This is a genomic window from Actinoplanes sp. NPDC020271 (genome assembly GCF_044388125.1).
Taxonomy (GTDB): domain Bacteria; phylum Actinomycetota; class Actinomycetes; order Mycobacteriales; family Micromonosporaceae; genus Actinoplanes.
Map to the genome: position 1 here is coordinate 1 of NZ_JBIRWQ010000041.1, position 57,671 is coordinate 57,671.

Sequence of the window (57,671 nt, forward strand, 5' to 3'; positions counted from 1 at the left end):
GATTCACCACCGCACCATGCGAAACCCCCACACCCTTCGGCACACCCGTCGACCCCGACGTGTAAATCACGTACGCCAGAGCAGCCGGATCGACGGTGACAGCCGGTGCGGTGTCCGTGTCGCCGCGCGCGTCGTCCAGGGAGACCACCTGCGCACCGGGCATCGGCCGGTCCGCGATCACGACGTTCGCGCCGGCGTCCGCCAGCATCATGGCGACACGCTCCGCCGGCAGGTCGGGGCTGATCGGCAGGTACGCCGCACCGGCCTTCCACACGCCCAGGATCGCGGTGATCACCTCCGCGCCGCGGGGCAGGCAGATGCCGGCCACCGACTCGGCGCCCACACCGAGCGCGCGCAGGTGGTGCGCCAGCCGGTTCGCTTCCGCGTCGAGCCGCGCGTACGTCAGCTCGGTCCCGTCGGCACGCACCGCCACGCTGTCCGGCGACTCCGCCACACGCAGCTCGAAGAGCTCGACGATCGAGGCGGCCGCGGCTTTGCGCGGGACACCGGTGCCCTGCGCGAGCAGCCGGGCGTGCTCGTCGCCGTCGATCAGCGGCACCTCGTCCAGGCCGCGGTCGTCGTCCGCGTCGAGGGCGGCCAGCACCCCGGCCAGGACGGTGTGCAGCAGGCGGGCGACCAGCTCGGGCTCGATCGGCGCCACCGCCTGCACGCCGACGCTCAGCCCCGCCGCGCCCTCGTCGTTCACCGAGACCGCGAGCGGGTAGTTGGTGCGGTCCCGGCCCCCGATCTGGCGTACCCCGTCCAGGACCGGCGCGGCGCCTTCCGGCGTACGCGGGCCGGTGTACCGGTAGTTGAAGATCGCGGTGAACAGCGGCACGTCGTTGTCCAGGCCGCTCGCCTGCTGCGCGACGGCGAGCGGGGCGTGCTCGTGTTCGAGCAGCGCGGCGAGCTGGTCACGCATGACCGCCACGGCCTCCCGCACGCCGAGCCGGCCGGTGTCCACCCGGACCGGCAGGGTGTTGATGAACGGCCCGACCACGCGCTCGGCGCCCGCACCGGCGTTCATCCGGCCGAACAGCACCGTGCCGAACACCACGTCGTCGTGGTCGGCCAGCGCCGCCAGCACCCGTGCCCACGCCACGTGCAGCACCGTCGCGGCGCTCACGCCGAGCCGCTGGGCGGCCGACCTCAGCCGCGCCGCCAGCCCGGTGTCCATCGGCACGGTTGCTGACGCCACATCGCCGCCGTCACCCCGGACGGCCAGGACGCCCAGCGGCGCCGTCGGCTCGGTGACGTCGCCGAGCAGGCCGGCGAAGTACCGTTCGTGCTCGGCCCGGTCCACCCCGCCCCGGGCCTGCGCCACGAAGTTGCGGAACGGCAGCGCCGGCGCCAGCGAGGCACCGTCACCGGCCAGCACCACCCGCAGTTCCCGGATCAGCACGTCCATGCCCTGGTGGTCCATCACCATGTGGTGCATCCGGACCACGGCCCGCCAGCGGCCGTCGCCGGCCGGGAAGGCGTGCAGGTCCATCAGCGGCGCCCGGTCCAGCTTCATCGTCCGCCCGGCGGCGAGGACGGGATCCGCAGCGTCCGCGGCAGCCGGGTGCTCCACCACCGGCAGCACCGCCCGGCGGCACACGACCTGCACCGGCTCCGGCAGGCCGGCCCAGAAGAAGGCCGTGCGGTAGACGTCGTGCCGATCCACCAGGTGCTGCAACCCGGCGGCGAACGCGTCGAGCCGCTCGCGGGAGTCGAACTCCAGCAGGCGGGTGTTGAGGTAGACATCCTCGCCGTCGCCGGCCATCAGGTGGTGGAAGAGCATGCCCTCCTGCAGCGGGGCGAGCGGGTAGATGTCGGCCACGTTCGTCGTGCCGCCGGGCACCTCGGCCACCAGGCCGTCGATCTCTGCCTGCGACAGTCGGGCCAGCGGAAGCATGTCCGGGGTGATCCGGCCCGCTCCCGCGGGAATCCGGTTCTCCGGGACGGCCACGGTCTCGGCGCCGGCCGCCACGGCCAGCCCGGCCGGCGTCGGCGTCTCGAACAGCGCCCGGATCCGCACTTCGGCACCGAGCGCGGCCCGGATCTTCGACAGCAGCTGGATGGCCAGCAGCGAGTGCCCGCCGAGCTCGAAGAAGTTGTCGTCGACACCGACCGCGTCCAGGCCGAGCACCTCGGCGAAGACCGCGCAGAGGACTTCCTCGCGTACCGTGGCCGGTGCCCTTCCGGGGACCACGCTGCGGTCCGGGGCCGGCAGGGCGGCGCGGTCGAGCTTGCCGTTGCCGGTCAGCGGCAGCTGCGGCAACGTCACGAACGCCGACGGCACCAGGTATTGGGGCAACCACTGCGCCAGGAAAGCCCGCAACCCGCTTTCGCCGACGTCGCCATCCGCGACGACATAGGCGACCAGCCGTTCGTCCTGCGCGATCACCGCCGCCTGCCGGACGTCGCGATGCCCGAGCAGGACCCGCTCGACCTCGCCGGGCTCGACCCGGAAGCCGCGGATCTTCACCTGCTCGTCCGAGCGGCCGAGGAAGACCAGCTGACCGTCCGCATGACGTTTCACGAGGTCACCGGTCCGGTACATGCGCTCGCCCACGGCGAACGGACACGCCACGAACCGCTCGGCGGTCGCACCGGGCCGGTTCACGTAGCCGCGGGCGAGCGGCGCGCCGGAAACGTACAACTCGCCGGTGACCCCGGCCGGGACCGGCGACAACCCGTCGTCCAGTACGTACAGACGGGTGTTCGCGATCGGCGATCCGATCGGCACACTCGTCGCGCCGGACGTGGCCCATGCCGACAGATCGGCGGTGGTCACCCCGACGGTCGCCTCGGTGGGGCCGTAGTGGTTGAACACGCGCCGGCTGTCCGCCTGCCGCACCAGCGACGCCACCCACTCGCGCGGAGCGGCCTCGCCGCCCAGCACCAGCGACCGGGCCGGCAGCACCGCGGGGACCGACAGCGCCATGGCGTGCGACGGCACCACCTTCACGTGGTCGATGCGGTGCTCGGCCAGATATCCGGCGACCGCGTCCGCGTCGACCACCGCGGTGGCGTCCAGCACGTGCAACTGCCCACCGGTGACCAGGCTGCCGAAGACGATGGTGTTGCCCAGGTCGGTCACCTGCGGCTGCAACAGCGCGAACCGGTCGCCCTCGGACCAGCCCAGCCGCTGCGACACCGACACCACATAGTTGGTGAGCGAGCCGTGCGTGACCGCCACGCCCTTCGGGGCGCCGGTCGACCCGGACGTGTAGATCACGTACGCCAGGCCCGCCGGGTCACCCGGGTCCGCGGTGACCGGCGTGGCGGCCAGCGGCAACTCGCCGTCCAGGACTACCTCGGCGCCGCTGTCGGCGAGCAGGAAGGCGACCCGTTCCGCGGGGAACTCCGGGTCGATCGGCAGGTACGCCGCACCCGCCTTCCACACGCCCAGGATCGCCGCGATCATGTCCGTGCCACGCGGCAGGCGCAGGGCGACCAGCGACTCCGGCCCGGCCCCCCGCTCACGCAGGTGTCCGGCCACCCGACCGGAGCGCAGATCGAGTTCGGCGTACGTCATCCGGGCGCCGCCGGCCACCACCGCCACCGCGTCCGGCGTGCGCGCCGCCTGCCGGGAGAACAGTTCCAGGACCGAGGCCGCGTCCACGGCGGCCGCGGTGTCGTTCCAGCCGGACACCAGCTGGTCCCGCTCCGCCGCGTCGAGCACGCCGACCTCGTGCAGGCGCGTGTCCGGTGCCGCGGTCAGGATGTCGACGATCCGCGTCCACCGCCGCGCCAGCGACTCGGCCGTCGCCACGTCGAACAGGTCGAGCGAGACGTTCAGGCCACCCGTCAGCCCGGCCGGGGCACCGAGCTCGTCGAAGGTCTCCCGCAGCGACACCTGGAGGTCGAAGTGCACGATGCCGGACTCCGGGTCGACGACCTCGGCCTGGACGCCGGGGAGGTCGAGCCGGGCGTACTCGGTGTTCTGCAACGTCAGCATCACCTGGAACAGTGGGTGCCGGGACAGAGTCCGCTCCGGCGCCAGCTGCTCCACGAGAACCTCGAACGGCACGTCCTGATGGGTCAGGGCGCCGAGCCCCGCCTCACGGACCCGGCCCACCACGCGCCGGAATGCCGGGGCGCCGCTCAGGTCCGTACGGATGACCAGGTTGTTCACGAAGAAGCCGACCAGGTCGTTGAGCGTTTCGTCGGTGCGCCCGGCGACCGGGGTGCCGACCGGGATGTCGGTACCCGCGCCGAGCCGCGACAGCAGCACCGCCAGGGCGGCCTGCAGCACCATGAACGGGGTCGCCTCCTCGGCCCGGGCCAGTTCGACGACGCGTTGGTGCACCTCGGCCGGGATCCGCACCGGGACCCGGTGCCCGCGATGGCTCGCCGTGGCGGGACGCGGCCGGTCGGACGGCAGCGCAAGCTCCTCCGGCGCGCCGGCGAGCGCCTCCCGCCAGTAGGCGACCTGCGCCGCCAGCAGACTGTCCGGGTCGGCGGCGTCACCGAGCAGCTCTCGCTGCCACAGCGCGTAGTCGGCGTACTGCACCGGCAGCGGCTCCCACACCGGCGCGGCGCCCCGCAGCCGGGCCGCGTACGCCGCAGCCAGGTCCCGTCCCATCGAGGCGTGCGACCAGCCGTCGGTGGCGATGTGGTGCACCACCACCATCAGCACGCGCTCGTCCGCGCCGGCCTCGAACAGGGTCGCGCGGATCGGCACCTGCGCGGACAGGTCGAAGGCGTACCGGGACTCGGCGGCGATCGCGGCGGCCAGCCCGGCGGCATCGACCGGGTGGACCAGTAGCTGCCAGTCGAACTCGGTGTCGTCCAGGATCCGCTGGTACGGCTCGCCGTCGGCGACACCGAAGACGGTCCGCAGCGGCTCGTGGCGCCCGATCACGTCCCGCAGCGCCGCCTCCAGCGCACCCGTGTCCAGGTCGCCGCTGAGCCGCAGCGTGAGCGGGATGTTGTAGGTGGCGCCGGCGCCCTCCAGCCGGCCCAGGAACCAGAGCCGGCGCTGCGCGAACGACAGCGGCAACCGGGGGGTACGTGCGGTCGCCCGCACCGGCGGGCGGATCCGCTCGCGGGCCGGGGCGGTCAGCCGCGCGGCCAGTCCGGCCGGGGTCGGCGCCTCGAACAGGGTCCGTACCTTCACCTCGGCCGACAGCCGGGCCCGGATGCGCGAGAGCAGCCGGATCGCGAGCAGGGAGTGCCCGCCCAGCTCGAAGAAGCTGTCGTCCACGCCGACCGTGTCGCGGCCGAGCACCTGGGCGAAGACCTCGCAGAGCGCCGCCTCGACCGGATCGGCCGGTGCCCGCCCGGCCGGCGCGGTGATCTCCTCCGGCGCGGGCAGGGCACGCCGGTCCAGCTTCCCGGCGGCGGTCAGGGGCAGCGCTTCGAGCGTCACCACGCGAGCCGGGACCAGGTAGTCGGGCAGCCGGCCCGCCACGAACTCCCGCAGCTCCGCCTCGGCGGGTCGGTCGCCGGTGGGCACCACATAGGCGACGAGCTGTCCCTCCGGCCGGGCCACCACCGCGGCCCGCGACACGGCCGGGTGGGCGAGCAGGGTCTGCTCGACCTCGCCCGGCTCGACCCGGAAGCCGCGGATCTTCACCTGGGCGTCGGCACGGCCGAGGAAGACCAGTTGCCCGTCCGCGGTCCAGCGGACCCGGTCACCGGTCCGGTACATGCGCTCGCCGCGGCCGAAGGGGCAGGCCACGAAGCGCTCGGCGGTGAGGGCGGGGCGGCCCGCGTAGCCGCGGGCGACCCCCGCCCCGGCGATGTAGAGCTCTCCCGGCACGCCCGGCGGCATCACGTCGAGCCGGTCGTCGAGCACATAGAGGCGGGTGCCGGCGATGGGCGTGCCGATCGGGACGACCCCGGTCGCGGAGAGTTCCGCGGTCACCACGCCGATCGTCGTCTCGGTCGGCCCGTAGTGGTTGAACACGCGGCGGTTGCCGGCCGCCCGGAGCAGCTCGACGACCCACGCGGCCGGTGCCGCCTCGCCGCCCAGCACCACCGACCGGGCCGGCAGCACCGCGGCCGGGCCGTCGGCGGCGGCCAGCGCCGCCAGGTGCGAGGGCACCGCCTTGACGAAGTCGATCTCGTGGTCGCGCAGGTAGGCGGCGACCGCGGCCGGATCCGTCACGGCCGCCGGGTCCAGCACGTGCAGCTCGCCGCCGGTGGCCAGGCTGATGAACACCACCGTGTTGCCCAGATCGGTGACCTGCGGCTGGAGCAACCCGTAGCGGGCGCCGGGCGCACCCCAGCCCAGCCGGTCCGGTACCCCCGCCACGTAGGTGGCCAGCGATCCCTGCGTCACCGCGACGCCTTTCGGCGTCCCGGTCGAGCCGGAGGTGTAGATGATGTAGGCCAGAGCGGCCGGGCCGGGCGTGACCGGTCGGTGCGTGCCGTCCTCCCCCGGCAGGCCGGCGAGGTGCACGGCCGGCTGCCCGGTCAGGCCGGCGTCCGTCCGCGGATCGGTGAGCACCAGCCGGGCGCCGCTGTCGGCGAGCAGGAACGCGATGCGCTCCGCCGGCAGCCGGTCGTCGATCGGCAGGTACGCCGCCCCGGCCTGCCAGATGCCCAGGATCGCGGTGATGGTGGGCAGGCCGGCCGGCAAGCAGATCGCGACCACCGACTCCGGTCCCACCCCCGTGCCGGCGAGGTACGCGGCCACTCGCCCGGCGGCTGCCGCCAGCTCCCGGTAGGTCGTCGCCGTACCGCCGGCGACCACGGCTGTGGCGTCCGGGGTGGCGGCCGCCTGCGTCAGGAAGCGGCTGATGACGGCCGGACGCTCGCCCGGCTCCGGGGTCTGGTTCCAGCGGTGCAGCACCTGCTCGCGCTCACCGTCGCCGAGCAGGCTCACCGTGTCGACCCGGACGCCGGCGTCGGCTGTCACCACGTCCAGCACCCGGGCGAACCACCGCGTGATCCGCGCCGCCGAAAGCGGGTCGAACAGGTCGGCCGCGGCGGTGACCAGGCCGCGGATCCCCGCCGGGCGCTGGTGCTCGTCGAAGGTCTCGTCGAGCGTCAGATGCAGGTCGTAGCGCGCGGGCGACGTGGCGGCGCCGGCCAGCTCGGTGGCGGCCTCGGCCACCTGCACGCCGGGCAGCTCGAGGACGGCCGGCGCGGTGTTCTGCACGTTCAGCACCACCTGGACCAGCGGGTTGCGGCCGGCGGTCCGCTGCGGCGCGAGTTCCTCCACCAGCCGCTGGAACGGCACGTCCTGGTGCTCCAGCGCCCCCAGGTTCGCCTCGCGCACCCGGGCCAGCAGCTCACGGAACTCCGGGCCGCCGGCGAGGTCGGTACGGACGACGAGCGTGTTGACGAAGAACCCGACCAGCTCGTTCACCGCCTCATCGGTGCGCCCGGCGACCACGGTGCCGATCGGGATGTCCGTTCCGGCGCCGGCCCGGGAGAGCATCACCGCGAGGGCGGCCTGGAACACCATCGACGGCGTCACGCCCTCGGCCCGTGCCATGCCGACGAGCCGGTGGTGCAGGTCGGCGGGCACCTCGAACGGCACCCGGTGTCCTCGCTCGCCCGGCGTCGCGAGCCGCGGCCGGTCCACCGGCAGGGCCAGCTCCCCGGGGGCGCCGCTCAAGGTCCGCCGCCAGTAGGCGATCTGCTCCACCATCAGTCCGGCCGGGTCCGACTCGTCGCCGAGCAGGTCGCGCTGCCATCGGGCGTAGTCGGCGTACTGCACCGGCAGCGGCTCCCACACCGGAGCCTCGCCACGGGCCCGGGCCGTGTACGCGGCCGACACGTCCCGGCCCAGCAGCGCCATCGACCAGCCGTCGGTGGCGATGTGATGCACGACCAGCACCAGGACGAACTCGTCCGCGGCCGACTGGAGCAGGGTGGCCCGGATCGGCAGGTCGGTGGCGAGGTCGAAGGTGGTCCCGACCGCCTCGGTGACAGCCTCCGGAAGGCCGCCGGGCTCGACCCGGTGGACGGCGAGGTCCCAGGTGAGTTCACCGGGTGCGAGGATCCGCTGGTAGGGCTCGCCGTCCGCGCTCTCGAAGACGGTCCTCAGCGGCTCGTGCCGGGCCACGACATCGCGCAGGGCCGCGCCCAGGGCGGCCACGTCGAGGTCGCCGGTGAGCCGGAGCACCGCCGGGTTGTTGTAGGTGGTGGCCGGGCCGTCCAGCTGGTGCAGGAACCACAGCCGGCTCTGCGCGAAGGAGAGCGGGATCCGCTCCGGGCGCTCGCCTGCGGTCAGCGGTTCCCGAGCCCGGGTGGCGTCGCTGATCCGGGCGGCCAGCCCGGCCACGGTCGGGTTCTCGAAAAGCAGGCGCACGGGCAGGTCCACGCCGAGGACCGCGCGGATCCGGGAGAGCACCCGCACCGCGAGCAGCGAGTGACCGCCCAGTTCGAAGAAGCTGTCGTCGAGCCCTACCGACGGCACACCCAGAACGTCGGCGAACAACCCGCAGAGCAGCTCCTGGTGCACCGACACCGGTCCACGCCCCGGACCTGACGCGTAGTCCGGTGCGGGCAGCGCGGCGCGGTCCAGCTTGCCGTTCACCGTCAGGGGCAGCTCGGCGAGCACCACCACCGCCGCCGGCACCAGGTACTCCGGCAGCCGCTCGGCCGCGAACCGCCGCACCGCGCCGGCGTCAACCCCAAGATCAAGATCACGAGGGATCACGTACGCGATGAGCCGTCGATCGCCCTCGACGTCCTCGCGGACGATCACCGCCGAACGGCCGACCCCCGGACACACGTCGAGGACGGCCTCCACCTCACCCGGCTCGATCCGGAAGCCGCGGATCTTGACCTGCTCGTCGGCGCGGCCCAGGAACAGCAACTGTCCGTCACCGGTCCACCGCGCCCGGTCGCCGCTGCGGTACATCCGCTCGCCGGTTCCGAACGGGCAGGCCACGAACCGCTCACCGGTCAGCCCGGGCCGTCCCGCGTACCCGCGGGCCACCTGCGCCCCGGCGATGTAGAGCTCCCCCGCCACGCCCGGCGGGACCGGCCGGAGGCGCTCGTCCAGCACGTACAGCCGGGTGTTCGCGATCGGCCGGCCGATCGGCACCGTGCCGCCGACCTCTTGCCCGGCCGACACCTCGAAGACGCAGCAGCCGACGACCGTCTCGGTCGGGCCGTACTCGTTGACCACCACCGAGCCCGGCGCCCGGTCCAGCCACGACCGCACCAGGGCGCCCGGCAACGCCTCACCGCCGACCACCCAGGTCCGGGCGGCGCGGGCCAGGTGCTCGTCGGAGAGCGACTCCGACAGCAGCGCCAGATGCGCCGGCACCGCCTTGACCAGCCCGAACCCGCCACGCTCACGCATCAGCGCGGCCAGGCCCTCGGCGTCGCCGGACGGGCTGACGACCACCGCGGACCCGGACACCAGCGGGACGACGACGCTGGTCACGGTGAGGTCGAACGCGATCGACGAGTGCAGCGGCGCACCACCGCCACCCGGGCGCATCCGGTAGGCGCCGGCCGCCCAGGAGACGTAGTTGGCCAGGCCGCCGCGGGTCACCGCCACGCCCTTCGGCGTGCCCGTCGAGCCCGAGGTGTAGATCACGTACGCGAGCCCGGCCGGGTCCACGGCCGGCACCGGCGGCGCGGTCGCCGGCGCGGCGGCCACCTGCGCCGCCACCAACCGGTCGTCCAGCGCGACCATCCGGGTCAGGCCCGGCACCGGCAGGTCGCCCGAGGTCTCCTCGTCCGTCAGCAGCAGCACCGCCCGGCTGTCGGCGAGCGTGAAGATGATCCGCTGCACCGGGTACTGCGGATCGACCGGCAGGTAGGCGGCACCGGCCTTCCACACCGCGAGGATGGCGGTGACCAGGTCCGTCCCGGGCGGCAGGCAGAGCCCGACCACCGACTCCGCGCCGACGCCCTGCGCGACGAGGTAGTTGGCCAGGCGGTTCGCCGCGGCGTCGAGCTCGGCGTAGGTCAGCGACACGGCGCCGGTGGTCACCGCGATGGCCTGCGGGGACTGCGTCGCCCACCGCTCGAAGAGCTCCACGACGTCGCCGGCCGCCACCTCCGCCGCGGTGTCGTTCCATCCGGTCAGCACCTGCGCACGCTGCGGGGCGTCCAGCAGGTCGACGTCGTGCAGCCGCACGTCCGCGGTGGCCGACACCGTCTCGAGGACCCGCTGGTACCAGCCCGTGATCCGGTGCACGGTCGGCTCGTCGAACAGGTCCCGGGTCGCGCCGACGTGCCCGCGCAGACCGGCCGGCCGGCCGTCCCCGTCGAACTCCTCGGCGATCGACACCTCGAGGTCGAACTTCGCCGCGGCCACGGACGGCGCCTGCGGCTCGTTGCCGCCGCCGGCCCCGAGATCGGCGCGCTCGATGTTCTGGAAGGTCATCATCACCTGGAACAGCGGGTGGCGGGTCAGCGACCGGGCCGGCGCCAGCTGCTCCACCAGCCGCTCGAACGGCACGTCCTGATGCGCCAGCGCCTCCAGCGACGCCTCACGCACCCGGACGAGCACCTGGCGGAAGTCCGGGTCACCGGAGAGATCCGTACGCAGGACAAGCGTGTTGACGAAGAAGCCGACCAGATCGTCGAGCGCCTCGTCGGAACGGCCGGCCACCGCGAACCCGGTCGGGATGTCGTCACCGGCGCCGGAGCGCGACAGCATCACCGCCAACGCCGCCTGGAGCACCATGAACACCGTCACGCCCTCGGCGCGCGCGAGGTCTGCCAGCCGCTCGTGCACCGGGGCAGGCACCCTCAGCGGCACTCGGTACCCGCGGTGGCCGGCCACCACCGGGCGCGGCCGGTCCACCGGCAGGGCCAGCTCGTCCGGCGCACCGGCCAGCGCCCGCCGCCAGTACGCGATCTGCTCCGCCATCAGGCTTGCCGGGTCGGCCTCGTCGCCGAGCAGGTCGCGCTGCCACAGGGTGTAGTCCGCGTACTGCGCCGGCAGCTCGGGCCAGTCCGGCGCGGCGCCGGCGCACCGTGCCGTGTACGCCTGCCGCAGGTCCCGCCAGAGCGGGCGCATCGACCAGCCGTCGCTGGCGATGTGGTGCACCAGGACCACCAGCACGAACTCGTCCGGGCCGGTCACCACCGCCGTCACCCGGACCGGGACCTCGGCGGACAGGTCGAACACGTACGCGGAAGCCGCCGCCACCACCTGGTCCACGTCACCGGTCAGGTCCTCGACGACGTGCACGCCGGCGGAGACCGACCCGACCGGCAGAACCACCTGGCCCGGTTCACCGGCCACGGCCGGATAGACGGTCCGTAGCACCTCGTGCCGGCCGAGCAGGTCGGCGACCGCCGCCCGCAGCGCGTCGGCGTCCAGCCTTCCCGGCACGGTCATGACCAGGGGCACGTTGTAGGTGGTGCTCGGCCCCTCCAACTGGCCGAGGAACCACAGCCGCTGCTGCGCGAACGACAGCGGCACCGCCGGCGGCCGCTCCCGCACCCGGATCCCCTCGCGAGCCGCCCGGGCATCCTCGACCAGGGCGGCCAGCCCGGCCACCGTGGGCGTGTCGAACAGCGACCGCACCGGCACCTCGACGCCGAGCACCCGCCGGATGCGGCTCATCAGCCGCACGGCCAGCAGCGAGTGCCCGCCGAGGGCAAAGAAGTTGTCGTCGGCGCCGACCCGGGGCAGCCCCAGCAGGTCGGCGAACAGCCCGCACAGGATCTCCTCGCGCGCGGTCCTCGGTCCCCGGCCGGCGCCGGCCTGGTGGACGGGTGCCGGCAGGGCGTGCCGGTCCACCTTGCCGTTGGTGGTCAGCGGCAGCTCCGCGAGGATCACGACGGCCGACGGCACCATGTACTCGGGCAGGCGGGACGCCACGAACTCGCGCACCGCACGGCCGTCGAGCACCGCATCCGGCCGGGCCACGACGTAGCCGACCAGGCGACGGTCACCCGGCGTGTCCTCCCGCACGATCACCGTGGCCCCCGCGACCGCCTCGTGGGCGGTCAGGACCGTCTGGATCTCGCCCGGCTCGACGCGGAACCCGCGGATCTTCACCTGCTCGTCGGCCCGGCCGGCGAACTCGAGCATCCCGGCCGGAGTCCACCGCGCCAGGTCACCGGTGCGATACAGCCGGCCGCCGGCGCCGAACGGATCGGCCACGAACCGCTCCGCGGTCAGGTCCGCGCGGTCCCAGTAGCCGCGGGCCAGTCCGGTGCCCGCGACGTACAGTTCGCCGAGCACGCCCGGCGGCACCGGGGCCAGCCGATCGTCGAGCACGTAGGCGCGGGTGTTGTCCAGCGGGCGCCCGATCGGCACACCCGCCTGGTCGCCGTGATCCCAGCCGGTCAGGTCGGACACGACCGCCTGGGTGGCGCACAGGGTCACCTCGGTCGGGCCGTACAGGTTGCGGACCACCACGCCGGGAGCGGCCCGCACGATCGCGCGCACCGCAGCCGCCGGGACCACGTCGCCGCCGGTGCTGACCTCGCGCACCCCGCGGAAGGCTCCCGGGTCGTCCTGGGCGACGGCGCTCAGCAAACCCGCTGTCACGAACACATGGGTCAGCTCGTGCCGCTCGATCAGCGCCCGCAGCACCTCGGCGTCGAAGCGGCCCGCGGGCGCCTGCACCACCCGGGCGCCGGAGAGCAACGGCAGCCACAGCTCGTACACCGACGCGTCGAACGAGTGTGGCGCCTGCATCAGCAGCCGTGCGTCCGGTCCCACGCCCCAGCACCTGTCGCGCACCAGGTCCACGACGTTGTGATGGGTCACCGCGATGCCCTTCGCCACGCCCGTCGACCCCGAGGTGAACATCAGATACACCGGCTGCTCGGCGGCGCACGCAACAGCCACCGGACGCGGCTCGGGCAGGGCGTCCCACCAGCCCTGATCGGTCACCACCAGATCGGCCCACAACGGTGCGAGGGCCGCCCGGGGATCGTCCACGAGGACCAGATCGACCCGGGCCTGGTCCAGCATCGCGCGCATCCGCGACTCCGGCACCCCGGCGTCGACCGGCACGTACGCGGCACCGGTCTTCACGATGCCCAGCAGCACGGCGACCAGGCCGGCCGACCGGTCTATCACCACACCGATCCGGGTCTCCGGACCGGTCCCGCGGTCGAGCAGCCAGCGCGCCACCCGATCCGACCTGGCGTCCAGCTCCCGATACGACACCTGTGCGGCGCCGGTCTCCAGGGCGATCGCGTCCGGCGCCGCCGCGACCCGGGCCGCGAACAGTTCCGGCACCGACGACACCGGCAGCGGCACCGCCGTGTCGTTCCAGCTCTCCAGCGCCCGCCGCTCCCCGGCATCCAGCACGTCGACGGTGTGTACGCGTACGCCCGGCGCCGCCACCACGGTCTCGAGGACCCGCACGAAGTACCGCGCGAGCCGGGCGACCGTGGCGGCGTCGAAGAGGTCCGCCGACCCGACGAACTGCCCGGTGAGCCCGGCCGGGCGCCCGGCCTCGTCGACGTTCTCCGCCATCGTGAGTTCGACGTCGAAGCGGGCCACGGCCCGGGCGGGGGGAATCGTGGCTGCGGACACGCCGGCCAGCCGGAACGGCGCGTCGTCCTCGTTCCGCAAGCTGAGGACGACCTGGAACAGCGGGTGCCGGGCCAGCGACCGGACCGGCGCCAACTCCTCCACCAACCGCTCGAACGGCACGTCCTGATGCGCCAGCGCACCCAGCGACGCCGCACGCACCCGACCCAGCACCTGCCGGAAATCCGGATCACCCGACAGATCAGTACGGATCACCAGCGTGTTCACGAAGAACCCGACCAGATCCTCCAGAGCCGGATCGGTACGACCCGCGACCGGCGACCCGATCGGAATGTCAGCGCCCGCACCCAGCCGCGACAACATCACCGCCAGCGCGGCGTGCAGCAGCATGAACGGGGTCACGCCCTCGGTCCGCGCCAGCTCCGCCAACCGCAGGTGCGTCTCCGGCGCGATGCGCAGCGGCTCCCGATGGCCGTCGTGGCCGGCGACCGCCGGCCGAGGCCGGTCGGCCGGCAGGGCCAGTTCCTCCGGGGCGCCGGCCAGCGTCCGGCGCCAGTGGCCGACCTGCCGGGAGAGCAGGCTGTCCGGGTCGGACTCGTCGCCGAGCAGCTCCCGCTGCCACAGGGTGTAGTCGGCGTACTGCACCGGCAGCGGCTCCCACGCCGGCGCCGCGCCGGCCAGCCGTGCGGCGTACGCCGTGGCGATGTCCCGGCTCAGCGGACGGCGCGACGAGGCGTCACCGGCGATGTGGTGCACCACCAGGATCAGCACGTGCTCGTCGGGTCCGATCCGCAGCAGCCGGCCGCGCAGTGGTACCTCGGCCGCGAGGTCGAACGGCTGCTGTCCGGCCCGGGTCACCTCGACAGCCACGTCCTGCGGGCCGGCGGAGCGCACCTCCAGCCGCCAGTCCAGTTCATCGGGATCGAGGATCCGCTGGTAGGGCTCGCCGTCGCGGGCGGGGAAGACGGTGCGCAGCGACTCGTGGCGTGCCAGCACGTCCCGCATCGCCTCGTCCAGCGCGACGGTGTCGAGCCGGCCGCGCAACGTCACGGCGAACACCTCGTTGTAGGTGACGCTCGAGCCCTCCAGCTGAGCCAGGAACCACAACCGGCGCTGGGCGAAGGACAGAGGGATCATCGCGGCAACTCCTTAGGCATCGAGCCACGTCGAAGCACCGATCGCCGATCGCTGTTTTTTCAGCGATCGGCGGAGAACGGCCAGCCGATTCCAACGCACTCGAAGCAGTTCCACAATGGCGCGTAGGAAATGGCCGGGTCGCATCCCGTCCAACCGTTTGAAATGCCGGTTGGACACCAGTGCGGAATGGACGTCGCTCCAGCTCAAGGGGCAATTTGACAATTTCCGCCGGATCTCTGACAGCACTGTCGTCCAGGTGTCCAAGTGGTGGAGACGGACGGTTGGACGGCATACGAAAAAGGTGCCCCCGGCCCGCATGGCGAGCAACGGGGGCACCTTCCCGGACCGGCACGGGGAAACCGGTCAGATCGTGGCGAGCGCTTCCGACGGGGTGAGCCGGGCGGCACGCCGGGCGGGGTAGACACCAGCCACGGCGCCGATCAGGACGGAGGCGACGGCGCCACCGATGATCGCCTGGGCCGGCAGGGCGAGCGGCCAGCCCTTGACCGCCGCGAACACCATGCAGCCGACGAGCCCCAGCAGGACCCCGGCGGTCCCGCCCAGCGCCGACAGGGTGACCGACTCGGTGAGGAACTGCATCCGGATCTGTCCTCGGGTCGCACCCAGCGAACGACGCAGACCGATCTCCTGCCGACGTTCCAGCACCGAGATCACCATGATGTTGGCGACGCCGACACCGCCGGCGAGCAGGGCCACCGCGCCCAGCCCGAAGAAGAGCGCGTTGAACGCGTTGTTGGCGGCCGCCTCGGCTGTCAACGCGTCGGAGGGACGACTGACCTGCACCTCTTCGGGGTGTTCCGGGTTCACGGTCTCCCGGATGACGTTGCGTACCGACTGGACCGAGCCCTCGGTGGACCTCTCGTAGAGCGACGTCGCGTGGCCGTCGAAGCCCAGCTCGGTGGCGTACGACCAGCCGAGCAGGGCGGATCGCTCGATCTCCGGTGCCAGCGGCAGGCCGTTGGTGATCCCGACGACCAGCAGGTAGCGGCCCGCGATGTAGACGTGCGAGCCGGCCTGATCGATGCCGAGCCGCTTGGCGGCGACCGAACCGAGGACGACCGCCGGGTACTTGCTGGTGGCCGCGTTGAGGAAGACACCGGACTGCATGCTGCCGCTCAGCGACTCGAGCAGGTCGGTACGGGCGGCCTGCACCGCGATCCCGTTGGTGTTGGTCGGCTCGATGTGGTCGGTCCGGCGCACGGTCGCGTTCGTGACCGCGCCGACCGCGGACACCTTGGCGACACCGGGAATTCTGGTGACCATGCCCTCGGCGGTCTCGGGCAGAACGGCCGTCTGACCGGTCAGCGTGGCCCCGGCCGACACGGTCAGCATGTCGGTGCCCAGCTGTTTGATCTGCGCCATCAGCCCGGCCTTGCTGACCGTGCTCACACCGACCAGGCCCACCATCGCGGCGACCCCGATCGCGATGCCGATCGCCGAGAGCGCCGCGCGCATCGGCCGGCCACGAAGCCCGTCGAGCCCGACGTTGACCAGATCGGTCCCGCGGAGCCGGGCCGGATCAGGCAGAGGCACCTTGGTCATGCCGGAACCCCCACTGTCCTCGCGGCGGAATCGTGGTGGATGCGCCCGTCCCTGATCTCCAGCCGGCGCGGCAGGCTCTCCGCCACCTCGCGATCGTGGGTGATCACCACGATCGCGGTGTCGCCCCGGTTCAGCTCGTGCAGCAGCTCCAGCACGCCGGCCCCGGAGACCGAGTCCAGGTTGCCGGTCGGCTCGTCGGCGAGCACCAGGGGCGGGTCGCCGATCAGCGCACGGGCGATCGCCACCCGCTGCTTCTCCCCACCGGAGAGCTGGTGCGGCAGGTGGTCCAGGCGGTGCCCCAGGCCGACCCGCCGCAGCGCCACCTCGGCGCGGCGGCGGCGCTCCCGCGGCGGCACCGCGTGATAGAGCAGCCCGGTGGCCACGTTGCCCACCGCGGACAGGTGTGCGGTCAGGAAGAACTGCTGGAAGACGAACCCGATCCAGCGGGCCCGGATCGCGGCCAGCTGCCGGTCGGGCAGCCGCGCCACATCGTGCCCGCGCATCAGGACCTGGCCGGAGGTCGGCTTGTCCAGGGTGCCCATCAGCTGCAGCAGCGTCGACTTGCCGGATCCCGACGGGCCGACCACCGCCAGCAGTTCTCCCGCGGCGACCTCCAGCGAGACGTGCCGCAGCGCATGCACACCACCCGGGTACGTCTTCGTGACGTCACGAACCGCGAGGACCGGCGTCCCGTCGGCGCTCATGAGGGCGGCACCTGCACCTTCATGCCCTCGGACAGGTCACCGGTGACCTCGACGTTGTCCCCGTCGAAGATCCCCAGCTGCACCGCCACCGTACGCACCGTCCCGTTCGCATCGACGACGCGCACCGCATAATCCTTGTCGGTCGTGGCCAGCAACGCGTTGACCGGCACCGCCAGGACGTTCTCGCGCTCGCTGCTGGAGAAGCCGACGGTCACCGGAGCGCCGTCCAGCGTTTTCTCGCTGCTCTTCTTGTCCAGCGTGATCGTCACCAGCACGGTGGCGGTCTCCGTGCCCTGACCGGTCTGCGCCTGCGACCCGGACGCGCTGGTGGCGACCGTGCCCACGCCGGAGATCTTCCCGGCGACCTTCTTGCCGCCCGGCAGTTCGACCCGCACCTGTGCGCCCTCGCGCGCCACGGCCTGTGCCTCGTTGACCGGCACGTTGACGGAAACCACCTTGCGGGTGTCGCTGGCGGTGTAGAGCGTGCCGCCCGGCGAGCCGCCGAGCACCGCCTCCACCTTGGTCACCCGGATCGCGGCCGGCTGCACCACCGCGTCGTCCAGGCCCACCGTGCCGGTCTGTGCCCGGCCCTGGGCCTTCTGCCACTTTCTGACCGCCCGCGCGGTCGCCCAGGTGTACGTACGGTCCACGGTCACACCGTCGGCGTACCCCAGAGCCTTGAGGTTCTGCTCCAGCAGCAACACGTCGGAGCCGCTGGCGACACCCTGACTCAGGGTCCGCCACAGCGGCGCGGCACCGTAGAACAGCGGGATCGAGGTCCCGTCCACCCGGTAGGCCCGGTCACCGCGCTCGATCACGTCACCCACCTTGGGTAGCCAGGTCAGCCGTCCCGAGCCGCCGCCGAGCACCCGGAGGCTCTCGCCGTACCCCAGCGTGCCGTCGATGTCGAGGGTCTTGGTCAGGTTGGTCCGCACGACCGATGCCGTCGGCAGGCTGGAGTTGCTGGTCGTCGCCGGACTCTCGTTCTGCTGGGCTGCATACCAGCCCGCGCCCGCGCCGATGACCAGCACCGCTGCACCGCCCAGGAGGACCCCTCGCCGTCGGCCACGCCGCGGCGACGCGGCCGACCCGGCCTCAGGCTCGCCGGTCGGCGGGCCGGTCTCCGGCGGGCCCGTCTCCGGCGGCGGTGTGTCCGGCGCCCGCCCGTCGTCCCGCGCGGGAAAGGTGTCGGCATCCAGCATGTCAGCCTCCGGCCGGTGGAAGGAAAGGACAGAACACGATCGACTCGCCGCTACTTCGCCACCGCGGGAACCTGCTGGTTGCAGGTCGTATACGCGTCGACCAGCTGCTGCTGGGTGTAGGTGACGCCCTCCTCGAGGGTCACGGTCAGCTCACCCGCCGCCGGGTCCTTGGCCTTGATGCCCTCGGCCCGCAGGCAAGCCGCCAGCTTCAGGACCCGGTCCTCCTGGGCGGGGTCGATCTTTCCCTGCTTGTTCGTCGCGGGCTCCAGCCGCGCGCACGCCGACCGGGCGGCCAGCGCCTTCGGATCGGTCGTGCTCACCGTGACCAGGCCGCCGGGCGGCTCGGCCTCGCCCGGGATCGGGATGTTGATCCCGTACTGCTGCATGCACTTGGCGTACTGCGTCATCTTCTCGGTGTCCTCGGCGGACGGACCGGAACCGCCGTCGCTGCAGGCGCTCAGAGCGAAAGTCGCGACGACGGCCAGCGCGACGCTGCCAAAGAGAATCGGCTTCTTCATGACCCCAGCATCGGCAGAGCGAGGTTCCCTGAGGGTTAACGTTTGCGCGCCGATCGGCGCCGGATCAGTCCTGTGCGAGGTCACGCACCTTCGTCAGCCAGGGCAGCGCGCCGAGGATCGTCTCGTCGGCGACGCCGAAGTCGATGAGGCAGGCGATCTCGTCCACACCGGCCGCGCGAAGATCACGCGCGAAGGTCACACAGCGGTCCCAGGAGCCGAACAGAGCGGAGGTACGGAAGTAGCGCTCGAAGGCGAACGCGACCAGCTTGTCACGCGGCCCGGCACCGAGGTCCGCCCACTTGGTGCGCCAGAGGTCGATCGAGGACTCCAAGTACCGCAGGAACGGCTCCCGGATGATCGCGCGCACGGCGTCGTCGGACTCCCCCACGAAGGTGTGCAGCATGACCGTGACGACGCCGGTCGCCGGATCCAGGCCCGCCGACGCCCGCGCCTCCCGGTACGCCCGGATCCGCGGCTCGAGGTCCTCGACCCGCTGGAACAGCAGCGCGGTCAGCACGTTCATCCCGCGCGCGCCGGCGTCGGCGAAATTCTGCGGGTTGGACGCGCAGGTCAGCCACAGCCGGAGCTCCGGCTGAACCGGCCGGGGATAGGTCATGACCTCGGCCTGCGCCCCCGCGCCGTTGCGTCGTGTCACCTTCTTGCCGGCCCACAGGTCGCGCAGCGTCTCGGCGCCGTCGAGGGTGCGTTCGCGCCGGTCGGCGAACCCGTCCGGTGCGAGCACGAAGTCGTTGGGATTCCAGCCCGTCGCGCAGGCGATGTCGACCCGGCCGCCGGACAGGTTGTCGACGAACGACCAGTCCTCCACCACTGTCAGCGGGTCGTGCAGGGGCAGGACCACACTCCCGGCCCGCAGCCGGATCCGGTTCGTGACCGCGGCGAGCGCCGCGGCCGCGAGCGCCGGGTTCGGGAAGGCTCCGCCGAACGGGTGGAAATGCCGTTCGGGCACCCACAGGGCCGTGAAGCCGTTGTCGTCGGCGAACTGTGCCGAGCGACGCAGCAGCTCGTACTCGCTGGGTGGGTCGGTGGCCTCGCGATTGGCGAAGTAGAGCAGGCTGAAATCGAGTGGCATGTGCGGCAACCCCCGTCGATGGAGTGCGGTGCCGGACGGCCGCCCCGCGCGTCGGCCCGGCCGACGCGTCGCCGGGAAGCGGCAAGGCCGTGAGAGGCCTTCGGCCGAGGATGCTAGGGACACCCGGACAGGGTGGCAAGCAAGCACCAACCGTCCGGCTGCCTCGACCAGGCCGGTGGTCTCGCCGGCCTCGGCGTGCTCACGCAGGTCGCCATCGGTGTCGACGCCGGGACGCGGGATGGCGCCGGCATCCGGCTGGGGTGTTTACACCACCAGGGCCGGCCGGCGCGAACCGAGCTCGACGCCGGTCTCGGCGACCGCGCTCGCCGAGCCGGCCCGGCCGGGGCGGGTGTTCGCGACGATCAGGCCGGTGGGCATCGTGTACACCGGGGCCGGGCCAAGAGCGAAGATGACGCTTCCGGTCACGACGACCGCCAGGTTGCTGATCGGGCCGAGGATCACCGCGACGAAACCGCGCAGCCGGTGATCGCGGTCAGCGGGTCGCGCTGGGTGGCGCGCTTCGGCGCGATCGTCACAGGTCGAGCACGAGGCGGTGGCCGGGGGCGGCCCGGGAGACGCAGATGAACATGGTGTCGCCGGTCGCTCGCTCGTCCTCGGTCAGCAGGACGTCGCGATGGTCGACGGCACCGTCGAGAACGGTCGTCTCGCAGGTGCCACACGTGCCCTCCCGGCACGACGACAGGACCTGGACACCGGCCGCTTCGAGCACGTCGAGAATTGATCGATCCGCGGGCACGGTCAGTGTCCGGCCGCTGTTCCTGAGATCAACGTCGAATTCCCGATGGGGTACGGACGCAGCCGCCGACTGCGGCGCGAAGCGCTCGACGTACACGGTTGCCCGGCGCTGCTCGACCGCGCGCAACAGGCTCTCCGGGCCGCAGCAGTAGACCAGGGTGTCCAGATCGACGTCGCTGAGCAGGGCATCCAGGTCCATCAGGCCGTGCGTGTCCTCCGGGTGGAGCGCGACTCTATCGCCGTACGCGCTCATCAGCTCTTGATCGAATGGCATCGACCCACGGGTCCGGCCGGCATAGTGCAACTGCCAATCCGCCCCCGCCGCGGTCGCCTCGGCGAGCATCGGCAGGATCGGGGTGATCCCGATGCCGCCGGCCAGGAACAGGTATCGGGTTGCCGGGCGCAGCGGGAAACGGTTGCGCGGCGGGCTCACCTCGACCTGATCGTTCTCGGACAGTACGTCGTGGACGTGCCGGGATCCGCCGCGGCTCCCGGGCTCCCGGCGCACCGCGATCCGCCAGACCGAGCGGTCGCCGGGATCGCCGCACAGTGAGTACTGCCGGATCAGGCCCTCGCCGAGCATCAGGTCGATGTGCGCGCCGGGCGTCCAGGCGTCGAGGTCCCGGCCGTCCGGGTGGCGCAGTTCGAGGGCCACGACCCCGTCGGCGATCGCGGTCCGGCGGCTAACGAGCAACAGCACGCGGTGCCTCCCGGACCAGGTGCGCCGGCGGGCGCGGCAGCGGCGTGGCCGGCGGCCGGGCGGGCCCCGCGGCCGGATGGTCGGGGTGGGCCTGCAGCCAGTCCCAGAGCGCGACCGGGTCGTCCGACTCGGCCTCGGCGCGGCAGTGGCAGCGGCCGTGCAGCCGGTCCGAGCCCGGCATCCAGTCCACCCGCAGCATCCTCTCGCTCATCGCTGCGCCAGCTTGGCGATCATGCGGCGCGCGGCCAGGCCGCCGGTGTCGATGTTGATCGACAGCTCCTGGTAGCCGTCCGGCTCGCCGGCGATCACGCTCTCCAGGGTGTCGAGGGCGGCGACGTCCTGCAGCACCACGGTCCGGTTGCTCTCCGCGAGGAAGTCGCTCACTTTCTGGTCGTCGAGGGCGAAGTCGCGGGCCACGGCCCAGAAGTCGTGCGTGCTGCTCTCGGTCTCCGGGGTGATCGCGTAGACCACCTCGACGTGGAACGCGTCGGGGTCGGTGCCGTCCTCGCGCGGCAGCACGCCGGCCGGAGCGATCCGGCTGTGCAGCTTGTACAGGCACGGCGGGGTGTACTCGATGTCCTGCCAGCGGGTGATCCTGCCGGTGATGCCGGTGGACTCGGCGTAGAACGGCGGGCACGCGGCGTCGGCCATCCGCCGCGACACGTAGACGATGCCGGCCTCCTCGTCGACGCTCGTGCTGATCGGCGTCTCGGCCACCTCGGGCGTGCCGATGTAGCCGCCGTGCAGGTAGGTCTCGTGCGACAGGTCCATCAGGTTGTCGATCAGCAGGCCGGCCCGGGCGGCGAGCGGTTCCATCCCGGAGACCGCGGTCCAGCCCTCGAGGTCCAGCCACGGCGCGCGCGGGATCGGGACGTCGCCGGCCAGCGCGGGGTCGCCGATGAACACCCAGACGAACGAGTCCTGCTCGATCACCGGGTAGGTGCGCAGCCGCGCGGTCCGCGGCACCCGCGCCTGGCCGGGCACCGCCACGCAGACGCCGTCCGCGCCGTAGGTGAAGCCGTGATAGCCGCACACCACGGTGTCGCCGACCAGATGGCTCGGCTTCTCGGAGAGCGGGAACCGGCGGTGCACGCACCGGTCCGACATCGCGGTCACCGCGCCGGCCTCGGTGCGCCAGAACAGGATCGACTCGCCGCAGACGGTCCGGGAGAACTGCTCGCGCCCGACCTCGCGGCCGTAGGCGGCCACATACCACTGGTGCTGAATGAACGACGTCATCGCTGGATTGTGTGACCGGCGTCGCATTCTGCCATCGGGCCTTTCCGTAATACGGAAGACTCCGGGGATGCCTCCTCAGCGCCCGGCCACCGGGCCGGTGCTCGGCCGCGCCTTACGGATCTTCGAGGCGTTCGGGCCGCAGCACACCTCGCTGACCCTCACCGACCTGGCCCGGCGGGCCGGGCTGCCACTGTCGACAGTGCATCGGCTGGCCGCCGAGCTGCTCGCCTGGGGCGCGCTGGAACGCGACGCGGCGGGCCGCTACAACGTCGGGTTGCGGCTGTGGGAGGTCGCCGCGCTGGCGCCGCGCGGGCAGGGGCTGCGCGAACGAGCGCTGCCCTACCTGGAGGACCTGTCCCAGGTCACTCACGAGAATGTGCAGCTGGCCGTGCGCGAGGGCAGCGAGCTGGTGTTCGTCGAGCGGATCGCCGGCAGCCGGGCCGTTCCGGTCCACACCCGGGTCGGCGGTCGGTTCGCGCTGTCCGCGACGGGCGTCGGCCTTGTCCTGCTGGCGCACGCCCCGGCGGAGGTCCAGCGGGAGATCCTGGGGTCGGCGATCGAGCGGTTCACCGCGCACACGATCACCGACCCCAAGATCTTGATCAAAACCCTTGCCGACGTACGGACGAACGGGTTCGCCGTCAGCGACCGGCAGGTCACCGAGGACGCCCTGTCGGTCGCGGCCCCGGTCCGCGACCGGCACAACACGGTGATCGCCGCGGTCTCCCTGGTCGTGCGCCACGGCACGTTCTCCCCGCACGCGCTGGCCCCGCTGGTCCGCTCCAGCGCCCGCGCCATCTCCCGCGCCCTGGCCTCCGGCTGACCGGCCCATCGTGCCGCGGCAGTCCCGTCGCCGGAGTCCCGGCCCGGCCCGCAGGCGTCCTCGTCAACCTCCCGCCGAGCAGGTGACGCTTGCTCCGCCGCCTGTTCCGGTGCCCTGGAATCCGAAGCCGGCGGCCTGGCCCGGGGCCAGTTGGCCGTTGTACGACTGGTTCGCCATCGTGACCGTCCCCGTCGTACCGGTGTTGACGGCGTTCCAGACCGAAGTGATCGTGGCTCCGCCGGGCAGAGCGAGGGTGACCCGCCAGCCGTTGAGCGCGGTGCTTCCCGCGGTGACCACGACGCCGGCGACGAATCCCCCGTTCCACTGGTTCTGCACCGTATAGGCCGCTGTGCAGCCAGGGTTGCCGGACGGCGAGGAGGAGGGTGAGGGAGACGGCGAGGAGGACGGTGAGGGAGACGGTGAGGACGGCGTGCCGTCGCCGAGCGTCAGGTTCTTCTGCTGAACCTGCCATTGGCTGTGGCACAGGCCGCAGTCGGAGCCGACGAAGTTGGCGCCGGCGGTGAGGTCGCCCTTCAACCGCCACTTGAGATACAACACCGCGACCCGGCCGAACTCGCCGCCGTTGGTCTGGTCGTAGGTGCCGCCGTGCCCGACGTTCAGGTTGCCCATGAAGGCGGGCAGCGCGGACGGCAGCTTGCCCCAGTCGTCCATGGCGTTCGGGTAGGCGATGTCGCTGGGCCCGCCGATGAAGTAGGCGATCGGCTTGGTCAGCCGCCTGAGCTGGTAGTCGTCGCCGTCGTTCAGCAACCCGCTGCTGAAGATCAGCGTGGTGGTGACCCGCGAGTCGCCGGAGACGGCGTACGCCTCCAGGCCTCCGCACGACCAGCCACCGACCGCGACCTTGCTGGTGTCCAGCCGGCCGTAGTACTTGCTGCCCGGCCGGGCGTTCTCGGCGACGGCCCAGTCGATGGACTGGGTGAGCATCGAGGACGTGGTGGATCCGGAGCCGTTCGGCGCTCCGCTGGCGATGACCAGGAAGCCGTACGAGGAGATCTCCCGCAGGAAGTTGATCTGCCCGGTGCCGTTGGCCGCGCAACCTCCGTTGCCCCACACGAAGACGGGCAGGCGCTCGGACGGCAGGGCCGAAGGCCGGTAGACGGTGTGATTGACCAGACTCGACGAGGTCTCGTAGTCGGCGGGGTACGGCCCGGAACCACCGGCTGCCGCATCGGCCGGTGACGCCCCGACGGTGAACACCGCAGCGGCCGAGACGATGACGGCTGCCAGTCCGGTACCGAACTTCATCCTTGTTCTCATGTGATCCTTCCGCTCGAACGGGTCAGGTCAGGGGGACCACGCCGGCCTGAATCGGGCCGTTCTCGGCGTAATACGGGCCGGTGACGATGAACAGGAGACCGGGTCGCCGGGAGGAATCCGAACCGTCGAGCGGGATGGTCTGCCGGCTGTAGCCTCCAGGAACCGCCGAGGACACCCGAGTCCACTTGCCCGGATCGCCCCGGTGACGATTGACGAAAAGGTCCTGGTCGCTGTTCGCCGTCACCACGATCGTCCCGTGCGGACCACCGGCGTCCGACCACGACACGGCCGGCGCGGCTGACGGGACGTAGCCGTCCTGGTCGCGCAGCACGATGTCCCGGGCCGGGCCGAACGACTCCGGATCCGCCGCCAGCTTGTAATGGACGGCGTAGAAGTTGTCGCCGGAGTTGCCGCCCGCCTCGTGGGTCAGGATCCACAGGCGCTCGTGTATCCGCGCGACGGTCGTCATGCCGGGACGCTGGGCGTAATCGGTACCCACGGCGGCGTCGACGACCGGCCCCCAGGTACGCAGATTCCGGCTGCTCTGGTGGGCCAGTTTCTGCCCGTGCCGGGGATCGCGCTGATCGGAGTAGTAGCAGATGAGCCGATCGTTGTGCAGCAACAGGAACGGCTCCCAGACCGGCGTGTTGCCGTTCTCCGGAATCGGCGCGCCGCCCTCCGCGACCGTGCTCAGGAAGGTCCACGTGACACCGCGGTCGCGGCTCGCGTACAGCTGAATCCTCGTGCTGGTGAAGTCCCCGAGCGCATTGCCGGCGCACAGCAGCGTGCCCCGGGGGAAGCCGGCGAAGGCGCGCGGCAGTTCGTACAGGAACGGCTGCAGCCACACGCCCGGCGCGTCGCCGGTGCTCGGCACATTGCTCAGCGGGTGCCAGGTGTGGCCGTCGTCGTCGCTGCGGTGGACGGGGAACCCCGGCGCCCCGAACTGCTGGAAGGTCGCCAGCCAGGACCGGGAGTTCCCGAGCCGTACGGCTCGCGCGTACGCCGCCCCGGATCCCGGATCGGCGACCACCACCGGTCCGAACGGCATCACACCATGCGGTTTTCCCGGACCGGCCGGCATCGCCAGCACCGGATCCGGCACGCCCAGGGTCAGCCCGGCCAGCGCGACGGCCCCGGTGCGCAGAAACGTCCGACGCGACCGGGGAGTGACGTGGTCGCCTGCGCTTCCCCTCGGCTCGGGCACCGGCGCGGCACTCGGCCGCGGTTCATGAGGATCGTGCACGCTTTGCCTCCCGGTGGACGTTCCGGACCGCCTGTGGTGAACGGGAAAACCCGGTCGAGCGATGGCGCGCCGACCGGTGAGCACTGCGCCACCACGGTTCCGACAGCGCGAGACCATCCATATGTGTCAATCATGTTGCATGTGGGGCACGCTACTGTCAATCGATGCTCTCGCCCGGCACGGCGAGTGCGCCGGCATCCCGGGCGGAGTTCATACTCTTGATCGGCGTCGCGTCGACCACGCGCCGCCGTCACCGCCCGCTCGACGCCGGAGCAGCCAAGTGGTCAGCCCGTACGACATCGAGGAGATCTTTCCCAACGACCCGGTGAGCGTGCGCCTGCCGCGCCGGCAGCCCGGCAGCACCGCGCAGAGTCTGGCCGTGACGCTCGTCGCCGACTACACCCTGCGCACCCGGGCCTGGCTGCCGTCGGCGTCCGTCGTCGCCCTGCTGGAGGAAGCGGGGATCGGCAACGGCGCCGCCCGGACCGCCATCAGCCGGCTGTCCCGGAGCCGGATCCTGGAGAGTGCCCGGGACGGCCGCTACAGCTCCTATCGCCTCACGACGGCCGCCGCCACCGACCTGAGCGCGGGCGGCGCCTGGATAGCCCGATTCGGCACCCGCACGGAGCCCTGGGACGGCTACTGGACCCTGGTGTCCTTCTCCTTCCCCCAGGACGAGCGTGGCCGGCGACGAGTCCTCCGCGGGGAACTGAGATGGCTGGGGTTCGCACCCTTGTACGACGCGCTCTGGGTCTCTCCCGACGCACCGAACCCCGTCGTCAAACAACGGCTGACGACCACCAGCACGGGCACCATGACCATGTTCCGGGCGCGCCAGGTGGACCTCGCTCCCCCGGCCGGCCGTAACCCGATCGACGCCTGGGACCTCGCGGCGATCGCGACCCGCTACGACACCTTCATCCGCCATTGGGAGCCCCGGCTACCCCATATCCTCGCCGGACAGGTCTCCGGCGCCGCCGCCGTGCACGCCCGCACCGAGGTCATGGATGCCTATCGGCGGTTCCCCCTCATCGATCCGGAACTGCCGATCGAGCTGATGCCGGCCGACTGGCCGCGAGCGCGGGCCCGGAAGGTGTTCGTCACCGTCTACGACGGGCTCGCCGCACCCGCCCAGGACCACGTGCGGGCCCTGGTGACCCGGTTCAGCGACGCGCCTTGCGATGAGATCCGAGCCCACAGCACGGCGGAGATGGCCGATGCCGGAGAAGCCTCATGAGGTGGCATCGTCGAGGGGTCCCGCCACCACCGGCGGCACCGAGGACCCGGTGGTGTGGCGGCCGTTGGCCGATTCGCCGCCGGTGCGGCGCACGCGGGCGGTCTGGTCGGCCGACTCCCGCCGCCGCGACGTGGCGACGCTGATCGCCCACCTCGTCCCGGCCCGGCCCGGTGACGGGCCAGGATGAGGGCGAGGTCGGGGGTCTCCCGACCAGGTTGCCGAGCAGGCGACGCAGGGCCTGTCCGGCCGGGCTGGTCGCGGTGATCAGCGCGGTCGCGACGGTGGACCTCGCCGAGCCGGGTGGTCACCGGAAGGCCGCGCCCCGGCGAGCGATCACACCGGCCGTTTGTTATCGCTCTCGTGCGGCTCACGGCACCCGGCCTCCGGCCGGCCTACTCCGAGATCGCGTTCGCCGACACCGGGTTCGGTGTTCGCCGGGGTAGCCGCAGTAGCCGCACCCTGCGAGCTCCCGGTACCCGTCATCCCATGAACGAGTGATCAGCTCACCTTGTCGTTCGCGAATAGGGCGGGTTGGCGCCAGCTGAAGACATAGACATATGTCGTTTGACGTATGACGTTGTGAACGTTAACTTCACCGACACATGGCGGCCGCTGCCGGCTGCCGGTGCGGCAGCCGTTCCACCGCGGCAGGCCGGCGCTTGACGGCCGGGCCAACGCCTCCACCGGCTCACCGGCCGCGGCGCCGTGCGCAAACCCCGTCCGCCGGGACTCGTCCGGTCCCGCAAGGAGGTCCTCATGAGAATTCGGTGGGTGGTGGCAGCCGCCACCGCGTCGGTCCTGGCCACCGGTGGAATCGTCACCGCGACCGCCGCGCACGCCGCGGCCGGATGCCACGTCGACTACACGATCAGCTCCCAGTGGCCCGGCGGTTTCGGGGCCGGCGTGAGCGTCAGCAATCTGGGCGATCCGGTCGACGGCTGGCGGCTGTCCTGGACGTTCGGAGCCGGGCAGACCGTGACGCAGCTGTGGAACGGCAGCTACACACAATCCGGCGCTGCGGTGACAGTCACCAACGCGGCCTACAACGCCGGCCTCCCGACCGGCGGGAGCGTGAGTTTCGGGTTCAACGGCGCCTGGAACAACAGCAGCAACCCGATCCCGGCCGCGTTCACCCTCAACGGCGTCGCCTGCACCGGCACCGTGTCCCCGTCGCCGAGCACGACGACGCCGAGCAGCGACCCGTCGAGCACACCGCCGCCCGCACCACAGTCATGTGACATCTACGCCGCCGGCGGCACGCCGTGCATCGGGGCGCACAGCACCACCCGGGCGCTGTTCGGGGCGTACAACGGGCCGCTGTACCAGGTACAGCGCGCGTCGGACAAGGCGTACACCAATGTCGGGCTGTTGTCCGCCGGCGGGGTGGCGAACGCGGCCACGCAGGACTCGTTCTGCGCGAACACCACGTGCATCATCACCAAGATCTACGACCAGACCGCCAACCACAACGACCTGCCGATCTCGTGGGGCGGCTTCTGGAAGGGCTCCGGTCCCAACGGCGCCGACGTGGGCGCGGACGCCAAGGCCCTGCCGATCACCGTCGGCGGCCACAAGGCGTACGGCGTGAAGGTGACGCCGGGCGTCGGTTACCGGGTCGACAATGCCAAGAACGCGCCGACCGGCTCCCAGCCGGAGGGCATCTACATGATCACGTCGTCGAACTACGTGAACCAGTGGTGCTGCTTCGACTACGGCAGCGGCGAGAACTCGCACACCGACACCGGTAACGCCACGATGAACGCCATCGAGTGGGGCACCGCCTGCTGGTTCGCGGACTGGGGGAACCCGAAAAGCCCCTGCGTCGGCACCGGCCCGTGGGTCGAGGCCGACCTGGAGAACGGCATGTACCACACCAACACCGGCTCCAACAAAGACCCGAACAACTCCGGCGTGCACTTCCCCTTCGTCTCGGCCTGGGAGAAGAACAACGGCACGTCCAACTTCACCCTCAAGTACGGCAACGCGACCAGCGGCGGGCTGACCACGCCGTACTCGGGTGCGCTGCCCCGGGGTTACTCGCCGATGAAGTTGGAGAGCTCACTGCTGCTGGGCACCGGCGGCGACAACAGCCACAGCGGCCAGGGCGAGTTCTTCGAGGGCGCCATCACCGCCGGCTTCCCCACCGACGCCACCGAGAACGCGGTGCAGGCCGGCGTCGTGGCCGCCGCCTACCACTGAGGTAGCGCACCCCTGGTCCCCGACCGGCCACGGACCTGGCCGGACCACGCGGGCGGCGATCACCGTCGTCGCCGCCCGCGGGTTCGTCGTCGCCGCTCCGGCCGGGTCGCCCCCGGCAACCGGACATCCCCGATCCCCTGGAGTCCCCCATGCCCCGATCCTCCGCCGGCCGGCTCGTCGCCTGCCTCGTGATCGCCGTGCTGGCCGTCGCGGTGACCGTCACCGCGATCCTGACCCCCCGGTCCGCGTACGCCGCCGACAACCCCTATCAGCGCGGACCCGACCCGACCGTGGCGAGCGTGGCCGCCACCCGCGGCACCTTCGCCACCGCCGCGCTGACCGTGCCGGCCGGCAACGGATTCGGCGGGGGATACATCTACTACCCGACCGACACCAGCCACGGCACCTGGGGCGCGGTGGCGATCGTGCCCGGCTACTCGGCGTTGTTCGCCGACGAGGAAGCGTGGATGGGGCCGTGGCTGGCCTCGTTCGGATTCGTGGTCATCGGCGTCGAGACCGTCACCCGCTCGGACGGCGCCGACGCCCGCGCCGGCCAGCTGCTGGCCGCGCTGGACTACCTGACGCAGCGCAGCGCCGTCCGGGACCGGGTCGATGCCACCCGGCTGGCGGTGATGGGCCACTCGGCCGGTGGGGCCGGAACGATCCTCGCCGCCGAGCAACGTCCTTCGCTGAAGGCCGCCGTCGGGCTCGCACCGGGCACGCCGGGCAGCCTCAGCATGGCCACCGACCGGGTACCCACGATGGTCATCGGTGGGCAGACCGACCCGACCGTGACCCCGGCCTACCTGAACAACCTGTACGCCGGCCTGCCCGCGACGACACCCGGCGACTTCGTGCAGCTCACCGGCGCCGACCACCTGTTCTTCACCCGGGCGAACAACACGGAGATGAAAGTCCTGATCCCGTGGCTGAAGATCTTCCTGGACAACGACACCCGGTACACCCCGTTCCTGTGCCCGTCGCCGGCCGACCCGAGCGGCATCTCGCTGTACCGCAGCAAGTGCCCCTACCTGCCGCCCGGCACGACATCCCCGTCGCCGTCCTCGCCGGCACCGTCCTCCCCGTCACCGTCCTCGCCGGCACCGTCCTCCCCGTCACCGTCCGTGAGCCCGTCCACCCCGGCCGCCGGATGCACGGCCGGTTACCGGACGGTCGGCTCGTGGCCAGGTGGATTCCAGGGTGAGGTCACCGTCACCGCGAACAGCACGGCTATCAGCGGGTGGACCGTGGGCTGGACGCTCGGCAGCGGCCAGGCCGTCACCCAGGTGTGGAACGGCACGCTGACCACGAGCGGCTCGGCGGTGACCGTCCGCAACGCCTCGTACAGCGGTTCGGTGCCGGCCGGCGGCTCGGTGACCTTCGGGTTCCTCGCCACCGGCACCCCGTCCGTCCCGGCACTCACCTGCGCCGGCTGACCACCCGAACTCGCGGATCCGCAGGGAGGAATCGAATGCGAAGGATATTGCTCGCGGCACTGCTCGGGCTCGCCGGAACCGTGGCGGTCCAGGAACCGGCGCGTGCCGACACCATGCAGTTCCACGGAGTCAACTGGGCCGACCAGCGGGACAACTTCGTCAACGGGGTGCTCTACGTGTCCGGCCTCGGTTCGGGTGACACGTACGCCTCCGCGTCCGTCGTCGCCGACCGCGTGGTCGGCCAGCTGTACGCGATCACGGGCGCCGACACCGTCCGCATGCCGATCAACGAGCCGACCGTCGCGTCGTACTGGAACACCTACACCGGCGCTGTCGACCAGGCGCTCGGCAAGGGCAAGGTGATCCTGGCGTACTGGGCCGCCGCGAACGGCCGGCCGGCCGACGCCGGCGCCTACGACCGTATGTGGGACACCGTCGTCTCCCGCTACGCCGGCAACAGCAACGCCTACTTCGAGGTCATCAACGAGCCGTACGGGTATGCCACGACGGACCTGAACAACTTCTACAACTCCTGGCTGGCCCGGCACCCCGACGTGCCCCGCGGCCGGGTGATCCTGGACGGCGCCGGGCTCGCCCAGAACGTCGCCGCGGTCGGCCAGGACAGCCGGTTGAACTCGACCCTGCTCGCCGTCCACGACTACTCGTTCTTCGCCGGGTACGAGGACGAGACGTCGTGGGCGAACCACATCGCGAGTTCCATCGGCGGGTACGCCTCGCGGACGGTGGCCACCGAGTGGGGCGGCCCGATGAGTCCCGGCAGCAAGAACGGCGTCTCCTACGGCAGCATCGACTACAACGTCCCGAGCGGCTCGTTCTTCGCCGACTACATCCGCGGGGTCAGCAGCAAGCTGCGCGAGCTCGGCGTCGGTGGGGTCTACTGGCCCGGCCTGCGCGACGGTGACTGGTACAGCCTGACCCAGCGCACCGGCAGCGGTGCCGACATCAACCTGACGCTGACCAACGCGTCCGGGCTGAACCGGCTGCGCTACTCGTGGGGCATCGGCACCGGTGGCACCACCACGGTCCGCATCGTGAACGCCGCCACCGGCCGGTACGCCGACGGACTGGGCCGCACCACGGCCGGTACCGACCTCGCCCAGGGGACCGACGGCACGAGCCCGGACCAGCAATGGGTGGTCGAGAACTCCGGAACCTACGTCCGGATCAGGAACGTGCACACCGGCCTCTACTTCGACGGCATGGGCCGCGCCGGCAACGGCAGCGCAGCCGGGCAGTACAGCGGCTCGACCAGCGCCAACCAGCAGTGGAGCGTAATCACCGACGCGAACAACGTGCGGCTGCGCAACCGGGCCACCGGGCTGTACCTGGACGGGATGGGGCGGACGGCGAACGGTGCGAGCGCCGGTCAGTACGGCGACTCCACGAGCGCGAACCAGCGCTGGCGCATCGTCGCCGCGGGATGAGGTGAAGCTGACCACGTCGCAACCGAAGCAACTCGCGCCACTTCCCCCACCCGGCAGAACGTCGGCCTGACAGCGGCCACCTCCGATGTCCGGAATGGCACATGCGGGTGGCACGCATGGTGATGGCCCTTCAGGAGGAGAAGACGGTGTCAACGGCGGTGGTGGCGCGCCCGGCCGCCGTGAACGCGGCGACGGCGGCGATCGCCCGCTGTTTCGGGGCGAGGCCGCTCACTGCTGGTTCGCCTTCTCGTACAGCTCGTCGGCGACGGGTTCGAGCCAGGTGGTCGGGTCGCCGCCGTCGGGTTTCGCCTCCAGCATCGCCAGGTGGCTCATGAAGGTGTCCGCGGCGGCGCCGTGCCAGTGCTGCTCGTCCGGCGGGCAGACCACGGTCTCACCGGCGTGGATCCGCAGCACCGCGCCGTCGCGGGTGCCGACCAGGCCGACGCCTTCGGTCACGTGCAGGGTCTGGCCGACGGCGTGCGCATGCCAGTTGGTGCGGGCGCCCGGGGTGAAACGGACCAGCGCGACCGTCATCCGGGACGGGCCGGTCCCGCTGTGGATCGGAGTCATGTACACGTCGCCGGTGAACGCCTGAGCCGGTGTCTTGATCGTGGGTCGTACGGGCAGAAGTTCCATGCCCCTCAGGAAACCCGCCGGGAAATGCAGGTGGGAGGGTTTGCCATGACAGGTGATGACAGGGCCCCTCTCCCCCGCGATCGCGGCCGTAGCGTGGTCGGCATGGACACGCACGACGAGGCACGCGAGTTCCTGGCGTCACGGCGCGCCAAGATCACCCCTGAGCAGGCCGGGCTGCCGTCCTTCGGCGGCACCCGCCGCGTCGCCGGGCTGCGCCGCGCCGAGGTCGCCATGCTCGCCGGGGTCAGTCCCGACTACTACACCCGGCTGGAACGCGGCAACCTGTCCGGCGTCTCCGACAGCGTGCTGGACGCCATCGCCGGGGCCCTGCGGCTCGACGAGGCCGAGCGCTCCCACCTGTACGACCTGGCCCGCGCGGCGAACACCACGCCCCGGGCCCGGCGCCGGCCGGCCACACCGCAGATCCGGGCCGGGGTGCGCAGCCTGCTCGACGCGATGACCGACGCGCCGGCCTTCGTCCGCAACGGCCGCCTCGACATCCTGGTCGCCAACCCGCTCGGCGCGGCGCTCTACTCCCCCGCGTTCGCGAGCGCCGCCCGGCCGGTGAACCTGGCCCGGTTCTGCTTCCTCGACCCGGCCGCCGACGCCTTCTACCCCGACTGGGGCGGCGCGGCCGAGACCACCGTCGCGCTGCTGCGCACGGAAGCCGGCCGAGACCCGTACAACAAAGAGCTCAGCGACCTGATCGGTGAGCTCGCCACCCGCAGCGACGACTTCCGCACCCGCTGGGCAGCACACAATGTCCGCCTGCACCACACCGGCGTCAAACAATTCCAGCACCCCGCGGTCGGCCGGCTCGACCTCGCCTTCGAAGCCATGCCGCTGCCGGCCGACCCCGGCCTGACGCTGACCGCCTACAGCGCCGAGGCCGGCACCCCCGCCCACGACGCTCTGCGGCTGCTGGCCAGCTGGGCCGCGACCACCGTTGTTCAGCCCTGGTCGGAGCACACCAGCCATGCCGCGGGACATCAGCATCGCGGGTCAACTTGCCGAGGCCGGGGAGGTCGAGCCCGGCTCGATGACGCCTACCGGGCCGAGTACGGCCGGTCGTCGCACACGCAGGCAATGACCCCGCCGCCGGCTGCGGCCGCCACGCTGCGCGTCGACCCGGCGTGAAAGTGCCCGGTCAGGACCGGTTCTGCCAGAAGAGCCGCTCCTCCCGGCCTGGGTCGTTCACGATCCTGCAGCGTGCGTCGATCCACATCGTGGCGCGCTTCGCCGGCGTGTAGGCCGGCCAGTTCGGCAGATGCGGTGCGGCCGGGTGACCGTGGCGGGCGAAGCCGGCCCACAGTGCGCTCATGTTGCGGGAGGTCGCGAACTGGCCCGGCCGTGCGGGGTCCGGCTCGGTGTTGGCGAACTTGAGCGGGATGTCCGAGGCGTGCGGCGATCCGAGCGGAAAATCAGTTCCCGGTACGACGGTCGGGTTCTGATACGCGAGCTGGTACATGAACACCGGGGCCCGGTGCTGCGCCGCCTTCGCTTCGGCGATCGTGATGGCGTCGCGCCAGATCGGTGACGTGGTGATCGCGAAGTACAGCTGCGCGGGAGTCGCGTCGGGCCGCGAGTGCCGGAAAGTCGCGATGATCCGGTCCAGTTCGGCGCCCCGGTAGGTCTTGCCGAGTTCGCGGCGCAGGCCGGCGTCGTCGATGCGGAAGATGTCCGGTGGCCCGAAGAGGCTGAAGAACACGGTCTCGTCGCGGCAGGTGCCGACCATCAGCGGTTTGCCGGCCGACCACGGCGGGGCACCGTCGGCGAACGGGTGCCGCGGGATGATCCGGCCGTCGACGAAAGCGCCGAAGCCGGGCAGCGGGTCGGGGTCACCCCACGGCGCGACCCCGTTCGCGGCTTCGGACACCTGGATCTCCAGGAGCCGGGCGGCCGGAATGTCGTACAGCCGGGGGATGTCTTCGATCGTCAGGCCGAGCAGGTCGAGGGTGCGCCGGGCGCGGGCGGTGGCGCCGTCACGGGTCGGGAAACGCAGCGGCGCGGCGCTCTCGATCGAGGCTTTGTGGAACAGCCGCTCGGCGGACGGCATGGTGTAGACGGCGGCGGTCTTCGCGCCGCCGCCGCTCTCGCCCCAGACCATGATGTCGTCCGGGTCGCCGCCGAAGTGTTCGATGTTCTCCGCGGTCCAGCGCAGGGCGGCGAGGATGTCGAGCATGCCCTGGTTGGCGGCGTAGTCGTCGTGGGCGAGGTCGCCCAGGAACAGGTAGCCGAGCAGGCCCAGGCGGTGGTTGGACTCGACCACCACCACGTCGTAGAGCTGGGCCAGGTGGGTGCCGTCCTGACCGGTGGCCGAGCCGGAGCCGATCATGTAGCCGCCGCCGTGGTTGTAGAACATCACCGGCCGCCGCCGGCGGTCCGCGGCCGGGGTCCAGATGTTGAGGTAGAGGCAGTCCTCCGACGGTGCCGGCATCCGGCCGTTGCCGGCCGGGCCCATCTCGCCGCCGGCGACCTGGAAGGCCGGGTTCGGGAAGTCCACGGTGTCGCGCACGCCGTGCCACGGCCGCGGCGGCTGCGGGGCTTTGAAGCGCAGCCGGCCCAGCGGCGGCCTGGCGTACGGGACGCCGAGGAACTTGACGATGCCGTCCTCGCGGCGGCCGCGGACCCGGCCGTACCGGGTTGCCGCCTCGTCCCTGCCGGTGTGGCCGTGTGCCGGTGCCGCGAGCGGCATGCTCATCGCGGTGGCCACCGACAGCGAGCCGCCGATCAGCGTCCTGCGGGTCACGCGGTCGTTCATGATCAGACCTCCTGGTCAGGCGAGTGCATCGGGCTGCATTCGCGGCGTCAACGGACGGGAGTCGAGCAGGGCCGGCCTCCGCCAGGGGCTGCGGAGGCCGGGCCGGATCTCATCGGGTGGTGAAGGTGTAGGTGCCGGACGGCACCCGGTAGACGGCGTAGCCCTCCTGGCTGCGCCGATACGCGGCCCGGTGCGGGGCGCCGGTGACCCGGCCGCCCAGCGTCGGCACCCACACCTCGGCGCCGGTGTTCGGCGGGACGGTGACGGTCAGCCGCAGCCGGTCGCCGTCCCGTCTCCATTCCGAGCGGGCGGTGCCCTGCGGGGTCACGTAGTGGCCCTTGACGAACGTGAGGTCACCGACCACCTTCGGCTGGAACACCAGCTCGCGGTACGCGGTGGTGCCGTCGGCGGCGCGGATACCGGCCAGCCCGGCGTGGAACCACTCCTCGATCTGGGCGAGGATCATGTGGTTCTTCGAGTCGCCGCGGTTCCACCGCTCCCCGATGGTCGTCATACCGCCCGGGTTGGCGACGGTGGACTCCATGAAGTAGCCATAACCGGGCTGCTCGTCGCGCTGGATCAGCTCCCACAGCACGTCGTCCCGCCCACCGGCCGACAGCGCCCGCACAGTCGGTGCCATGCCGATCGTGCCACCGCTGAGGTGCGGCCCCTCGCCGGCCGGGTGGAACGTCCGGACGAGCTCCACCAGGGCGTCGAGGACCGCCTGCCGCTCCGAGTCGGGAACCAGCCCCGCGTCGAGCGCCAGCGCCTGCGCCGTCTGCGAAGCCGTGCCGTCAGCGGCGACGTAGCGCCGCCGGGCCGGGTCGTAGAAGGCGGTGTTGAACGCCGTCCTGATGTCGCCGGCCAGCGCCTCGTACCGGAGCGCGTCAGCCTGATGTCCGATCAGCCGGGCCAGCTCGGCCAGCTCGGCGATCATCGAGTAGTAGCCCCAGGTGCCGGTGATCTTTCCGGAGACCGGCTCGGCCGACACCCAGTCGGCCAGGGCCGCGTCGACGATGTTGCCCACCGCCTTCTGCCGGGCGATGTAGTCGGCGAAACGCACCATCGGCTCGTAGTGGCGGGCCGCCGTGTCGACATCGCCGTACAACCGCCGCAGGAAGCCGGGCACCAGGATGATCGCGTCACCCCAGTTGATCTCGTCGCCGAAGCGCCCGGTGTAGCCCCAGTCGTAGACCGGGGTCTTGAGCGCCACGTTGCCGAACATCGGGGTGTCGGCGAGTGACTGCCCTTCGACCAGGTGCCGCTGCTGGGTGTGCAGGAACGCGGCCACGTCGAAGTTGCGGTGGATCGAGCCCATCGGCATCGTGTAGTCCGCCGGATAGGACAGCTTCTCCCGCCCGGGGCAGTCGGTGAACACCGATTGGATGTTGGCGGCGAACGAGTACCAGGCCATCTTGTGGATCCGGTTGACCCGGGCGTTCGAGGTGGTCACCGCCCCGGCGAGCGGGGTGCCGGCCTGCACCCGCAGCCCGGTGATGGTGTCCTTGGCCGGCACGTAGTCCGCGGGCAGGCCCGTGACCTGCACCCACTGCATGCCGAAGTAGTTGAAGTCCGGCCGCCAGGTCTCGCCGCCGCGCAGCCCCGCGGTGGTGTAGGTGTTGAACAGGTCGGCGCCGCGGCTGCCGCCGCCACCCATCAGCGACGCCTGATCCACCGTGGCGTCGGCCGTCAGGGACTCGGCCGGTGACATGCGGATCGTGACACCGGCCGGCAGGCCCCTCACCCGTAGCTGCGGGAAGCCGACGATGTTCTGCCCGAAGTCGAACACCCAAGTGCCGGGCTTCGGGTTGGTCACCGCGACCGGGGTGAACCGGTCCACGATCTCGACCGGTGGCGCGGTGCGCCCGACCAGTCTCGTGGCCAGGTTCGGCGGCGGGGCGATCCCGGCGGCGATCCATCCGGTGGCCGTGCCGTCACGCCGCTTCGCGTCCGCCGACAGATCCGAGCCGGGCAGGTCCCAGCCGGGCTGCTCGCGGCGCGCGTCATGGTCGGAGCCGGCGTACCAGGCGTCGGTGACCAGCGGGCCGAGCGCGGTGCGCCACCGGCGGTCCGAGACGATCACCGTCTCCCGGCCGTCGGCGTACGTGATCTCGAGGCATGCGATGAACCGGGGTGTGACGGCCGCTCCGGCGCTGGCGTCGCCGGCCGCGATGTTGTTACCCGAGCCGGTGACCGCCGCTCCGCTCGTGTGCGGCTTCGACAGGCCGGGTGTGAAGGTGATGCTGTCGGTGCCGATCGCCGTGATCACGCGGGACTCGAGGTTGTCGCCGCCGTCACCGGTGTCGACGTTGATGGTGCCACCGACGTGATAGCCGCTGACGCTGCTGAGCGTGACGGTCGTGGACCCGGCGTCGGCGCTCGCGGCGAGCGTGCCGTTGCCTTTGAGCTGGCTCTGCCACCACGAGTACGGCGAGGTCCGCCCGACTGCCGGGTTGGTGACGGTGCGCCGGACGTAGGCGGGGCCGTTCCCGAGGCGTACGCCGATCGTGTTCTTGCCCTTGTGCAGTTGATCGGTGACGTCGTAGACCCGGTACTCGGCGGAGAGCTGGTAGTTGGCGTAACCGGGTGCCAGCACCTCGTCGGTCAGGCAGTGGCCGTTGACGGCCGGCACATGCATGCCGACGCCGGCGAGGTAGAGCCGGGCCCGCGTGATCTTGCGGCGTGCGTCGGTGGTGAACTGCCGGGCGAAGATCGGCATCGGCTGGGTCTCGGCGCGACCCGGGTATTCGATCCAGCGGGCGGCGCCCCAGTCCTCGGGGCGCAGCAGGCCGATCTCCCAGGTCGAGGCGCGGCTCCAGCCGGTGGGGCGGTGGTCGGCGTCCCAGGCGCGAACCTGCCAGCTGAGCCGCTGCCGGGAGGTGAGCGGCTGGCCGTCGTAGCGGATCCCGGACTGGAGGGCGGAGTTCACCGTGCCGGAGTCCCAGAGCAGCCGGTTGCGGCCGGCGTCGAAGACCCGGACCTGGTAGGCGGTCTGCCGGTCCGCGGCCGGTGCCGTAGTTGCGGCGAACCGCCAGCTCAGCAGCGGGGCCGGGTCGTCGAGACCGAGCGGCTGGTCGGAGCGACCGTCGACGCGCAGGCCGACCACCCGTGGGCCGGGACCATGGCCGGTGGCTTCGGCCGGGGCGGCGGTCAGCAGGGTTGCGGAGGGCACGGCGACGGACAGTCCGAGTGCGGTGCGCCGTTTCATGCGCCGGCCTTGTAGTCGGTGTCCATGTCCTTGAGCACGTCAGCGGGTTTCGCCTGGCCGCTGAAGACTTCCTGCAGACCGCTGAGCATGGTCTGCTGCACCTTGGCGTTGGGCCAGAGCTGGTCCATGAACGGCACGGTGCGGTTGTCCTTGACGAACGTGGTGAGGTCGGCCAGACCCGGGTCGACCGCGGTGCCGGCGTCCGGAAGGGTGGGCAGGCTGCCCTGTGCCTCGGTGAAGATCTTCATGCCCTCCGGGGACATGACGAAGGTGATGAACTTCAGTGCGAGGTCCTTGTTCTTGGCCTTGGCGTTGATGCCGTAACCGGCGCCGGCCGCCGCGGGCATGATGAACTGAGCCGGGTCGTCGGTGGCGGGCAGCGTCCTCATGGTGAACGTGCCGGCCGGGTTCTTCTTCTTGAGCAGTCCGATGATCCAGTTGCCCTGGATGATGCCCAGCGTCCTGCCGGTCGCGGCGAGGGTCTGGCTGGCCTCGTAGCTGGTGCCGAGGGGGTTCTTCTGGAAGCAGCCGGCCGTGTTCATCTGCTGGTACTTGTCCATCGCGGTGGTCCACGGCGACCCGGTGAAGGTGGCCTGCCCGGCGGCCATCTTGGTGTCGAAGTCCTTGTCGGCGCCGTAGACGTCGGTGGCGACCAGGGCGTACAGGGCGATCTGGGTGACCCAGTTGTCCTGGATACCCAGGGCGAACGCGGGGGTGCCCTTACCGGCCGCGGCCTGGCAGAAGCTCAGAAGGTCGGTCCAGGTCCCCGGGGCTCTCAGCCCGGACTTGGTCAGTGCCTCGTCGTTGTAGACCGCGCCGATGCCGTTGAGGCCGAACACGGCGTTGTAGGTCTTGCCCTCGTATCGGGCCACCTTTTTGAACGCGTCCGGCAGCTTGCTCGCCCAGGGCTGGTCGGACAGGTCGAGCAGGTAGCCGGGTTTGGCGATGACGTACGTGGCCCCGGGGTTGCCGTTGCCGGGCCACACGGTCATCACGTCGGGGGCGGTGCCGGAGGCCAGCTGGGTGCGGATCTGCTGCTGGTACTGGTCGGCGCCGCTGGTGCTGAGGTTGACGGTGATGCCGGGGTTGGCGGCCTTGAACGCGTCGACGACCTTCTCGATGGAGCCCTGGTCGACCGAGGCGATGGTGAGGGTCTTGTCGCCGCCACTGCCGGAGCCGGCTCTGGTGCCGCCGGAGCAGGCGGTGAGAAGGGATGCTGCCGCTATCACGGCAAGGATTTTCTTCATGATCTTCTCCTGCGTGGGAGATGTCTCAGACAGGGGTGGTGAAGGTGTCTCGGCCGGACGTCAGCCGCAGGGTGATCCCGGTGGCGGACGGCTCGGCCCGGCAAACCCCCGGCGTTTCGGCAGCGTGCACACTGCCGGGTTCGCTGGTGGGGATCAGGAGGATGGCGGTGCTGCCCGGCGGCACCGTGGCGGTCACGGTGAGCCGGTCGTCTTCGACGGACCAGCCGCAGGCCACCAGGCCGCGGGCGGTCTCCTGCTCGGCGCGGGCGCTGCACGGTCCGCAGGTCGTAGAGGTTCATCCCTTGAGTCCTCCGGCGAATCCGTTGATGATGCTGCGCTGCAGGGCCAGGTAGACGGCGAGGACCGGGATGATGCTGATCAGCAGGGCGGCGAAGATGAGGTTCCAGTCGGAGACGAACTGGCCGACGAAACCGGCCACGGCGACCGGCATGGTCTGCTGGTCGCTGCCGGACAGGTAGAGCAATGGGGTGAAGAAGTCGTTCCAGACGCTGACGGTGTTGAGCACCAGCGCGGTCACCGTGATCGGTTTGAGCATCGGCAGGATGATGTAGCGGAAGGCGCTGACCGGGCCGCAGCCGTCGATGGTGGCGGCCTCCTCGAAGTCACGCGGCAGGGCCCGCAGGAAACCGACGTACAGGAAGGTCGTGAAGGGAACCTGCAGGCCGGCGTAGAACAGCACCAGGGACCAGACCGAGCCGAGCAGCCCGAGGTCGCGGACGGTCTGGTAGAGCGGCAGGGCGGCGAGCTGGAACGGCAGGATCAGCCCGAGCATGATCAGCAGGAAGGCGCCGCGCGACCAGTGCGCGGTCGAGCGGGCCAGGGGGTATGCGGCCAGCGACGACACCACCAGCACGATCAGCACGCTGACGACGGTGACGATCACGCTGTTGAGCAGGGCGCCGCCGAGACCGCCCTCCTGCCAGGCCTGGCTGAAGTTGGCGAGGGTCGGGTGCCGGGTCGGGCTGATCGGCGAGGAGTTGTCGCCGGGGGCGCGGATCGCGAGGTTGACCAGGACGTACACCGGGAAGGCGAAGGCGATCGCCACGGCGATCATGACAAATTCCAGGGCGGCGGTACGGCGGGTGTAGCGGTTCATGACGCCGCCCTCTCGTTACGGGACAGCCCGGTGTACTGAGCCGCGGAGGCGATGGCGACGATGACGGTGAGCACGACGGCCAGGGCGATGCTGTAGCCGAACTCGCCGAGGGTGAACGCGTCCTTGTAGATCAGGGTGGAGATGGTGTCGGTGGCGTGCCCGGGTCCGCCGCCGGTCAGGGCGTACACCTGGTCGAAGAGTTTGATCCCGCCGATGATCGACAGCATCAGGTTGATCGTGATCGCGGGGGCGAGCAGCGGCCGGACGATCGACCAGAATCGGCGGATCGGGCCGCTGCCGTCGATGGCCGCGGCTTCGTAGATCTCTTTGGGGATCGATTGCAGACCGGCGACGAAGATGACCATCGAGTAGCCGGCGTACTGCCAGACCACGACCAGCACGATCATCCAGAGGGCGAGCTTCGGGTCGCCGAGCCAGTCCTGGCGCCACGAGCCCAGGCCGATCCCGTCGAGGAGGCTGTTGACCGCGCCGTCCGGGCCGAGCAGGTTGCGCCACAGGTAGGCGGTGACGATCTGGGCGATCATCGCCGGGGCGAACAGCAGCACCCGCAGAAAATTCCTCGTCCTGATCATGCTGTTGACGCCCAGGGCGAGCAGTAGCCCGAAACCGTTCTGCAGGACCGTGACGGACACCGCGATCAGCACGGTGTGCCAGATCGCCTGCCGCGCGTCGTCGTCCCCGAGCAGCTCGGTGAAGTTGTGCAGGCCGACCAGCGCGAAGCCGGGGTCGAGGCCGTCCCAGTCGGTGAAGGCGTAGTAGACGCCGCGGGCGCTGGGCACGAGCACGACGAAGGCGAACAGCAGCAGTGCCGGGACGATGAACCACCAGGGTGGCGCACTACTGCGCCGGCGGGGCCGGACCGCGACGGCGGTCCGTCCCGGGAGTCGCTCTTGCAGATCGGTCGTCACGGAGAACCCACCTTGCTGAATCGTTTCATAACGAGGCGGACAGCCGCGGCACCGGCGCCGGGTCAAGGCGGCCACCATGGCGCCGGGTGATGTGGGTAACGTTTTTCAAATGTTTCGCCGACCTTACGAGCGGGTGGCAAACAGCGTCAAGAGGTGCGTGGCCACCAATCTCGGAACCGACTGGCCACAGGCGTTGAAGAGGGCACCCTCGATCGGCGCCGAAATGATCTCTATGGTGGGTAACGTTTCACCGACCACGTGAGGGCGCATGCCCCCACAGCCCGTATCAGCCCGACGGGCACCGCATCGGGGTCACCGCGGTGCGGCTGCTGCTCGACCGCATCACCGGACCACGGCACCCGGCGCCCCAGGTCGAACTCTCCCCCACCCCGGCCATACGGGGCACGACCGCGCCGCCACGCTGATCAGTACGCTTTGCCGCATCCCGAGCCGTAAGAGGAGACCCTGGTGGACAAGCCCGCGTCCCGACGCGTCACGATCGTCGACGTCGCGCGTCACGCCCAGGTGTCGACCACGGCAGTGTCGAAGGTGCTGAACAACGCGTACGGCGCCAGCCCGGCCATGCGGGCCAGGGTGCAGCAGGCGATCGCGGAGCTCGGCTACCGCCCGTCAGCCGCCGCGCGGGGACTGCGCGGGCAGACGTACACCATCGGGGTGATGATCCCGGAGCTGCGCAACCTGTTCTTCGCCGACATCCTCGACGGGATCACCGCCCAGCTCGGCGACAGCGCCTACCAGGTGCTGATCGCGCCCGGCTGCAACGGCGAGAAGGCCGAGGCCCGGGTCATCGACGCGATGATCGACCGCAGCATGGACGGCCTGGTCCTGATCGCACCCGTCTCGGCCAAGAGCCGCCTCAACGAGGTCGCGCGCAGCACACCGACCGTGGTCGTGGGCCGGCACGGCTCCTCACCGGCCTACGACAGCGTCACCGACGACGACCTCGCCGGCGCCGCCCTGGTCGTCGACCACCTCGCCGACCTCGGGCATCGCCGGATCGCGCACATCGAGCACCACGAGACCGACCGGGTACGCCTCGCCGAGATGCCCAACGCGCAACGCGCCCGCGGCTACCGCGAGGCGATGACCGCGCGCGGGCTCGAAGCCGAGATCGACATCGCCTCGACCGCCTACACCCACGAGGGCGGCCACCTCGGCGCGAAACAGCTGCTCGCCCGGCCCCAGCGGCCGACCGCGATCTTCGCCGGCGCCGATGTCGTCGCGCTGGGGGCTCTCGAAGCGATCGCCGAGGCAGGCTTGTCGGTGCCCGGTGACATCTCAGTGGCCGGTTACGACAACAGCGCCCTGGCCGCGTTCGGGCCGATCTCGCTGACCAGCGTCGATCAGGACGGTCGGCAGATGGGCGCCAACGCGGCCCGGCTGCTCGTCGACCGGATCAGCGACCGGGGGCGCCGGACGGTCCAGGTGAAGCTGTCACCCACCCTGACCGTCCGGCGCACCACCGCCGCCGTCGACCCCGCACGGTGATCGTGTACCTGCCGCCCGCCAGGTCCAGCACCGCCATACCGACGCCGCCGCACCGATTCGCCCTTCGAACCCGGCAGCGCGTCGACCGATAGCGTGCCTTGGCGTCGAATTGCACAGAACGGCAGCACCCCGCACTGTCGATGAGCTGATTTTGAGCTGCTCACATCGGCGGCCTTGCGCTGCTCTTGTTGCCGCCTCCCTTGGACGCGAGGAGGTGTCCCACGGGCCGGCACCTGCTGTCCATCCGTTTCGGATGAGGCGCTCATCCCGGCATGTAAGAAGAAATAACCCCATGACCGGACGTTATGCCTAGAATCCACCTAGATCGGAAATAGATAGAGGTCACGGGGTTAATGCAAAACAATTTTGGTTGGTTCAGCAGTAGCCGCCGCGAGGCCGTCTGCCGAGCAAAAGCGGAACCCTGCACTGCTCGGCGGTCCACGTAAAGCGACCTGGCTCGAGCTGACGCTTCCCCGTGACCGCTTGAGGCTGTCCGGCGGCTAACCACAGGCTGATCAATGTTCGTCTCCGTGATGCGGACCTCGCGAACACAGCCACTCCAGCCTGCATACAGCTCGCAACCTGCCCAAACCGCCGCGACGTAGCGGCGCCTCCTCACCGCCGTCAGCGTCGAAGGGGTGAGGCATCCACGCGCGCCGAGATGGCGCTCGACTGCGCCGTCCCTCAGTGGGCATTGCCCTTCGGCGTATTCAAGAAAAGGAGCGGGAATGGTGGACATCTACAGTATCCGCGAGCATTTACAGAGGGCGAATCTAATTCCCGACTCCTGCCTGACCGCCTATGTTGGCGGCTCTTTCGCGCGTGGCTGGCACAACGAGGCCAGCGACATCGATGTTTATGTCATCGCCAGCGAGCCCTGGAGCAGCCCGACGGCCGTCCCGATCGGGGTGACTCTCGAGCCCGCTCATGTCCTGACCGAACGGACCCACGTGGAGGGTGTCCGATGCGATCTGGAGTACTGGACGCCAGCCCAGGTCGACCAGCTCTTCGAGCGGATGAGCTGGGACAGGCTACGCAGCGGCGCCGCCGCCTCGACGAAGCTGTCTGTCGACGAGACGTTCTTCCTGGAGCGTGTCGGTCACGCCATCGCTCTGATGGGAGAGGACCGGTTGCTCGAGCGGCAGGCCGCGCTCCGTGACTCGGCGTATGTCCCGGGCCTGGTGATCAAGGCGTTCAACATGGCCGACGGCTATGCCGAGGACGCTGCGGGCCAGTTGAACGGCGGTGATCCGTCCAGTGCGGTCCTCTCGGCCCGGCTGGCGTTCAACCACGCGGTCGAGGGACTGCTCGCGCACCACGGCGAATACGGCAACAGCCCGAAGTGGCGTGCTCGCCGATTCCGGGCGGCATCCCCGCCCGAGATGGCATTCGACGAGTACTGGGCGATCGAGACCATGCAAACCTTCATCCCTGATCGTCCGGAGGACTGGGTCGTCGAAGCGATCACCGCGAGCCGCCGGCTCCTGTCGACGGTGCCGATCCAGTGATCGACGCCAGAGTGCCGCGGGTGAGCCTCTACAGCCGGGTGCGGCGACTCGGCGGGGCGCTGGTCATCACCGGCCGGGCCGATACCGAGGAGTCGCTGGAGCTCACCGACGCCGCCGAGACCATTTGGCTGTCCATCGATGGTCGTCGCACGGTCCAGGAGATCGCCGCGCGGCTGGCCGAGCAGTACGACGAGGAGGAGGACGAGGTTGCCGACGATGTCGTCACGTTCCTGGAGCAGCTCACCGAGCGGGGACTGGTCGAATGGCCGGACGGTGGTCCGCGACAAGCCTGATGACGCGCTACAACCGGGGATGCACCGCATGACCACGATCACCCTGTCCGACCGCGCGCTGTTGCAGCTTCGCCTGGCCCCCCAACCCGTCTGGGAAGCGCTGGTCAGTGCCGAGCTGCTGGCTCGGCACCGGCGGACGTCACCGTTCCCCTATCGGGGCTGGATGCGATCGGCGCTCGCCGCCGCCCGCGGTAGTGGCGCCGAGGCTTTGATCCGTTGGGCCGGGTCCTGGCCACGGGATCAATTTCCGAACTTCTTGGTCCCACAGCCCCGTCCGGACGATCTGGATCTGGCGGAGTCCTGCCGCCGTATCGAGTCCTGGGAGCCGGAGGCGATCCGGGAGCGGCTGCGTCGCCAGTATCCGCAGGATGTTCCGGTCGCGTTCCGGCAGTTCGCCGTGGACACCGGTGCGGCGCTGCGATCGTTCCAGGAATGCCTGCGAGATTACGCCGAAGTCATCCTGAAGCCGTACTGGAGCACGATCTCCGAGACGCTGGTCGACGACCTGACCTACAGGTCCGGAGTTCTCGCGGCCGGAGGCGTCGAGGAACTGCTCGGTTCCCTGCATCATCGGGTTGATTGGACCAGTCCCGAGCTGACACTCACAGCCCCGGGTGTCGCGGGGGACACCCGAACTCCGGAACGACTGCTTCTCGTCCCGCTGATGTTCGCACGAGACGGTGTCATGGTGGTGGACCTCGACTCCGACACCACGCTGATCGGGTATCAGGCGCGCGGCGCGGCGAATCTTGCCACGAGTGCGAATGTCTCGTCGTCGACGGCCTCGGATCACGTGGTCCAGTTGCTCGGCAGGACCCGGGCCGCGGTCATGCGCGCGCTCAGCATGCCCCGTACGACCACCGCCCTGGCCAGCGAGCTCAGACTGGCGCCCAGCACGATCTCGGAACATCTGTCCGTCCTCGTGGCGTGTCGTATCGCTCTGAGGACGCGTCGTGCGAATCGCGTCTACTACGGATTGACCGAGAACGGCCTGGCTCTGCTCAGCCTGTTGATGGTCGGCCAGAGGTAAATCGTCCTCCGGGCTCGGCTGTCGCGCGGAGATCACACGGGTGTGCTGAGTGCTCCTCGCGGGTGCGGAGGCACCCAGCACACCCGGCTGTCCGAGGCGCAGGCGAACCGCGATTCGAGTGCTGCGAGTGTCCGGCCTACCGCTCCTCGCGAGGCATCTCGGCCAGGGCGTCATGAACGAGACCAGGGTCGACGTCACTGACCAGCTCGACGCCGTTCGGACCGTCCAGAACGAAGCTGAGCCCATGCGTCGCCTTCTTGTCGGCTCGCAGCAGGGGAAGGAGGTCGTCCGTTGCCAGGTCCGCGGGCAGGGCCGGGTTCAGGCCGTAGCTTCGCAGGACATCGAGGTGCTCCTGCTTGCGAGCCAGGTCGATGCGTCCCACTGCCTGTGCCAGCGCGCCGGCGAAGTAGGTGCCGATCGCGACGGCCTCCCCATGACGGATGCGGAAGTCGGTGGCCCGCTCCACGGCATGCCCGAGCGTGTGCCCATAGTTGAGTATGTGACGGAGCCCGGAGTCACGTTCATCAACGCCGACGATCGACGCCTTGAGCCGGACACTCGCCACGATCTGCTGCCCCAACGGAAGCGATCCGATTCCCGGAACACCGATGAAGTGGCAGCGCGCCAGTTCTCCGAGCCCGTTGAGCTGCTCGCGCACCGGCAGAGTCGAAAGGTAGTCGGTGTCGCACAGAACGGCACTCGGCTGCCAGTAGCTGCCGATCAGGTTCTTGCCACCGGGAAGATTTACTGCGGTTTTCCCACCGACGCTGGCATCCACCTGAGCGAGGAGCGAGGTCGGTAGATGGACGACAGGAATGCCCCGGTGATAGAGCGACGCCGCGAGTCCCGTGGTGTCGGTGATGGTGCCACCGCCGCAGGCGACCACCGCGTCCCGGCGGCCCAGGCCGAACTCGGCGAAGCTCCGGCACAGCGATTCCACCGTGGTGAGCGTCTTGGTGTGCTCACCGTCGGACAGCTGAATGACGCGAGCGGGTATTCCCGGGTCCGGTGTCCACTCGGTAGGACGAGAGCTCACGACGACAACCCGCCGCGCGTCCAGCGCACCGAGAACGTCAGGTAGTTCGTGGCGTACTCCGGGACCGATGGCAACGGTGTAGCTTCGAGCGCCGACAGTGACGGGTATCCGGTCGATGTGGATTTCGTTCACTGGAAGGAACCGGTGGCGTGCCGCCATTGATTGCGCAGATCACGGAACACCTCATGGAATTCCGGGAAAGTCTTCTTGACGCATTGCGGATCATCCAGTGTCAGGGAATCCGCGCGTAGTCCGGCGACGCTGAAAGCCATGGCAATGCGGTGATCGGCGTTGCAGTCGATCACCGCTGGACCGGGTCGGCCGGGTTGGATTTCGATCCAGTCGCGGCCCGTGGCCACCCGGATTCCCATAGCGCTCAGGTTTGTGGCGCAGGCGTCGAGGCGATCGCATTCCTTCACCCTGGTGTTGTAGACGTCCTCGATACGTACCGGACCGTCGGCGTAAGGAGCGATCGCGGCAAGTGTCGGCATGGTGTCCGAGATATCTCGCATATTGACAGTGATTCCGGAAAGCCGACCGGTTCCGGAAACAGTCGTCCGGCTTTCCTCCATTTTCACTTCCGCCCCCATCCTGCGAAGGACGTCGACAAATGCGATATCACCCTGCATGGCGCCCGTGCCGAGGCCGGGAACGGTGACTGAGTTGCCGGTGAGTGCCGCCGCAGCGAAGAAATAACTGGCGGTGGAGGCGTCGGGCTCAATGCGGTATTCACGGGCTGAATACCGTTGTGCCGGGACCGTGAAAGTATCCTGGTCCGAGGCGACGGAGACCCCGAAGTCGCGCATCATCTGGACGGTCATCTCCACATACGGCCGAGACACCATGTCGGTGACCTGGATTTCCAGTCCCTCGTCCATGGCTGGTGCGGCCATCAGAAGTGCTGTCAGGAATTGTGAGGAGACCGAGGCGTCGAGTTGTAACCGTCCGCCGCGCAGACCTGCTCCGCGGATCAGTATCGGCAAGTGGTCCTCGTGCTCTTCGAACTGCAGGTCGGATCCGAGCCGGCGTAGTGCCGCGGTGAGCGGGCCCACCGGGCGGTTGCGCATTTGCGGTGAGGCGTCGAAGCGGAATCGTCCGTGGCCGATGGCGGCCAGAGCGGGCAGGAACCGGGCGGCAGTCCCGGCGTCACGACAATAGACATCGGCGGAATCGGCAGGCGGCCCGTCCGTTCTCCCCTCGACGGCCCAGGTTTCGCCGGTCTCCTCCACGCGATAACCAAGGGTGCGCAAGCCCTGCCGGAAAGCCTGGGTGTCGTCGGAGTCCAAGGAGCCGTGCAGTAACGAGGTCCCATCTCCCAGCGCCGCGAGGAATAGGGCTCGGGCGGTGACGGACTTGGAGCCGGGGATCTGAACGTTCGTCAACGATTCCACCTTTGTCCTCTCCCGCCGATCGGGAGAACCGAAGGGAGTCTACTGACCTGCCGCTCTCCGGTCGGAAACGGGCGAGACCCGAGGCTGAAGCCGAAGTTGATCGGTCACTGCGCGTAACTGGCCAGGTTGGCCGACGTCGCGATGGCATGGGTAGTTGCAGTTGCATCAATGTGAATGCAAGATGATGCGAACTTCACGGGGTGCGCCCGAACTTCAATGTTGGGTGGACTGCTGGTGCGCGACAGGAGGCACCCATCATTCTGCAACAAATATCGCCTGATCACACGCGTTCTGGTCCGCATGCCGGGACCGATACGCCTCGTCCGCACGATGTCGCTGTCGACATCGGTGGCACCAGTTGGTCGGTGGCGACATGGAGGAATAACGGTTTACATCTCGTCGGGTCCGGGACGACCGGAACGGCGTCACCTGGAGATTTGGTAGAACTGCGGGCCACTTTTCAGCAAGCCTGTGTTTCGGCCATAACCGAATCACCCGCGCCATTGCGAGTCGGCGTCTCTTTTCCCGGTAGCGTCAACAGCAGCGGTGTCGTCGTGGCATGGCCGAACCGGCCACTCTGGATCGGGTGGCGGTTGCGTGAGGTCTTGGGCTTCCCGCCCGGCGTCGCCGCGACGATGTGCGATGACGGCGTGGCAGCGATATTGGGGGAAGGCATGCTCGGTGTCGGCCGCGGCGTGGCGGACTTCCTTCTGGTCAGTTTCGGCACCGGTATCGGCGGCGGTGTGCTTCTCGATCGCCGGGTTCGCCCGGCCGCGCACGACGCCCGGACGATCGGCCATATCAGAGCCCTGGGCACCGATCGGCTGTGCCGGTGCGGTCATCGAGGCTGCCTGCAGACAGCGCTGGAGACGTTGCCGGACGACGAGGGTCTGGCGCGGCAAGGACTCACCACCTGGCCGGACGGGATGCGCCTTGTCGACACACTGAGCGACCTGGCCAGAGTTCTCGGTGTCCCGACGGTCGTGCTGACCGGTGGACGGCTGCGCCGTTCAGCGTTGCGGCAAACACTGACGTCGGCCATGACGGCGGCGGGCCTCCGAGTCCTCGTCCCGATCGACACAGAAGGATCGGCTCTGCTGGGTGCCTTCCTGGCGAAGGAGCCACTGCCATGACGCTGACCGTGCTGTTCGACTTGGACGGAACGCTCGCCGACTCGGAGCACGTCGCCGTCGAGGCGTTCCAAGCGGCGTTCGCCGAGTGCGTGGGACCGGGACGTGCGCCCGCAGATCGCCTGCTGGCGATGGCCGGCATGCCCTTCGAACGCATCGTCGAGACCCTCGGCCTGCCGGTCGCGATGGGGCCCGCTTTCAGGCGGCACTCGGTGGCCCGGGTGCATCGCGTGCGCCTGTTTCCCGGCGTCACCGACATGCTGACCACGCTCGCCGGCCACGGTGTGGGCATGGGGATCATCACCGGGAAGGATCGCCGTCGTGCCGAACAGGTGATCGACATGACGGGACTCGGCGCCTTCTGCACGGAGCTTGTCACGCCCTCCGATCCGCCCGCTCCCAAGCCCGCTCCGGACGGCGTTCACTGGCTGATCGGCCGGCTGTCCGGCACGGCTCGCGACACTGTCCTGGTCGGGGACTCGGTCAGTGACATCCAAGCAGGACAGGGCGCGGGTGTGTACACCGTCGGCTGCACCTGGGGCGCCGGGCTGAGCGACGTTCTCCAGGCCGCACGGCCCGACGCGATGGTCGGATCCATGGCGGAACTGGAAGCAGTGCTGACGGCACGAATCCCGCAGGTCTCCCACCGGCACGGACGATGAACGCCGGCCTGCGGGTGCTGGTCGTCGGCGCGGGCGCCATCGCACAGCGAATCCATCTTCCCTATGTCGTGACCGACCCTCGCGTCGGCAAGGTGCTGGTGGCCGACCGCGACCGCGACGCCGTCGACCGTTCCGTCGAGAAGTTCGGTGTCGAGGCGTACGACGGCGATCTTGCCTCGTCCGGCGCGGATCTAGCCATCATCTGCACACCGCCTCGATCTCATGCGCCACTCATCCTCGAGGCGCTCGCCGCCGGCATGCACGTGGTGTGTGAGAAGCCGTTGGTCACCTCCCCTCGAGCGGCTGCGGAGATCGAACACATCAGCCGGCGGGTAGATCGACAGGTCTTCGCCTGCTATACCAATCGCTTCCGCGACGATGTGCGGCGTCTTCGGCGAGCGATCCGCGAGGGGATGCTCGGGCACGTCACGGAGGTGACAGCCACCTGGTCACGTCGCTCCGGCGTTCCGGGCACCACCGGCGGCTTGGAATCCGGTGTCCTCTGGGATCTCGGCGCCCATCTGGTGGACCTCGCTCTCTGGTGCACCGGCTGGTCCGGTCGAGCCGTTGCTCTCGCCACCGGAACACGACCCGATCCGGATGCCGGATCGCTGGCAGCCGGCTGGTATCAGGGCGACGACACCGTGGGACACAGGCCGGAGATGTCATACCAGGCGATCAACGCCCTGGCTCAGGTCGGGCACGGCACGATACGGATTCGCGCGTCCTGGCACGATGTCGTCGCCGCGGACCTGGTCACCGTACGAGTCGAGGGCTCCGAGGGCAGCGCCGAGCTGCGCACGGTGTTCGGGTTCAGCCCGGCGCGGCAGACCGTGACCGGACCCAGCCTGAGAGTCCTCGACCTGCGGCATGGGTGGCGAGACCTGGTACCGGACCAGTCACGAGAGCCCACCGAGTACCACCGCCAACTCGACGAGGCGTTGTGCGAGAACCCCACCGATGACCTGCGCGCAGCAGTCCGATCAGTAGCACTGTGTGATGCCTTCGCCCGGTCTCTGGACGAGGGCGGGGCAGCCACGGTCGACGTTCCCGAGGAGAATCCTTGAGCAGCTTCGCCCCGATCAAGAACTCCTCTCCGGTACGGACGCGCCCCTATCCGGCCTGGCCTCGATCCACTCCCGCGGCGCAGCAGCGACTGATGGCCGCTCTGAACAGCGGACACTGGTGGCAGTCCGGTCACGGAGCCGCCGAGGAGCTTGAGGCGCGCCTGGCCGAGGATCATCAGGCGGTCGCCTGTGTCGCTGTCGCCAACGGAACCGTCGCGCTGGAGGTGGCGCTCCGCGCTCTGCATATCGGTCCTGGTGACGAGGTTCTGGTTCCGGCCACGACATTCGTTTCCACGGCCTCAGCGGTGGTCGCGGTCGGCGCACGGCCGGTCCCCGTGGACGTGTGTGCCGAGACATGGTGCCTGGATCCGGATGCCGCCGAACCGGCGGTCACCGCACGGACTCGTGCGTTGATCGTGGTGCATCTCGCCGGACAGCCCGCCGACCTCGACGCTGCTCGAGCACTGTGCGACCGTCATGGCATCGCGCTGATCGAGGACAGCGCCCAGGCCACGACCGCAGAGTGGCGCGGTGCGCGCGTCGGGACGGCCGGCGATCTCACCACCTTCAGCTTCCAGGCCGCGAAGCTCCTTCCCGGGGGCGACGGCGGCGCTGTGGTGATTCGCGACGACCGGGCGCTGGCAGGTCGTGTTGAACTGCTGGCCAACTGCGGGCGTCCCCGCGGAAGCGGCACGTACCACTTCACGGCGATCGGGACGAACGCGCGGATCAGTGAGTTCGCGGCCGCACTCGTGCTCGGCCACCTGCCCGAGTACGAGGACCTCTGGCGTCGCAGGGACCGCAACGCCCAAGCTCTGACCGAGAGGCTCCGCGCTGTGGATCCGGGACTGGTGATCGGCACCGACCCGGCCGTGACCCGTCACGACCATTACATGTTCATGCTGCGGCTGCCGGAGCCCGCACGCGCGGCCGGTCTCACCAATACGGCAACCGCCGCGGCGCTGACCGCCCAGGGCATCCCGGTTTCGGTCATGTACCCACCGTGGTCCGACAACCCGCTGTTCGCCGTCCAGGGGGCGCGGACGCCGGTCGCCGGAGAGGCCGGAGCCGCGGGTCTGTGGCTGCATCACCGGCTGCTGCTCGACGACGATGTGGCTGACGACGTCGCGCGGGCAATGGTCCGGGTGCTCGACGTCGCTGAGGTGTGAACCCGGGTGCCCTCTTCGATGTTCTCCCTGGAGCACCTGGTCTGCGAAGTGCCGAGTCTGGATGCGGCGCCCGGATTCCGCTGGTACGAGATCGATGGCGACGACGCGGATGCCGTCCGCGCGGCCGGCGGCGGCGCCTCTGCCGGCGGCGAGGTGATCGTGGCGACAAGGCGCGAGGCCTCGGCGATCCACGAGATGCTCCCTACGGCCACGGGCGGTCCGGCGACGCACCTGCAGTTCGAGATCGGCAACGGCAAGAGCGGTCAGGCCGCGGTCGTCGCGGTGCGTGATCGTGGCCTGACGCCGATCCCGGCGTGCCATCTGGCGGCGACGCCGTCGACGTTCAGTCACCTGAGAAGGGTGGGGGAGGACCTCGCCGCGTTGGGTTCGCCGATCGTAAAGGTTGTCTTTCCGGCTTCGGAGGACAGGCATGTGCGATGGGCGGAGCAGCTACTGCAGGACTGGCCGCACGACCAGGTCGGCCTCAGCCTCACTCCGGCCGGACACCGTCAGGGACGGGTGCGTGCCGCCCTCGCCGGATCGCGATTGGTCTTCGCGCCGCTGGTGAGCACGTCCGAGCGGATGTCCGCGTTCTGGTACCGGCAACTGATCGTCTCGTCCACTCCAGGCCCGAAGGACTGCTGACTCATGCGAGACCTCGCCCTCTTGATGGTGAAGCCGGATGGGGTGCATCAACACCTCACCGGATCTGTTCTCACGTTTCTCGGTCACCGAGGCTTCACTGCGCTCGCCACGAAGGACGTTGCGCTCACTCCGCAGTTACGCGCCCAGCTCTATGCGACGACGCGTACGGGTGGCCGGCTCGACTGGGAACTCAACGCCGTGCTGTACGGCCTCGGGCCGGTTACCGCCGTACTGCTGCGCGGTCCGGCCGAAGCGGCCGGCTGCGACAGTGCGGCGGCCTACTTGTCCAGCCGGCTCAAAGGGCACTTCCTGCCCACGCGGGCCAAGCCGGACACCATCCGCGGCAGCCTCAACGCCATGAATCCCATTTTCAACCTGGTGCACGCGTCCGACGACGAGGAGGAGCTGGCGCGTGAAGTCCCGGTGCTCTTCGGATGCTCGGTGAGCGAGGCGGTGAGCTTGGGCGTGGCCGATGTTCAACATCCCGCCCGGCCCGTCGATCACTGGCGGAACGTGGGCCACACCGTCGCCGCGTTCCTCGGCGGCGAGCAGGTCGGCGATGCGACCGCGGCAACCGCTGGCCTGAGTGTTCTCGGTGATGCCGGATGGCCGATGGCCGAGCCGGATCGCCGTGCCGCCTTCGAAGCGGTCCGGGACGCCCGCCCCGCGTTGCAAGCCGCGGTACGCCGAGATCCGCGCTGCCGAGATGCCGGGCTGCCCGCGGTCATCGCGGGACATGAAGCGGATCTACCTGACTTCGCGCACTTCAGCAGCTCGGCCCAGGCACTTCCGAATCCGCCCTCGGTATGGGCGACCTACCTCGCATACACCTCTCTCCGCTATCTCGACCTCTGTCTGGAGACTCCTGCATGAGCACCAAAGTCCTTGTCGTCGGTAGCGGCATCATCGGGAAGAGCATCGCGCTACGCCTGGCCGAGTCCGGACATCGTGTGGTCTGCGTCGGCCCTGACCCGATGCGCGCCGGAACCGCGTCCACGGCCGCCGGCGCCATGCTCGGTGTCCTGGGTGAGGTGACCGATGACGCGTCGTCCGGCCTGGATGCCGCCGAGCTGCGGTTCCGGTTCGAAGCGGGGCGCCGTTACCCGGAGTTTCTGGACAGGATCGCGCGTCGCTCGGGTGTCCAGGTCCCGCTGACCTACGGGACCGTGATCATCGCGACCGGTGCGAACGTCGCCGACGCCGCGAATCTGCGGGCCATCGAGAAGGCCGCCGATAAACTCGGGTTACGACACGAGCGGACTGTCGCGGATCACCGGGTCGGCGTGCGCCCGGCGGTGGGTCATGAACCGACCGCGGCGACATTCCTGCCGGACGAGGGTTTCGTCGACACCGGCCGGCTGATGGACGCTCTCCACCAGGCGCTGGCCGCGTCGCCCGAGGTGACGCTCATCGACGCCGAGGTGGCCGCGGTGGAGACCGACGGGTCGGTGGCCATGGGAGCGCGCCTCGACGACGGCACGGTCGTCTCGGCGGACCACGTGGTCCTCGCCAACGGGGTCGGCGTCCAACCTCTGTTGGACGCCTTGGGCCTGGTCGTGGGCACGCTCCCCAGACTGCTTCCGGGTAAGGGCGTGAGTCTGCTGGTGGAAGGGGTGACGGACCCGTTTCCGTACGTGATCCGAACCCCGAACCGGGACTTCGCGTGCGGAAGCCATGTCGTTCCGCGTGGCTCGGGCACTCTCTACGTGGGTGCCACCAACCGTGTGTCGGCCACACCCGGCAGTTCGCAGGGGGTGACGCCCGGCGAGGTGCACGCCCTGCTGCACAGCGTCATGCACGAGGTCAACGTCGGGATCAGGGTGGCTTTACTCGCCTCCACGCGATACGGCCTGCGGCCACTGAGCAGCGACCGTTATCCGTTGATCGGTTCGACGGCCCTGTCCGGCCTGTCGATCGCGACCGGAACATACCGCAACGGAATCCTGATGGCGCCGCTGGTGGCCGACATCATCCACGAGCACCTCACGTCGTCGACGCCCACGCTGACCAACCCGTTCAGCCCGTCGGCGTCGTTCCGGACCCGGCCGGCAAGCCCGCGGACCGAGGACGTCCTCGATGAAGGCCTGCGTCACCTGGTCTCCTTCCTTCTCGAGCCTGGTGGTTCCATGCCGTATGACCGGCGTCGCGAGCTGCTGGCGTTCCTGTCGGAGCTGTCGCATCTGGCTTTCGTGGATTCCCCGGAGACCAAGGACAGGCGGGCCAGGATTCAGCAGACGCTGGCCGACTACCCGGTCGCGGAGATGGTTCCCCAATTGTTCTATGAGCTCTCGGGCCCGAAGTCCTGAGATGAGACGGACCGAGTTCGACACTGCCACCTTGAGCCTGGACAAGGTTTCCCTGGGCGGGCGGTCGCACCGCGGGCATCGTGGTCGCACGTCTGATGGCACCACGGTGATGGTCAAGACGGGAGGGGACGCGGCGCGGCTCGCCTATGAGTTCGACATCCTGCGAGCGCTGGAGTCCGTGAACGTGTTGGCCCCGTCGCCGATCGCTCTGACGCGCATCGGTCGGGAGCCGGCGCTCGTGGTGTCCTGGATCGACGGCATCCCTCCGACTGGTGCGGCCGCCTGGCGGCGGCTCGGCGCCAGCCTGGCCCGGTTGCACAGCTTGCCGCCCACGCCGACGACCCGGGTGCAGCCGAATCTCCGCATCTCCGAGCTTCCGGATTCCGTCCGATCCGCTCTGGGCGCGGCGACGACGACGATCCTGACCACGCCCATGCCGGGGAGCGACACGGTGTTCAGCCACGGCGATGCCGGCCCGGAGAACTTCCTCGATCACAGCGACGGCGGCGCATTGATAGATTTCGAGTCGTCTTGCCGGCAGCCCGCCGGCTCCGATCTTGGGCGCTGCCTCTTCCTGATCGCGGACACTGCGCCGGGCGAAGCCCACAACGCTGCCGTTGCGCTGCTCGAAGGCTACGGCGCGGGTGTCCTCTCTCCGGCGGACCTCTTCGGATGGGCGGCTCGCGAGGGACTGCGCATCGCGGACTGGCGCCATCGTCATGCGGGCCGCCCGAACGTTCCGAGCTGGCAGCGAGCCACAGCCACGGCGGCTCTCTGCTGGTCGCAAACCGGCCGACATGAGGGACCCGAATGTTGATCGAGGTAAGCGGTCCCGATGGATCGGGCAAGTCGACTCTGGTCGACGGCATCCGGGCGCGGATCCGCGAGTCCGGTGGGATTTCCTATGAGCGCACGCTGCGTTCCGAGGGCCGGGTCGTCCTGGAGATGGTGGAGAACAGCACCGCCGATGCGGCCAGCCGCTTCTCGCCGCGCGAGGTGGAGATCGCTGTGCTGCTCGACGCCGTCAGCCAGTCGGCGGCCGAGCTGACCAAGTATCAGGGCGCGTCGACGACGCACGTCCTGGTTCAGCAACATCGGTGCGCATTGCTGGCGCGACTGCACCGCCGAGGGCTCGCCGGCCACCCCGAACTGCTCGCTCTGCTCGACCACCTCACGGTTCCGGACCTGTCACTGCGACTACAGGTGTCGGGCAGCACGTGTATGGCCCGGATCCGCAATCGCCGCAAGGGCGACGGCCTGCTCGCGCGTGCCTCGCCGGAGGCGGAGATGAGCTCGTTGGTGCGATCGTTCGACGCTGCCGCGTTGACGCTGGGGTACCCCCAAGTGCCAATCGACGGGGAGAGAGCCGCTGATGAGACTCTCGAGACGGCTTGGCGGCATGTCGCCGAGCTGCTCGTCATTCCGGCCATCCGGTGAGGTACGGGTCGAACGTCACCTGGCGGAACTGCTTGACAGCGATCCCTCCTATTCCCGTGTCGGACAGCGGTGGATTCCGCGCGCTTGTCACCGTCCGTCGCATTCGGTCAGGACCGAATGTGTGGAGAAGGTCCTCGATCGATGTTTGACTGTGACTACGGCGCAAGCCTTACCCGCCCGACCGGACACGGAAAGGTGGGGAACCCAATTTTTGCTTCCGGAGGTGAATCAGCATGAAGAAGTACTCGAAGCCCGCCGCTCGCCCGGTGACCATCTCGTCGGTCCTGCGCAACAACCACTGATGATGTGTCCGGGTGCTTCCCGTCATGCGACGGGAAGCACCCGGACATCGTTGCCGTCGATGCGCTGCCGATCGCGCGCCGACGATCTCGGTAGACAAGTGGACCGTGCCCCTAGGTGGCGTGTTACTGACAGGAGTGGATCACCTCATGTGCGGACTTGCCGGAGTGGCGAGATTCGGCGGCGGAATGCTCTCGTCGGAGTCCGACGCGCTGCTTGCCGCAATGACCCGGCGGGTTGCGCATCGCGGGCCGGACGAGCAGGTCACATGGCGTGGAGGGGCGGTCGGCCTGGGTTTCACGCGTTTGGCTCTGGTCGCGCCGGACGCCGGTGATCAGCCGCTCTGGA

General features: G+C 70.3%; 41 protein-coding genes and 2 pseudogenes (1 of these 43 running past the window's edge). 22 read left to right on the forward strand and 21 right to left on the reverse strand.

What is annotated here, in order from left to right; translation table 11 throughout:
• The 10 genes from ACH442_RS44520 to ACH442_RS44565 all read right to left on the reverse strand — a co-directional run.
• A partial coding sequence (locus ACH442_RS44520) for an amino acid adenylation domain-containing protein (RefSeq protein ID WP_396344238.1) occupies window positions 1-14,509 on the reverse strand: 14,509 nt, incomplete at its 3' end.
• Between the two features lie 363 nt (window positions 14,510-14,872).
• Window positions 14,873-16,072 carry an ABC transporter permease gene (locus tag ACH442_RS44525; protein ID WP_396344239.1) on the reverse strand — a complete coding sequence of 400 codons (1,200 nt, stop codon included), beginning with the start codon at window positions 16,070-16,072 and terminating at the stop codon, window positions 14,873-14,875.
• Window positions 16,069-16,776 (reverse strand): ABC transporter ATP-binding protein, encoded by a 708-nt coding sequence (locus ACH442_RS44530; protein ID WP_396344240.1) that lies wholly within the window; start codon window positions 16,774-16,776, stop codon window positions 16,069-16,071. Before ACH442_RS44530 ends, ACH442_RS44525 begins: the two co-directional genes overlap by 4 nt.
• Window positions 16,773-17,978, reverse strand: coding sequence for an efflux RND transporter periplasmic adaptor subunit (locus ACH442_RS44535; protein WP_396344241.1), 1,206 nt, complete (start codon window positions 17,976-17,978; stop codon window positions 16,773-16,775). The genes ACH442_RS44530 and ACH442_RS44535 overlap by 4 nt, the downstream gene beginning before the upstream one ends.
• 50 nt (window positions 17,979-18,028) lie before the next feature.
• Window positions 18,029-18,496 (reverse strand): hypothetical protein, encoded by a 468-nt coding sequence (locus ACH442_RS44540; protein WP_396344242.1) that lies wholly within the window; start codon window positions 18,494-18,496, stop codon window positions 18,029-18,031.
• Between the two features lie 64 nt (window positions 18,497-18,560).
• Window positions 18,561-19,586, reverse strand: a complete 1,026-nt coding sequence (locus ACH442_RS44545) for a MupA/Atu3671 family FMN-dependent luciferase-like monooxygenase (protein ID WP_396344243.1) — start codon at window positions 19,584-19,586, stop codon at window positions 18,561-18,563.
• Between the two features lie 264 nt (window positions 19,587-19,850).
• Window positions 19,851-20,048 (reverse strand): hypothetical protein, encoded by a 198-nt coding sequence (locus ACH442_RS44550; RefSeq protein ID WP_396344244.1) that lies wholly within the window; start codon window positions 20,046-20,048, stop codon window positions 19,851-19,853.
• 70 nt (window positions 20,049-20,118) lie between these two features.
• On the reverse strand, window positions 20,119-21,042 hold the full coding sequence (locus ACH442_RS44555) for a PDR/VanB family oxidoreductase (RefSeq protein WP_396344245.1): 924 nt from the start codon (window positions 21,040-21,042) through the stop codon (window positions 20,119-20,121).
• Window positions 21,026-21,253, reverse strand: a complete 228-nt coding sequence (locus tag ACH442_RS44560) for a hypothetical protein (RefSeq protein ID WP_396344246.1) — start codon at window positions 21,251-21,253, stop codon at window positions 21,026-21,028. The genes ACH442_RS44555 and ACH442_RS44560 overlap by 17 nt, the downstream gene beginning before the upstream one ends.
• Window positions 21,250-22,281, reverse strand: coding sequence for a Rieske 2Fe-2S domain-containing protein (locus tag ACH442_RS44565; protein WP_396344247.1), 1,032 nt, complete (start codon window positions 22,279-22,281; stop codon window positions 21,250-21,252). Before ACH442_RS44565 ends, ACH442_RS44560 begins: the two co-directional genes overlap by 4 nt.
• 67 nt (window positions 22,282-22,348) lie before the next feature.
• Between ACH442_RS44565 and ACH442_RS44570 the strand changes: the two genes are divergently transcribed.
• Window positions 22,349-23,104, forward strand: coding sequence for an IclR family transcriptional regulator (locus ACH442_RS44570; RefSeq protein WP_396344248.1), 756 nt, complete (start codon window positions 22,349-22,351; stop codon window positions 23,102-23,104).
• A 63-nt stretch (window positions 23,105-23,167) separates the two neighbouring features.
• Here ACH442_RS44570 and ACH442_RS44575 read toward each other — a convergent pair whose 3' ends face one another.
• A complete protein-coding gene (locus ACH442_RS44575; protein ID WP_396344249.1) occupies window positions 23,168-24,370 on the reverse strand; it encodes a cellulose binding domain-containing protein in 1,203 nt (400 codons plus the stop codon).
• A gap of 34 nt (window positions 24,371-24,404) precedes the next feature.
• Window positions 24,405-25,430, reverse strand: coding sequence for a sialidase family protein (locus ACH442_RS44580; protein ID WP_396344250.1), 1,026 nt, complete (start codon window positions 25,428-25,430; stop codon window positions 24,405-24,407).
• Between the two features lie 475 nt (window positions 25,431-25,905).
• On the opposite strand from ACH442_RS44580, the gene ACH442_RS44585 reads away from it, so the two are divergent.
• The 5 genes from ACH442_RS44585 (at window position 25,906) to ACH442_RS44605 (ending at window position 31,942) form a co-directional block, all read left to right on the forward strand.
• Window positions 25,906-26,862, forward strand: a complete 957-nt coding sequence (locus tag ACH442_RS44585) for a PaaX family transcriptional regulator C-terminal domain-containing protein (protein ID WP_396344251.1) — start codon at window positions 25,906-25,908, stop codon at window positions 26,860-26,862.
• Between the two features lies 1 nt (window position 26,863).
• Window positions 26,864-27,049 (forward strand): hypothetical protein, encoded by a 186-nt coding sequence (locus ACH442_RS44590; RefSeq protein ID WP_396344252.1) that lies wholly within the window; start codon window positions 26,864-26,866, stop codon window positions 27,047-27,049.
• A gap of 569 nt (window positions 27,050-27,618) precedes the next feature.
• Window positions 27,619-29,061, forward strand: a complete 1,443-nt coding sequence (locus ACH442_RS44595; protein WP_396344253.1) for an arabinofuranosidase catalytic domain-containing protein — start codon at window positions 27,619-27,621, stop codon at window positions 29,059-29,061.
• A gap of 149 nt (window positions 29,062-29,210) precedes the next feature.
• On the forward strand, window positions 29,211-30,497 hold the full coding sequence (locus tag ACH442_RS44600) for a cellulose binding domain-containing protein (RefSeq protein ID WP_396344255.1): 1,287 nt from the start codon (window positions 29,211-29,213) through the stop codon (window positions 30,495-30,497).
• Between the two features lie 35 nt (window positions 30,498-30,532).
• Window positions 30,533-31,942, forward strand: a complete 1,410-nt coding sequence (locus ACH442_RS44605) for an RICIN domain-containing protein (RefSeq protein WP_396344257.1) — start codon at window positions 30,533-30,535, stop codon at window positions 31,940-31,942.
• A gap of 228 nt (window positions 31,943-32,170) precedes the next feature.
• Here the strand turns inward: ACH442_RS44605 and ACH442_RS44610 are convergent, their stop codons facing one another.
• Complete coding sequence (locus ACH442_RS44610; RefSeq protein WP_396344258.1) at window positions 32,171-32,578, reverse strand: cupin domain-containing protein; 408 nt, start codon at window positions 32,576-32,578, stop codon at window positions 32,171-32,173.
• A gap of 102 nt (window positions 32,579-32,680) precedes the next feature.
• Between ACH442_RS44610 and ACH442_RS44615 the strand changes: the two genes are divergently transcribed.
• Window positions 32,681-33,715, forward strand: coding sequence for a helix-turn-helix domain-containing protein (locus ACH442_RS44615; protein WP_396344259.1), 1,035 nt, complete (start codon window positions 32,681-32,683; stop codon window positions 33,713-33,715).
• Between the two features lie 10 nt (window positions 33,716-33,725).
• Here the strand turns inward: ACH442_RS44615 and ACH442_RS44620 are convergent, their stop codons facing one another.
• The 6 genes and pseudogenes from ACH442_RS44620 to ACH442_RS44645 form a co-directional block, all read right to left on the reverse strand.
• Window positions 33,726-35,339, reverse strand: coding sequence for a carboxylesterase/lipase family protein (locus tag ACH442_RS44620; protein ID WP_396344260.1), 1,614 nt, complete (start codon window positions 35,337-35,339; stop codon window positions 33,726-33,728).
• A gap of 109 nt (window positions 35,340-35,448) precedes the next feature.
• Complete coding sequence (locus tag ACH442_RS44625) at window positions 35,449-38,547, reverse strand: family 78 glycoside hydrolase catalytic domain (protein WP_396344261.1); 3,099 nt, start codon at window positions 38,545-38,547, stop codon at window positions 35,449-35,451.
• On the reverse strand, window positions 38,544-39,794 hold the full coding sequence (locus ACH442_RS44630) for an ABC transporter substrate-binding protein (RefSeq protein WP_396344262.1): 1,251 nt from the start codon (window positions 39,792-39,794) through the stop codon (window positions 38,544-38,546). The genes ACH442_RS44625 and ACH442_RS44630 overlap by 4 nt, the downstream gene beginning before the upstream one ends.
• 25 nt (window positions 39,795-39,819) lie before the next feature.
• A pseudogene (locus tag ACH442_RS44635) lies at window positions 39,820-40,053 on the reverse strand (alpha-L-rhamnosidase C-terminal domain-containing protein); the annotation flags it as partial.
• Between the two features lie 36 nt (window positions 40,054-40,089).
• Window positions 40,090-40,911 carry a carbohydrate ABC transporter permease gene (locus ACH442_RS44640; protein ID WP_396344263.1) on the reverse strand — a complete coding sequence of 274 codons (822 nt, stop codon included), beginning with the start codon at window positions 40,909-40,911 and terminating at the stop codon, window positions 40,090-40,092.
• Window positions 40,908-41,840, reverse strand: coding sequence for a carbohydrate ABC transporter permease (locus tag ACH442_RS44645; protein ID WP_396344264.1), 933 nt, complete (start codon window positions 41,838-41,840; stop codon window positions 40,908-40,910). Before ACH442_RS44645 ends, ACH442_RS44640 begins: the two co-directional genes overlap by 4 nt.
• 290 nt (window positions 41,841-42,130) lie before the next feature.
• Here ACH442_RS44645 and ACH442_RS44650 point away from each other — a divergent pair.
• From ACH442_RS44650 to ACH442_RS44670, 5 genes and pseudogenes are all read left to right on the forward strand, one after another.
• Window positions 42,131-42,265 (forward strand): annotated as a pseudogene (locus tag ACH442_RS44650) (hypothetical protein); the annotation flags it as partial.
• Between the two features lie 43 nt (window positions 42,266-42,308).
• Window positions 42,309-43,349: a LacI family DNA-binding transcriptional regulator gene (locus ACH442_RS44655; RefSeq protein ID WP_396344265.1), complete on the forward strand. Its 1,041-nt coding sequence runs from the start codon at window positions 42,309-42,311 to the stop codon at window positions 43,347-43,349.
• Between the two features lie 728 nt (window positions 43,350-44,077).
• The gene (locus ACH442_RS44660) at window positions 44,078-44,857 is read left to right on the forward strand and encodes a nucleotidyltransferase domain-containing protein (RefSeq protein WP_396344266.1); all 780 of its coding nucleotides are present in this window, start codon (window positions 44,078-44,080) and stop codon (window positions 44,855-44,857) included.
• A 20-nt stretch (window positions 44,858-44,877) separates the two neighbouring features.
• A complete protein-coding gene (locus ACH442_RS44665; RefSeq protein WP_396344267.1) occupies window positions 44,878-45,150 on the forward strand; it encodes a PqqD family protein in 273 nt (90 codons plus the stop codon).
• Window positions 45,151-45,178: 28 nt separating this feature from the next.
• Window positions 45,179-46,180, forward strand: coding sequence for a winged helix-turn-helix domain-containing protein (locus ACH442_RS44670; RefSeq protein ID WP_396344268.1), 1,002 nt, complete (start codon window positions 45,179-45,181; stop codon window positions 46,178-46,180).
• A gap of 136 nt (window positions 46,181-46,316) precedes the next feature.
• Here the strand turns inward: ACH442_RS44670 and ACH442_RS44675 are convergent, their stop codons facing one another.
• The gene (locus ACH442_RS44675; RefSeq protein WP_396344269.1) at window positions 46,317-47,375 is read right to left on the reverse strand and encodes a 3-dehydroquinate synthase family protein; all 1,059 of its coding nucleotides are present in this window, start codon (window positions 47,373-47,375) and stop codon (window positions 46,317-46,319) included.
• Entirely contained in the window at window positions 47,345-48,607 is a 1,263-nt protein-coding gene (gene aroA, locus ACH442_RS44680; RefSeq protein WP_396344270.1) for a 3-phosphoshikimate 1-carboxyvinyltransferase, read from the reverse strand. The genes ACH442_RS44675 and aroA overlap by 31 nt, the downstream gene beginning before the upstream one ends.
• Before the next feature lie 200 nt (window positions 48,608-48,807).
• On the opposite strand from aroA, the gene ACH442_RS44685 reads away from it, so the two are divergent.
• From ACH442_RS44685 to asnB, 10 genes are all read left to right on the forward strand, one after another.
• The gene (locus tag ACH442_RS44685) at window positions 48,808-49,740 is read left to right on the forward strand and encodes an ROK family protein (RefSeq protein WP_396344271.1); all 933 of its coding nucleotides are present in this window, start codon (window positions 48,808-48,810) and stop codon (window positions 49,738-49,740) included.
• Window positions 49,737-50,399 (forward strand): HAD family hydrolase, encoded by a 663-nt coding sequence (locus ACH442_RS44690; protein ID WP_396344273.1) that lies wholly within the window; start codon window positions 49,737-49,739, stop codon window positions 50,397-50,399. Before ACH442_RS44685 ends, ACH442_RS44690 begins: the two co-directional genes overlap by 4 nt.
• A 14-nt stretch (window positions 50,400-50,413) precedes the next feature.
• On the forward strand, window positions 50,414-51,466 hold the full coding sequence (locus ACH442_RS44695) for a Gfo/Idh/MocA family protein (protein ID WP_396344274.1): 1,053 nt from the start codon (window positions 50,414-50,416) through the stop codon (window positions 51,464-51,466).
• The gene (locus tag ACH442_RS44700; protein WP_396344275.1) at window positions 51,463-52,635 is read left to right on the forward strand and encodes a DegT/DnrJ/EryC1/StrS family aminotransferase; all 1,173 of its coding nucleotides are present in this window, start codon (window positions 51,463-51,465) and stop codon (window positions 52,633-52,635) included. Before ACH442_RS44695 ends, ACH442_RS44700 begins: the two co-directional genes overlap by 4 nt.
• An 18-nt stretch (window positions 52,636-52,653) precedes the next feature.
• Complete coding sequence (locus ACH442_RS44705; RefSeq protein WP_396344276.1) at window positions 52,654-53,280, forward strand: hypothetical protein; 627 nt, start codon at window positions 52,654-52,656, stop codon at window positions 53,278-53,280.
• Between the two features lie 3 nt (window positions 53,281-53,283).
• Entirely contained in the window at window positions 53,284-54,153 is an 870-nt protein-coding gene (locus tag ACH442_RS44710; RefSeq protein ID WP_396344277.1) for a nucleoside-diphosphate kinase, read from the forward strand.
• A complete protein-coding gene (locus tag ACH442_RS44715; protein ID WP_396344278.1) occupies window positions 54,150-55,586 on the forward strand; it encodes an NAD(P)/FAD-dependent oxidoreductase in 1,437 nt (478 codons plus the stop codon). Before ACH442_RS44710 ends, ACH442_RS44715 begins: the two co-directional genes overlap by 4 nt.
• Before the next feature lie 31 nt (window positions 55,587-55,617).
• A complete protein-coding gene (locus tag ACH442_RS44720; protein WP_396344279.1) occupies window positions 55,618-56,403 on the forward strand; it encodes a phosphotransferase in 786 nt (261 codons plus the stop codon).
• On the forward strand, window positions 56,397-57,023 hold the full coding sequence (locus tag ACH442_RS44725; RefSeq protein ID WP_396344280.1) for a hypothetical protein: 627 nt from the start codon (window positions 56,397-56,399) through the stop codon (window positions 57,021-57,023). Before ACH442_RS44720 ends, ACH442_RS44725 begins: the two co-directional genes overlap by 7 nt.
• 326 nt (window positions 57,024-57,349) lie before the next feature.
• Window positions 57,350-57,671 carry the beginning of an asparagine synthase (glutamine-hydrolyzing) gene (gene asnB / locus ACH442_RS44730; RefSeq protein WP_396344281.1) on the forward strand. 2,054 nt of this gene lie beyond the right edge of the window, so the window shows 322 of its 2,376 coding nt (coding positions 1-322); its start codon is at window positions 57,350-57,352; the stop codon falls past the right edge of the window.

What these genes read in the sequence shown, in the direction of transcription:
- ACH442_RS44690 (WP_396344273.1), top strand. Translation starts at nt 49,737, where the DNA reads ATGACGCTGACCGTGCTGTTCGACTTGGACGGAACGCTCGCCGACTCG.
- ACH442_RS44620 (WP_396344260.1), bottom strand. Translation starts at nt 35,339, where the DNA reads ATGAACGACCGCGTGACCCGCAGGACGCTGATCGGCGGCTCGCTGTCG.
- ACH442_RS44600 (WP_396344255.1), top strand. Translation starts at nt 29,211, where the DNA reads ATGCCCCGATCCTCCGCCGGCCGGCTCGTCGCCTGCCTCGTGATCGCC.
- ACH442_RS44575 (WP_396344249.1), bottom strand. Translation starts at nt 24,370, where the DNA reads ATGAAGTTCGGTACCGGACTGGCAGCCGTCATCGTCTCGGCCGCTGCG.
- ACH442_RS44715 (WP_396344278.1), top strand. Translation starts at nt 54,150, where the DNA reads ATGAGCACCAAAGTCCTTGTCGTCGGTAGCGGCATCATCGGGAAGAGC.
- ACH442_RS44625 (WP_396344261.1), bottom strand. Translation starts at nt 38,547, where the DNA reads ATGAAACGGCGCACCGCACTCGGACTGTCCGTCGCCGTGCCCTCCGCA.
- ACH442_RS44570 (WP_396344248.1), top strand. Translation starts at nt 22,349, where the DNA reads ATGCCTCCTCAGCGCCCGGCCACCGGGCCGGTGCTCGGCCGCGCCTTA.
- ACH442_RS44610 (WP_396344258.1), bottom strand. Translation starts at nt 32,578, where the DNA reads ATGGAACTTCTGCCCGTACGACCCACGATCAAGACACCGGCTCAGGCG.
- ACH442_RS44595 (WP_396344253.1), top strand. Translation starts at nt 27,619, where the DNA reads ATGAGAATTCGGTGGGTGGTGGCAGCCGCCACCGCGTCGGTCCTGGCC.
- ACH442_RS44525 (WP_396344239.1), bottom strand. Translation starts at nt 16,072, where the DNA reads ATGACCAAGGTGCCTCTGCCTGATCCGGCCCGGCTCCGCGGGACCGAT.
- ACH442_RS44565 (WP_396344247.1), bottom strand. Translation starts at nt 22,281, where the DNA reads ATGACGTCGTTCATTCAGCACCAGTGGTATGTGGCCGCCTACGGCCGC.
- ACH442_RS44615 (WP_396344259.1), top strand. Translation starts at nt 32,681, where the DNA reads ATGGACACGCACGACGAGGCACGCGAGTTCCTGGCGTCACGGCGCGCC.
- ACH442_RS44605 (WP_396344257.1), top strand. Translation starts at nt 30,533, where the DNA reads ATGCGAAGGATATTGCTCGCGGCACTGCTCGGGCTCGCCGGAACCGTG.
- ACH442_RS44710 (WP_396344277.1), top strand. Translation starts at nt 53,284, where the DNA reads ATGCGAGACCTCGCCCTCTTGATGGTGAAGCCGGATGGGGTGCATCAA.
- ACH442_RS44675 (WP_396344269.1), bottom strand. Translation starts at nt 47,375, where the DNA reads ATGGCGGCACGCCACCGGTTCCTTCCAGTGAACGAAATCCACATCGAC.
- ACH442_RS44705 (WP_396344276.1), top strand. Translation starts at nt 52,654, where the DNA reads ATGTTCTCCCTGGAGCACCTGGTCTGCGAAGTGCCGAGTCTGGATGCG.
- ACH442_RS44580 (WP_396344250.1), bottom strand. Translation starts at nt 25,430, where the DNA reads ATGCCGTTCGGACCGGTGGTGGTCGCCGATCCGGGATCCGGGGCGGCG.
- ACH442_RS44640 (WP_396344263.1), bottom strand. Translation starts at nt 40,911, where the DNA reads ATGAACCGCTACACCCGCCGTACCGCCGCCCTGGAATTTGTCATGATC.
- ACH442_RS44545 (WP_396344243.1), bottom strand. Translation starts at nt 19,586, where the DNA reads ATGCCACTCGATTTCAGCCTGCTCTACTTCGCCAATCGCGAGGCCACC.
- ACH442_RS44560 (WP_396344246.1), bottom strand. Translation starts at nt 21,253, where the DNA reads ATGAGCGAGAGGATGCTGCGGGTGGACTGGATGCCGGGCTCGGACCGG.
- ACH442_RS44725 (WP_396344280.1), top strand. Translation starts at nt 56,397, where the DNA reads ATGTTGATCGAGGTAAGCGGTCCCGATGGATCGGGCAAGTCGACTCTG.
- ACH442_RS44670 (WP_396344268.1), top strand. Translation starts at nt 45,179, where the DNA reads ATGACCACGATCACCCTGTCCGACCGCGCGCTGTTGCAGCTTCGCCTG.
- ACH442_RS44660 (WP_396344266.1), top strand. Translation starts at nt 44,078, where the DNA reads ATGGTGGACATCTACAGTATCCGCGAGCATTTACAGAGGGCGAATCTA.
- ACH442_RS44540 (WP_396344242.1), bottom strand. Translation starts at nt 18,496, where the DNA reads ATGAAGAAGCCGATTCTCTTTGGCAGCGTCGCGCTGGCCGTCGTCGCG.
- ACH442_RS44530 (WP_396344240.1), bottom strand. Translation starts at nt 16,776, where the DNA reads ATGAGCGCCGACGGGACGCCGGTCCTCGCGGTTCGTGACGTCACGAAG.
- ACH442_RS44535 (WP_396344241.1), bottom strand. Translation starts at nt 17,978, where the DNA reads ATGCTGGATGCCGACACCTTTCCCGCGCGGGACGACGGGCGGGCGCCG.
- ACH442_RS44630 (WP_396344262.1), bottom strand. Translation starts at nt 39,794, where the DNA reads ATGAAGAAAATCCTTGCCGTGATAGCGGCAGCATCCCTTCTCACCGCC.